Annotated in this window: 51 protein-coding genes, 6 tRNA genes and 2 pseudogenes; 45 read left to right on the top strand and 14 right to left on the bottom strand. The window is 60.5% G+C overall.

The features are described from left to right. The first annotated feature begins 26 nt into the window (after positions 1-26). A complete protein-coding gene (locus ACVHNU_RS17380) occupies positions 27-1067 on the top strand; it encodes an AI-2E family transporter (RefSeq protein ID WP_473017935.1) in 1041 nt (346 codons plus the stop codon). A gap of 632 nt (positions 1068-1699) precedes the next feature. Here the strand turns inward: ACVHNU_RS17380 and xopAW are convergent. From xopAW to ACVHNU_RS17365, 3 genes are all read right to left on the bottom strand, one after another. After that, positions 1700-2551, bottom strand: a complete 852-nt coding sequence (xopAW, locus tag ACVHNU_RS17375) for a XopAW family type III secretion system calcium-binding effector (RefSeq protein WP_473017934.1) — start codon at positions 2549-2551, stop codon at positions 1700-1702. Between the two features lie 235 nt (positions 2552-2786). Continuing rightward, positions 2787-3836, bottom strand: a complete 1050-nt coding sequence (locus ACVHNU_RS17370) for a sensor histidine kinase (RefSeq protein ID WP_003227125.1) — start codon at positions 3834-3836, stop codon at positions 2787-2789. Then, positions 3836-4585 carry a response regulator gene (locus ACVHNU_RS17365; protein ID WP_003227123.1) on the bottom strand — a complete coding sequence of 250 codons (750 nt, stop codon included), beginning with the start codon at positions 4583-4585 and terminating at the stop codon, positions 3836-3838. The genes ACVHNU_RS17370 and ACVHNU_RS17365 overlap by 1 nt, the downstream gene beginning before the upstream one ends. 294 nt (positions 4586-4879) lie before the next feature. On the opposite strand from ACVHNU_RS17365, the gene pyrF reads away from it, so the two are divergent. After that, positions 4880-5578, top strand: a complete 699-nt coding sequence (pyrF, locus tag ACVHNU_RS17360) for an orotidine-5'-phosphate decarboxylase (protein WP_262141620.1) — start codon at positions 4880-4882, stop codon at positions 5576-5578. 141 nt (positions 5579-5719) lie between these two features. Here the strand turns inward: pyrF and ACVHNU_RS17355 are convergent, their stop codons facing one another. Then, entirely contained in the window at positions 5720-6724 is a 1005-nt protein-coding gene (locus tag ACVHNU_RS17355; RefSeq protein ID WP_003227119.1) for an NADP-dependent oxidoreductase, read from the bottom strand. A 239-nt stretch (positions 6725-6963) separates the two neighbouring features. On the opposite strand from ACVHNU_RS17355, the gene ACVHNU_RS17350 reads away from it, so the two are divergent. The 4 genes and pseudogenes from ACVHNU_RS17350 to ACVHNU_RS17335 all read left to right on the top strand — a co-directional run bounded on the left by ACVHNU_RS17350 (position 6964) and on the right by ACVHNU_RS17335 (position 11347). After that, positions 6964-7725 (top strand): SDR family oxidoreductase, encoded by a 762-nt coding sequence (locus ACVHNU_RS17350; protein WP_473017932.1) that lies wholly within the window; start codon positions 6964-6966, stop codon positions 7723-7725. Between the two features lie 193 nt (positions 7726-7918). Beyond that, on the top strand, positions 7919-9271 hold the full coding sequence (locus ACVHNU_RS17345; protein WP_473017931.1) for an aminotransferase-like domain-containing protein: 1353 nt from the start codon (positions 7919-7921) through the stop codon (positions 9269-9271). Between the two features lie 108 nt (positions 9272-9379). Continuing rightward, positions 9380-10438: pseudogene (locus tag ACVHNU_RS17340) on the top strand (methyl-accepting chemotaxis protein); the annotation flags it as partial. 27 nt (positions 10439-10465) lie between these two features. Next, on the top strand, positions 10466-11347 hold the full coding sequence (locus ACVHNU_RS17335) for a methyl-accepting chemotaxis protein (RefSeq protein ID WP_400498071.1): 882 nt from the start codon (positions 10466-10468) through the stop codon (positions 11345-11347). A gap of 737 nt (positions 11348-12084) precedes the next feature. On the opposite strand, the gene ACVHNU_RS17330 is transcribed toward ACVHNU_RS17335, so the two are convergent. Further along, positions 12085-12843, bottom strand: coding sequence for a hypothetical protein (locus ACVHNU_RS17330; protein WP_262141617.1), 759 nt, complete (start codon positions 12841-12843; stop codon positions 12085-12087). Between the two features lie 384 nt (positions 12844-13227). Here ACVHNU_RS17330 and ACVHNU_RS17325 point away from each other — a divergent pair. From ACVHNU_RS17325 to ACVHNU_RS17300, 6 genes are all read left to right on the top strand, one after another. Further along, a tRNA-Glu gene (locus ACVHNU_RS17325) sits at positions 13228-13303 on the top strand. Positions 13304-13305: 2 nt separating this feature from the next. Continuing rightward, positions 13306-13381: transfer RNA gene (locus ACVHNU_RS17320), tRNA-Gly, on the top strand. Between the two features lie 104 nt (positions 13382-13485). Further along, positions 13486-13561: transfer RNA gene (locus tag ACVHNU_RS17315), tRNA-Glu, on the top strand. A gap of 3 nt (positions 13562-13564) precedes the next feature. Beyond that, positions 13565-13640 (top strand) — tRNA-Gly (locus tag ACVHNU_RS17310). A gap of 55 nt (positions 13641-13695) precedes the next feature. Further along, a tRNA-Glu gene (locus tag ACVHNU_RS17305) sits at positions 13696-13771 on the top strand. 2 nt (positions 13772-13773) lie between these two features. Then, positions 13774-13849, top strand: a tRNA-Gly gene (locus ACVHNU_RS17300). A gap of 131 nt (positions 13850-13980) precedes the next feature. On the opposite strand, the gene ACVHNU_RS17295 is transcribed toward ACVHNU_RS17300, so the two are convergent. The 4 genes from ACVHNU_RS17295 to ACVHNU_RS17280 all read right to left on the bottom strand — a co-directional run bounded on the left by ACVHNU_RS17295 (position 13981) and on the right by ACVHNU_RS17280 (position 18048). Further along, entirely contained in the window at positions 13981-15720 is a 1740-nt protein-coding gene (locus ACVHNU_RS17295; protein ID WP_473017929.1) for a dipeptidase, read from the bottom strand. Between the two features lie 200 nt (positions 15721-15920). Beyond that, positions 15921-16559, bottom strand: coding sequence for a LysE family translocator (locus tag ACVHNU_RS17290; protein ID WP_473017928.1), 639 nt, complete (start codon positions 16557-16559; stop codon positions 15921-15923). A 1-nt stretch (position 16560) separates the two neighbouring features. Then, entirely contained in the window at positions 16561-17331 is a 771-nt protein-coding gene (locus tag ACVHNU_RS17285) for a 2OG-Fe(II) oxygenase (RefSeq protein ID WP_201136864.1), read from the bottom strand. Between the two features lie 90 nt (positions 17332-17421). Beyond that, positions 17422-18048: an alanyl-tRNA editing protein gene (locus ACVHNU_RS17280; protein ID WP_473017927.1), complete on the bottom strand. Its 627-nt coding sequence runs from the start codon at positions 18046-18048 to the stop codon at positions 17422-17424. Between the two features lie 90 nt (positions 18049-18138). Here ACVHNU_RS17280 and ACVHNU_RS17275 point away from each other — a divergent pair, with 90 nt between their 5' ends. Then, entirely contained in the window at positions 18139-19137 is a 999-nt protein-coding gene (locus tag ACVHNU_RS17275) for a LysR family transcriptional regulator (RefSeq protein ID WP_045122588.1), read from the top strand. A gap of 106 nt (positions 19138-19243) precedes the next feature. On the opposite strand, the gene ACVHNU_RS17270 is transcribed toward ACVHNU_RS17275, so the two are convergent. Further along, positions 19244-19651: a PA2817 family protein gene (locus ACVHNU_RS17270; protein WP_003227100.1), complete on the bottom strand. Its 408-nt coding sequence runs from the start codon at positions 19649-19651 to the stop codon at positions 19244-19246. Between the two features lie 89 nt (positions 19652-19740). Further along, positions 19741-22188, bottom strand: coding sequence for an acyl-CoA dehydrogenase (locus tag ACVHNU_RS17265; RefSeq protein ID WP_473017925.1), 2448 nt, complete (start codon positions 22186-22188; stop codon positions 19741-19743). A gap of 248 nt (positions 22189-22436) precedes the next feature. Between ACVHNU_RS17265 and ACVHNU_RS17260 the strand changes: the two genes are divergently transcribed. From ACVHNU_RS17260 to ACVHNU_RS17245, 4 genes are all read left to right on the top strand, one after another. Further along, a complete protein-coding gene (locus tag ACVHNU_RS17260; RefSeq protein WP_045122587.1) occupies positions 22437-23096 on the top strand; it encodes a transglutaminase-like domain-containing protein in 660 nt (219 codons plus the stop codon). Between the two features lie 43 nt (positions 23097-23139). Beyond that, positions 23140-23763, top strand: coding sequence for a glutathione S-transferase family protein (locus tag ACVHNU_RS17255; protein WP_473017924.1), 624 nt, complete (start codon positions 23140-23142; stop codon positions 23761-23763). A gap of 133 nt (positions 23764-23896) precedes the next feature. Further along, a complete protein-coding gene (locus ACVHNU_RS17250; RefSeq protein ID WP_003227092.1) occupies positions 23897-24829 on the top strand; it encodes an ABC transporter ATP-binding protein in 933 nt (310 codons plus the stop codon). Continuing rightward, complete coding sequence (locus ACVHNU_RS17245; protein ID WP_003227090.1) at positions 24826-25605, top strand: ABC transporter permease; 780 nt, start codon at positions 24826-24828, stop codon at positions 25603-25605. Before ACVHNU_RS17250 ends, ACVHNU_RS17245 begins: the two co-directional genes overlap by 4 nt. Positions 25606-25745: 140 nt before the next feature. Here ACVHNU_RS17245 and ACVHNU_RS17240 read toward each other — a convergent pair whose 3' ends face one another. Continuing rightward, on the bottom strand, positions 25746-26264 hold the full coding sequence (locus tag ACVHNU_RS17240; RefSeq protein WP_003227088.1) for a DUF2062 domain-containing protein: 519 nt from the start codon (positions 26262-26264) through the stop codon (positions 25746-25748). Positions 26265-26400: 136 nt separating this feature from the next. On the opposite strand from ACVHNU_RS17240, the gene ACVHNU_RS17235 reads away from it, so the two are divergent. From ACVHNU_RS17235 to ACVHNU_RS17180, 12 genes are all read left to right on the top strand, one after another. Then, a complete protein-coding gene (locus ACVHNU_RS17235; RefSeq protein WP_473017922.1) occupies positions 26401-28614 on the top strand; it encodes a DNA internalization-related competence protein ComEC/Rec2 in 2214 nt (737 codons plus the stop codon). 111 nt (positions 28615-28725) lie between these two features. Next, on the top strand, positions 28726-29361 hold the full coding sequence (locus ACVHNU_RS17230; RefSeq protein WP_003227083.1) for a MotA/TolQ/ExbB proton channel family protein: 636 nt from the start codon (positions 28726-28728) through the stop codon (positions 29359-29361). Further along, positions 29358-29786 (top strand): ExbD/TolR family protein, encoded by a 429-nt coding sequence (locus ACVHNU_RS17225; protein WP_027612340.1) that lies wholly within the window; start codon positions 29358-29360, stop codon positions 29784-29786. Before ACVHNU_RS17230 ends, ACVHNU_RS17225 begins: the two co-directional genes overlap by 4 nt. Continuing rightward, positions 29786-30796 carry a tetraacyldisaccharide 4'-kinase gene (gene lpxK, locus ACVHNU_RS17220; RefSeq protein WP_473017921.1) on the top strand — a complete coding sequence of 337 codons (1011 nt, stop codon included), beginning with the start codon at positions 29786-29788 and terminating at the stop codon, positions 30794-30796. The genes ACVHNU_RS17225 and lpxK overlap by 1 nt, the downstream gene beginning before the upstream one ends. 21 nt (positions 30797-30817) lie before the next feature. Continuing rightward, positions 30818-31003 carry a Trm112 family protein gene (locus ACVHNU_RS17215; RefSeq protein WP_003179363.1) on the top strand — a complete coding sequence of 62 codons (186 nt, stop codon included), beginning with the start codon at positions 30818-30820 and terminating at the stop codon, positions 31001-31003. Next, the gene (kdsB, locus tag ACVHNU_RS17210; RefSeq protein WP_473017920.1) at positions 31000-31764 is read left to right on the top strand and encodes a 3-deoxy-manno-octulosonate cytidylyltransferase; all 765 of its coding nucleotides are present in this window, start codon (positions 31000-31002) and stop codon (positions 31762-31764) included. Before ACVHNU_RS17215 ends, kdsB begins: the two co-directional genes overlap by 4 nt. After that, positions 31764-32228 carry a low molecular weight protein-tyrosine-phosphatase gene (locus ACVHNU_RS17205; protein WP_003227075.1) on the top strand — a complete coding sequence of 155 codons (465 nt, stop codon included), beginning with the start codon at positions 31764-31766 and terminating at the stop codon, positions 32226-32228. Before kdsB ends, ACVHNU_RS17205 begins: the two co-directional genes overlap by 1 nt. Next, positions 32225-33244, top strand: coding sequence for a UDP-N-acetylmuramate dehydrogenase (gene murB / locus ACVHNU_RS17200; protein ID WP_400509216.1), 1020 nt, complete (start codon positions 32225-32227; stop codon positions 33242-33244). The genes ACVHNU_RS17205 and murB overlap by 4 nt, the downstream gene beginning before the upstream one ends. 395 nt (positions 33245-33639) lie before the next feature. After that, complete coding sequence (locus ACVHNU_RS17195) at positions 33640-34110, top strand: (2Fe-2S)-binding protein (RefSeq protein WP_473017918.1); 471 nt, start codon at positions 33640-33642, stop codon at positions 34108-34110. Continuing rightward, a complete protein-coding gene (locus tag ACVHNU_RS17190; protein ID WP_473017917.1) occupies positions 34107-36428 on the top strand; it encodes a xanthine dehydrogenase family protein molybdopterin-binding subunit in 2322 nt (773 codons plus the stop codon). The genes ACVHNU_RS17195 and ACVHNU_RS17190 overlap by 4 nt, the downstream gene beginning before the upstream one ends. Next, positions 36428-37408: an XdhC family protein gene (locus tag ACVHNU_RS17185; protein ID WP_103484740.1), complete on the top strand. Its 981-nt coding sequence runs from the start codon at positions 36428-36430 to the stop codon at positions 37406-37408. Before ACVHNU_RS17190 ends, ACVHNU_RS17185 begins: the two co-directional genes overlap by 1 nt. Further along, positions 37405-37995, top strand: a complete 591-nt coding sequence (locus ACVHNU_RS17180; protein WP_473017916.1) for a nucleotidyltransferase family protein — start codon at positions 37405-37407, stop codon at positions 37993-37995. The genes ACVHNU_RS17185 and ACVHNU_RS17180 overlap by 4 nt, the downstream gene beginning before the upstream one ends. 158 nt (positions 37996-38153) lie before the next feature. On the opposite strand, the gene rne is transcribed toward ACVHNU_RS17180, so the two are convergent. Continuing rightward, positions 38154-41390 (bottom strand): ribonuclease E, encoded by a 3237-nt coding sequence (gene rne / locus ACVHNU_RS17175; RefSeq protein WP_473017915.1) that lies wholly within the window; start codon positions 41388-41390, stop codon positions 38154-38156. Between the two features lie 699 nt (positions 41391-42089). Here rne and rluC point away from each other — a divergent pair. Genes rluC through sppA form a run of 3 tightly spaced genes read left to right on the top strand, consistent with a single transcriptional unit; the run spans position 42090 to position 44715 of the window. Beyond that, positions 42090-43052, top strand: a complete 963-nt coding sequence (gene rluC, locus ACVHNU_RS17170; RefSeq protein ID WP_007950779.1) for a 23S rRNA pseudouridine(955/2504/2580) synthase RluC — start codon at positions 42090-42092, stop codon at positions 43050-43052. After that, a complete protein-coding gene (locus tag ACVHNU_RS17165) occupies positions 43039-43704 on the top strand; it encodes an HAD-IA family hydrolase (protein ID WP_103520748.1) in 666 nt (221 codons plus the stop codon). Before rluC ends, ACVHNU_RS17165 begins: the two co-directional genes overlap by 14 nt. A gap of 21 nt (positions 43705-43725) precedes the next feature. Then, positions 43726-44715 carry a signal peptide peptidase SppA gene (gene sppA, locus ACVHNU_RS17160; protein ID WP_103520747.1) on the top strand — a complete coding sequence of 330 codons (990 nt, stop codon included), beginning with the start codon at positions 43726-43728 and terminating at the stop codon, positions 44713-44715. A 48-nt stretch (positions 44716-44763) separates the two neighbouring features. Here the strand turns inward: sppA and ACVHNU_RS17155 are convergent, their stop codons facing one another. Continuing rightward, positions 44764-45342 (bottom strand): Maf family protein, encoded by a 579-nt coding sequence (locus tag ACVHNU_RS17155; protein WP_103484735.1) that lies wholly within the window; start codon positions 45340-45342, stop codon positions 44764-44766. A 105-nt stretch (positions 45343-45447) separates the two neighbouring features. Here ACVHNU_RS17155 and ACVHNU_RS17150 point away from each other — a divergent pair, with 105 nt between their 5' ends. From ACVHNU_RS17150 to ACVHNU_RS17090, 13 genes and pseudogenes are all read left to right on the top strand, one after another. After that, the gene (locus ACVHNU_RS17150) at positions 45448-45975 is read left to right on the top strand and encodes a YceD family protein (protein ID WP_003227058.1); all 528 of its coding nucleotides are present in this window, start codon (positions 45448-45450) and stop codon (positions 45973-45975) included. Between the two features lie 13 nt (positions 45976-45988). Continuing rightward, a complete protein-coding gene (rpmF, locus tag ACVHNU_RS17145; RefSeq protein ID WP_003179396.1) occupies positions 45989-46171 on the top strand; it encodes a 50S ribosomal protein L32 in 183 nt (60 codons plus the stop codon). A gap of 4 nt (positions 46172-46175) precedes the next feature. Further along, positions 46176-47186, top strand: a complete 1011-nt coding sequence (gene plsX / locus ACVHNU_RS17140) for a phosphate acyltransferase PlsX (protein ID WP_080593259.1) — start codon at positions 46176-46178, stop codon at positions 47184-47186. Positions 47187-47309: 123 nt separating this feature from the next. After that, positions 47310-48248, top strand: coding sequence for an ACP S-malonyltransferase (gene fabD, locus ACVHNU_RS17135; protein WP_003227054.1), 939 nt, complete (start codon positions 47310-47312; stop codon positions 48246-48248). Positions 48249-48264: 16 nt separating this feature from the next. Beyond that, positions 48265-49005 (top strand): 3-oxoacyl-ACP reductase FabG, encoded by a 741-nt coding sequence (fabG, locus tag ACVHNU_RS17130; protein WP_473017914.1) that lies wholly within the window; start codon positions 48265-48267, stop codon positions 49003-49005. Positions 49006-49201: 196 nt separating this feature from the next. Next, positions 49202-49438 (top strand): acyl carrier protein, encoded by a 237-nt coding sequence (gene acpP / locus ACVHNU_RS17125; protein ID WP_002552692.1) that lies wholly within the window; start codon positions 49202-49204, stop codon positions 49436-49438. Positions 49439-49546: 108 nt separating this feature from the next. Next, entirely contained in the window at positions 49547-50791 is a 1245-nt protein-coding gene (fabF, locus tag ACVHNU_RS17120; RefSeq protein ID WP_003227039.1) for a beta-ketoacyl-ACP synthase II, read from the top strand. Then, entirely contained in the window at positions 50791-51606 is an 816-nt protein-coding gene (gene pabC, locus ACVHNU_RS17115) for an aminodeoxychorismate lyase (protein ID WP_338802689.1), read from the top strand. Before fabF ends, pabC begins: the two co-directional genes overlap by 1 nt. Before the next feature lie 3 nt (positions 51607-51609). Beyond that, entirely contained in the window at positions 51610-52782 is a 1173-nt protein-coding gene (gene mltG / locus ACVHNU_RS17110) for an endolytic transglycosylase MltG (RefSeq protein WP_003227036.1), read from the top strand. A gap of 19 nt (positions 52783-52801) precedes the next feature. Then, a pseudogene (tmk, locus tag ACVHNU_RS17105) lies at positions 52802-53125 on the top strand (dTMP kinase); the annotation flags it as partial. 458 nt (positions 53126-53583) lie between these two features. Beyond that, a complete protein-coding gene (locus tag ACVHNU_RS17100) occupies positions 53584-53910 on the top strand; it encodes a hypothetical protein (protein WP_473017912.1) in 327 nt (108 codons plus the stop codon). A gap of 194 nt (positions 53911-54104) precedes the next feature. After that, a complete protein-coding gene (locus tag ACVHNU_RS17095; protein ID WP_204934307.1) occupies positions 54105-54941 on the top strand; it encodes a hypothetical protein in 837 nt (278 codons plus the stop codon). A 227-nt stretch (positions 54942-55168) separates the two neighbouring features. Continuing rightward, positions 55169-55732, top strand: coding sequence for a hypothetical protein (locus tag ACVHNU_RS17090; RefSeq protein WP_473017911.1), 564 nt, complete (start codon positions 55169-55171; stop codon positions 55730-55732). Positions 55733-55819: the final 87 nt, after the last annotated feature.

The raw sequence follows: 55819 nt of genomic DNA, 5'->3' as shown, positions 1-55819 counted from the left end.
ACGAACTGAATTCTTCGAGACTTTACATGCTCAATAACGATCGGCTGTTGGTGCAAATCCTCCTGCTGGTGCTGTTCGGTGCCAGCCTGTGGGTGATGGCGCCGTTCTGGTCGGCGCTGTTCTGGGGTGCGGTGCTGGCCTTTGCCAGTTGGCCGCTGATGCGCCTGTTGACCCGTTGGCTCAATGGCCGCGAATCGATGGCCGCAGCCATTCTGACTCTGGGCTGGATGTTGCTGGTGGCGGCGCCGCTGGTGTGGCTGGGGTTCAACCTGGCCGATCACGTACGCGACGCCACGGTCTTCATCAAGGACGTGCAGGTCGACGGTCTGCCTGAGGCGCCGGTCTGGCTCGGGACTATCCCGTTGGTGGGCGAACGTCTGGTGGGCCTCTGGAACAGCATTGATGAGCAGGGCGCGGCGCTGATGGTATCGATCAAGCCGTATCTGGGGCAGGTGGGTAACTGGCTGCTGGCGCGCAGTGCACAGATCGGTGGCGGCATCCTTGAGCTGACCCTGAGCATTGTCTTCGTGTTCTTTTTCTATCGCGACGGGCCGCGATTGGCGGCGTTCGTTCACAGCCTGCTGCAGCGGCTGATCGGTGAGCGTGCCGGGTACTACATCGAGTTGGTGGCCGGTACGGTGCAGCGGGTGGTCAACGGGGTGATCGGTACGGCGGCGGCGCAGGCGATTCTGGCGTTGATCGGGTTTCTGATTGCCGGGGTTCCGGGGGCTCTGGTGCTGGGGATCGTGACCTTTCTGTTGAGTCTGATTCCGATGGGGCCACCCTTGGTGTGGATTCCGGCCACAGCCTGGCTGGCGTGGAAGGGTGAGTATGGGATGGCGGTGTTTCTCGGGATCTGGGGGACGTTCATCATCAGTGGCGTGGATAACGTGTTGAAGCCTTATCTGATCAGCCGCGGTGGGAATCTGCCGTTGGTGATTGTGTTGCTTGGGGTGTTTGGCGGGTTGATTGCTTTTGGGTTTATCGGGTTGTTTATCGGGCCTACGTTGTTGGCGGTGGCCTATAGTTTGTTGACGGATTGGAGTAAGAGTCGGGCTCGGGTTTAGGTGCCTTGGCTTTTTTGGGGTTGTGGGCATATCCGTTGGTTTGGGTGTGGCGGCTGGCGGTTTCGCCCTTACGGCGAGTCACTTTTTACAAACGCCTAAAAAGTAACCCAAAACGCTTGCCCCGACGTTCGGCCCTCGCTGTGGCTCGGGTTCCTTCGCTACGGGATTCATCCGGGGGCATCGCCTCCGGTTTGCTTCGCTGCACCTCCTCTCGATGTGTTTGGCTGCGCCAAACGGTCGCTGCGCTCCCACCCCCGGACAAACCCCTCCACTCAGCCTGCCGAAGGGGCCGGCACGGCAAGATCAAGAGCTGCAGCCGAGCTTGCGCTCATCCTGTTGAGTGGTGAAAAGCATGTGGTCGGCTTTTGCTTTTCTGTAGGAGCCAGCCTGCTGGCGATGGCGGCCTGACAGCCGACCAATCTGCAACTGAATGGCCTCAATCCCTGTGGGAGCTGGCTTGCCAGCGATGGCGGCCTTACAGCCAACCAACCTCTAACTGCCTGTACTCGATCCAATTGTAGGAGTGAGCCTGCTCGCGAAGAGGCATATCAGGCAACCAGCCTGTCACGGCCACACCCAAATGACCGCTCCCACACCGCTGCATGGAAACGATCATCCATCACGACATCATCTCAGGTCGCCACATTCAGGTATTTGCCCACCGGCGCGGCATTGTCGAGTGAGTATTGTTTGCTCAAGTTGGCAATCATCCGGTTCAGCGCTTCGCTGGTGGTCTGGGTGCTGGCGGTCTGTTCTTCGGGCGGGCGTTCCCGACCTGTCTGTAGCGCCGCTTTCAGTTCGTCGCTGCTCGCGCCACCGCTGCTGTCGCTATCCAACACCTTGAGCAGCGCGGCGCTGGTGTCGGTGCTGGTTGTCGAGGTGTTGTCGCTGGTCTGCAGGGCACTGCTCAGTTCGGTAGCGCTGATGTTGCCATCACCATCGGCATCCAGTTGGCTGAACAGTGCGTCGCTGGAGGCTTGTTGCGGGGGCGGAGGTGGTGGTGGGGTCAGGCTGGCGGTGAGTTCGTCCTGGCTGACGGTGCCGTCTTTGTTCTTGTCCAGGGCCGAGAATATTTGGTTGCTGTCGGCGCTGCTGCCTGCGCTGGTCAGGCCGGTGCTCAGTTCGTCGCTGCTGATGGCGCCGTCGCCATCGGTGTCGAGGGCGCTGATCAGGGCGTCGGCGAGGTCGGTGTTGGGGGCTTGATCCTGCGGAGGCGGCGGGGGCGCCATCGCGGTCATTTCTTCGGCGCTGAGGCTGCCGCTGTCGTCGCTGTCCAGATCGCCGAATTGCTTGCTCAGGTTGACCAGCAGGCCATCGTCGGATTTCTGCGACAGGGCACTTTTCAGTTCGTCCTGGTCCACCGCGCCGTCGCCGTTGCTGTCGAGTTTGGCGAACAGTTGCTTTTGCAGTTGCTGGCTGCGGGCGTTCTGGGTGGTGCTGCTGGTGCTGGTATAGCTCGTGTAGTTGCTGACGCTACCGATCATGGGCTCACTCCTTGGACTGTCAAACCGGTTCGCGTACCGGCTTGTGCAGACTCAAGGGGCAAGTTGTCCTGGGTATTTGGGGTTTGTACCGGTGGATATACACGATGGAGTGAACACCACTGAAACCTGTGGGAGCGGGCTTGCTCGCGAAGGCGGCCGATCATTCAACACAGAAGTCGACTGAGACACCGCTTTCGCGAGCAAGCCCGCTCCCACAGGGGGATAGGTGTGTTTCTCAGGAGCGCGGCAGGCGGATGATTGCGGTCAGGCCGCCACCCGGGGTTTCTTCCAGATTCAATTGGCCACCCAAACGCTGCGCTGCCTCGCGGGCGATGGTCATGCCCAGGCCGACGCCGCCGGAGTTGCGGTTGCGCGAGCCTTCCAGGCGATAGAACGGTTCGAACACCGCCTCGCGCTTGTCCTCGGCAATCCCCGGGCCGTGGTCGATCACGCGGATCAGCAGTTGCTCGCGTTGATCCTGCAATTCGATTCGCGCCTGCCCTGCATAGCGCAGGGCGTTGTCCATCAGGTTGTTGATGCACGAGCGCAGCGCCATCGGCTGCACCTGCAACGGTGCGCAATGGCCGCTGACGTCAACGTCGGCGCCCTGATCCTGAGCGTTTTCGCACAGCGATTCGACCAGCGCCTGCACGTCCATCAACTGCAACGCTTCGCTGGTGCGCTGTTCGTGCAGGTAGGTGAGGGTGGCGTCGAGCATGCCGATCATGTCGTTGAGGTCTTGGCGCATCTGGCCTTGCAGTTTTTCGTCGTCGATCTGTTCCAGGCGCAGCTTCAACCGCGACAGCGGCGTGCGCAGGTCGTGGGAGACGGCGCCGAGCATGCGTGCTCGCTGCTGCACCTGTTCACGAATGCGTTGTTGCATCAGGTTGAAGGTGTTCGCGGCTTGTCGGGCTTCACGCGGGCCGGACTCGTCCAGCGGCGGGCTGTCGAGGTTTTCGCTGAGGCGTTCGGCGGCGTCGCTCAGGCGCTGGATCGGCCGGCTGAGCAGTTTGGCGCCGTACCACGCGGCGATCATCAACGAGATGAACTGGAAGGTCAGCGGCACCAGCGGGCCGCCGAACCACGGACGCGGCGGGCGATGGGCGAAACGTGGATCCGGCGGTGGCCGTTGGCCGTCGACGCCCTCGGCAAACTCCGGCGGGGGCGGCGGTGGGGGTGGGCCATAGTGATGAAACCAGGCAAAGGCCAGCAGGTGCGCCAGGACGATCGCCACGAACAGCATGCCAAACAGGCGGCCGAACAGCGTGTCGAAGCGCCCTCGCATCAGCCGATGTCTCGTGCGTCGAACAGGTAACCTTCACCGCGCACGGTTTTGATCAACTGTGGGGCTTTCGGGTCGTCGCCGAGTTTTTGCCGCAGGCGCGACACCAGCAAATCGATGCTGCGGTCGAACGCTTCGATCGAACGGCCACGGGCGGCGTCCAGCAGTTGTTCGCGGCTGAGTACGCGACGCGGGCGTTCGATGAAGACCCAGAGCAGGCGGAATTCGGCGTTGGACAGCGGCACCACCAGGCCATCGTCGGCGATCAACTGGCGCAGGACGCTGTTCAGGCGCCAGTTGTCGAAGCGGATGTTGGCCCGCTGTTCGGTGCGATCGTCACGTACCCGGCGCAGGATGGTCTGAATCCGCGCCACCAGCTCCCGTGGTTCGAACGGTTTGGCCATGTAGTCATCAGCGCCCAGTTCGAGGCCGATGATGCGGTCGGTGGGTTCGCAGCGGGCGGTGAGCATCAGGATCGGGATGTCCGATTCGGCGCGCAGCCAGCGGCACAGCGACAGGCCGTCTTCGCCGGGCAACATCAGGTCGAGGACCACCACGTCGAAATGCTCGGCCTGCATCGCCTGGCGCATGGCCGCGCCGTCGGTGACGCCGCTGGCGTGGATGTTGAAGCGGGCCAGGTAGTCGATCATCAGCTCGCGAATCGGCACATCGTCGTCGACGATCAGCGCGCGGATGCTCCAGCGCTTGTCGTCTTTCTGCTCATCAATCACGGTCGTTTGGGTGTTGTGCATGGGGCTGTTCATCTGCCTGTAGGCCCGCCAACCACAAGATGGGCGCGAGGTGGTGGTTTCAGCATAGGCGTCCGGCCGTAAAGCGGGAAGTGCTGATGTAAGGACGTGTTGCGGGCGGCGAGGCTAGCGCGCACGCTTGTTGGCCGCGTGTCGGTTGTGTATCGCATTCGACACAATAACGCCGCAGGCTAAGCTGATCACGCCAGCGTCGACGATTTACCGATCATCGGGTGCCGCGCCGCCGCCGCTTCCGCTACAATGCGCGCCGATTTCGACTTGCCTGAGAGCCCACCCATGTCCGCCTGCCAGACTCCTATCATCGTCGCCCTGGATTTCCCTACCCGTGACGCCGCACTGAAGCTGGCCGACCAGTTGGACCCAAAACTGTGCCGGGTCAAAGTGGGCAAGGAACTGTTCACCAGTTGCGCCGCGGAAATCGTCGGCACCTTGCGTGACAAAGGCTTCGAGGTGTTCCTCGACCTGAAATTCCATGACATCCCCAACACCACTGCGATGGCCGTGAAAGCCGCGGCCGAGATGGGTGTGTGGATGGTCAACGTGCATTGCTCCGGTGGCCTGCGCATGATGGCGGCCTGCCGTGAAGAGCTGGACAAGCGCAGCGGCCCGCAACCGCTGCTGATCGGCGTGACCGTGCTGACCAGCATGGAACGTGAAGACCTGGCCGGCATCGGTCTGGATATCGAGCCGCAGGAGCAGGTGCTGCGTCTGGCGGCACTGGCCGAGAAGGCCGGGATGGACGGTCTGGTGTGCTCGGCGCTGGAAGCCACCGCATTGAAGTCGGCGCACCCGTCGCTGCAATTGGTGACCCCGGGGATTCGTCCGGCGGGCAGTGCGCAAGATGACCAGCGCCGTATCCTGACGCCACGTCAGGCGCTGGATGCCGGTTCCGATTATCTGGTGATCGGCCGTCCGATCAGCCAGGCGGCGGATCCGGCCAAGGCACTGGCTTCGGTTGTGGCCGAACTGGCCTGATCAAACACGCAAGATCCAACAATGTGGGAGCGGGCTTGCTCGCGAATGCGGTGGTTCAGTCGAAATTGATATCGACTGACACGGCCTCTTCGCGAGCAAGCCCGCTCCCACAATGGTTTTAGGGTGTTGTCGAGTTAAGTTTCAGACCTTCAGCACCAACTTGCCGAAATTCTCCCCGCTGAACAACTTCATCAGTGTCTCCGGAAAGGTCTGCAGACCTTCGACGATGTCTTCCTTGCTCTTGAGCTGCCCCTTGGCCATCCAGCCGGCCATTTCCTGCGCGGCGCTGGCGTACTGTGCGGCGTAGTCCATCACCACAAAGCCTTCCATACGTGCGCGGTTGACCAGCAATGACAGGTAGTTGGCCGGGCCTTTGACGGCTTCCTTGTTGTTGTACTGGCTGATGGCGCCGCAGATCACCACCCGGGCTTTCGGTGCCAGGCGGCTGAGCACTGCGTCGAGAATGTCGCCACCGACGTTATCGAAGTACACGTCCACCCCTTTCGGGCACTCGCGCTTGAGTCCGGCCAGTACGTCCTCGTGCTTGTAGTCGATGGCGCCGTCGAAGCCCAGTTCATCGATCAGGTATTTGCACTTGTCGGCACCACCGGCGATACCGACGACCCGGCAACCTTTGATCTTGGCGATCTGCCCGGCAATGCTGCCCACCGCACCCGCAGCCCCTGACAGCACCACGGTGTCGCCAGCCTTCGGTGCGCCCACGTCGAGCAGGGCGAAGTAAGCGGTCATGCCGGTCATGCCAAGGGCGGACAGATACACCGGCAGCGGCGCCAGTTTCGGATCGACCTTGTAGAAACCTCTGGGTTCGCCAAGGAAATAATCCTGCACGCCGAGGGCGCCGTTGACGTAGTCCCCGACGGCAAAGCCCGGGTTGTTCGAAGCGATGACCTGGCCTACGCCCAAGGCGCGCATGACCTCACCAATCGCCACCGGCGGGATGTAGGACTTGCCCTCGTTCATCCAGCCGCGCATGGCCGGGTCGAGGGACAGGTATTGGTTCTTCACCAGTATCTGGCCTGCGCCCGGCTCGCCGACCGGGACTTCCTGATAAGTAAACGTCTCACGGGTCGCCGCGCCCACCGGGCGTTTGGCGAGGAGGAACTGGCGATTGGTCTGGCTGGTCATGGCAGGCACTCGAACTGAATGAAGCCTTGTTGATAGACCCTCGACGCCAATGCTGCAAGGTTGGCTGATGCGGCGAATGCGCAATGATCCAGTGCAGTGATAGTCCCCCGACAGGTTTTATCACTGCGACGGATGAAGGCATAAACAGCCTTCTGATAGTGCTGACGGGGCGCGCCCCCCGGTGGCTATGCTGCGACTCTGCAAATACCTCCTGCATCTTTCCCTTCGAGGACATAACAATGAGCATGACGTTTTCCGGCCAGGTGGTCGTAGTCACCGGAGCAGCCAACGGTATTGGCCGGGCGACCGCCCAGGCATTCGCCGCCGAAGGCTTGAAATTGGTGGTGGCCGATCTGGATGCGGCAGGGGGCGAGGGGACGGTGGCGCTGATTCGTACAGCCGGTGGCGAAGCGACCTTCGTGCGCTGCAACGTTACCGTCGAAAGCGAAGTGAAGAATCTGATGGACGAGGTGATCAATACTTACGGTCGCCTGGACTACGCCTTCAACAATGCCGGGATCGAAATCGAGCAAGGCAAACTGGCCGACGGCTCGATGGACGAGTTCGACGCGATCATGGGCGTCAACGTCAAAGGTGTGTGGTTGTGCATGAAGTACCAGTTGCCGTTGTTGCTCGCTCAGGGCGGCGGGGCGATCGTCAACACCGCGTCGGTGGCGGGGCTTGGTGCGGCGCCGAAGATGAGCATTTATGCGGCGTCGAAACACGCAGTCATCGGCCTGACCAAATCGGCGGCGATCGAATATGCGAAGAAGAAAATTCGCGTCAACGCCGTATGCCCGGCAGTGATCGACACCGATATGTTCCGCCGCGCCTACGAGGCCGATCCAAAGAAAGGCGAGTTCGCCAATGCGATGCACCCGGTGGGACGCATCGGCAAAGTCGAGGAAATCGCCAGCGCCGTGCTGTATCTGTGCAGTGATGGCGCGGCGTTCACCACCGGTCATTCCCTGGCCGTGGATGGCGGCGTCACTGCTTTCTGACGTCTTGCCGCAAGTCCCAGGAAAACCCGCCTTCGTGCGGGTTTTCTCGTTGTTGCCTGTCAGTTCCGTGAAACCATTAAACAATTTGTATCAAGCGGTTAGAACGGTCGCTTTTGACGGCGTTGTCGCACAGCCTGCAGGACGTGGCTGTGATTTACTGCCGCCAGCAAAACGGACAGGAGTTTGCGTGCTCATGGAATTGAGAATTGACCGACAGGCAATGGTGCCGGTCGTACAGCAGATTGTTGATGGCATGACCGAGTGGATCTCGCGAAGTGGTGTGGCGCCGAGCACGCGGCTGCCCTCCGTCAGGCAGATTGCGCGCGCCAATCTGCTCAGTCAGTCGTGTGTGGCGGAGGCCTGCGAGCGCTTGGTGGCGCAAGGCATTCTGGCCTCGCGCCAGGGTGCCGGATTCATGGTGGCCGCGCACGGCAGCGGGTTGCTCGGAATTGACTGCGGGCCGGCAGAAAACTGTTTGAAGCTCGGCGAAGGTGGCTTGCCGCAAAGCTGGCGGGAGTCCGATGACCTGAGTTACGCGATCCGTGAGGTGGCCCGTACCGACATGGCGAGCCTGTTCAATTACAGCAGCCCGCTGGGGCTGCCGGCGCTGCGCGAGCAGATCGTCAAGCGCCTCAGGCTGATCGGCGTCCAGGCCCGGGCAGAACAGGCCCTGACGACTTCCGGTGCCAGCCATGCGCTTGATCTGCTCGTACGCACGCTATTCAAGTCCGGGGATTGCGTCGTAGTCGAAAGCCCCGGATACGCGCCGTTGTTCGAGCTGTTGCGCCTGCATGGCGTGCAATTGCTGGAAGTACGTCGCACCCCGAGCGGACCTGATCCTCAGGCACTGGAGACGCTGTTGAGGCAGTTCCGACCGGTGGCGATGTTCATCAATAGCCACCACCACAATCCCACCGGCTCCTGTCTGACACTGGGCGTGGCGCAACAGATCCTGCAGTTGTGCAACGCCCACGATGTGCGCGTGATCGAAGACGATGTCTACGCCGACCTGCACAATGGTAACGGTACACGCCTGGCGGCACTCGATGAGCGAGTGATCTATGTCGGCAGTTTTTCCAAGACGCTCAGCAGCTCGCTGCGCGTCGGGTTCGTGTACGCCGACCCCCCGCTGATTGCGCGTCTGGCGCGGGTGAAGATGATCAGCAGCATGGGCTCCTCGAGCTTCAACGAGGCGGTGCTGGCCAGTCTCCTGGCCAATGGGGCGTATCGCAAAATGGTCCAGCGTCAGCGTCAGCGCCTGAATACTGATCGGATTGCCGCATTACAGGCGTTGGAAGATGCCGACTGGGAGGTTTTCGGCAAGCCGTGCGGCGGGCTGTTCATCTGGGCCCGCGCACCGCTGAGCGATCTTGCCCGCTTGCACAGTCAGGCGCAGTGCAGTGGCGTGCGTCTGTGCGCGCCGGGGGCTTTCAGTCCGAGTGGCGAAGTCGGTGAGTGGCAGCGAATCAATGTCGCCTACGCCTGTGATCCGCGCGCCCGACAGTTTTTTCGCAGCACCCGTGTGAATCGACCTCAAGCGTTCTGAAAACGACGCGTGCGTAGCTTTTTGCCATTATTCCGACGCCAGAGACTTGTGCTGCTCCATGGCCGTTGCGAATCTTCGGCAACAGACTTTGGCAGGGGACTAAGCGCAATGATTTCCGCCGTGCAAGGACGTTTTGCCAACCTCGGTATGGCGAAGAAACTGGGTATCGGGTTCGTGCTGGTGTTGCTGTTGACTGCGCTGGTGGCTGCCATCGGTGTTTGGTCCCTGCAGACCATCAGTCATCGTTTCGATGGGCTGAAGCAGATGTCGTTACTCAACAGCGCGTTGCTTAAGGTGCGACTGCTGGAGCAGGACTATGCGCTGCACAGCAACCCGAAAACCGTCGATGCCTTGCACGAAGGTGTCGACGGTTTGCTGGCCCAGGCGGCGCAACTCAAGGCGCAATCCCCGGCCAACGTGGCGGTGATGGGCGATGTCGAGCAGGCATTGGGCGCCTATCGCAAGGCTTTCGATGAGTTCGTCTCGCTGACCCAGGCCAAGGATCTGGCGCTGGAAATGGCCAGTTGGTCGGTGTCCAGCGTGGCCAACAACCTGGATGTGCTGCAAGCCGGGCTGGCCGATGATGGCGCGTATACCTTGAAGGACACCGAAGGCAAGGACGGTGCGCAGTTCATCGAACAGGCCAGTCAGGTCAGCCAGGTGTCGCGGTTGATGCTGCAGGCGATGAACGAGGCGCGAATTCGTCTGGACCAGAGCCGCAAGGGCGATGCCGACAGTGCCGGCAAGGGCAATATCGAGCAGGCCGCTCAGGCCCAGGCTCAGGCCGAGCAGTTGAAGACCACGGTCAAGGATGAGGGCTACCTGACGGTCCTTAATGAAGTGTCCGGGCACATCGCCGGTTTCAACGACAAACTCGCCGAGTACACCGGCCTGCTGGCCCAGGAAAAAACCGTCTACGAACAGCTGCACCAGCGCGCGGCGCAGGTGATGGAGCGCGTGGATCAGGCGTATGGCGCAGAGGATGGCGCGATGCAGGCGGAACTGAAGAAGAACTCGGTGTTGATCATTGGTTCTTCGGCGCTGGCATTGCTGGTCGGACTGATTGCCGCGTGGGTCATTACCCGGTTGATCGTCGCGCCGTTGCGCAGTGTGATGCGGGTGGCACAGCAGATTGCGGCCGGGGATTTGAGTGCGAGGGTAGAGGTCACCCGTCGTGATGAAATTGGTCAACTGATGTTGGCGATGCAACAGATGGGCGCCGGGCTGAGCACGATCGTCAGCGGTTTGCAGGCGGGAATTGAACAGTTGGCCAGTTCAGCGCAATCGCTGTCCGCAGTGACCGAGCAGACCAACCTTGAGGTCAACAGCCAGAAGGAAGAAACCGAGCAGGTGGCCACGGCCATGAACCAGATGACCGCCACCGTGCATGACGTGGCACGTAACGCCGAGGAGGCGGCGCTGGCCGCGCAAACGGCGGATGGCAAGGTCGAGAGCGGGCAGCAAGTGGTGCGTCAAAGTATGGCGCGGATCGAACAACTGGCGGATTCGGCGACGTCGGCCAGTTCGAGCATCGAAAGCCTCAGTGCGCAGATCCAGAACATCGGCACGGTGCTGGATGTGATCAAGAGCGTGGCCGAGCAGACCAATCTGCTGGCCCTCAACGCCGCGATCGAGGCGGCGCGGGCCGGGGAGCAGGGCAGGGGTTTTGCGGTGGTGGCTGATGAGGTTCGTGCGTTGGCGCGGCGTACCCAGCAATCGACCGAGGAGATCGAGCGGCTGGTCAGTGCTTTGCGTTCGGCAGCGCATTCGTCGGTGCAGCAGATTCAGAGCAGTGGTGAATTGGTGAAGCTGGCGGTCAGTGATGCGCTGCAGACGGAGAGTGCGTTGGGCAGTATTGCGGCGGCGGTTTCGCTGATTCAGCAGATGAATCAGCAGATTGCGGCGGCGGCGGAGGAGCAGAGTTCGGTGGCTGAGGAGATCAATCGCAGTGTGACGAGTATTCGCGCGAGTGCGGATCAGTCTTCGATTGCGATGCGGGGGAATGCGGTTTCGAGTGTTGAGCTGGCGCGGTTGGGGGGGGAGCTCAAGGGGATGGTTGGGCATTTTCGGCTTTGACTTGGCGGCCTCCGGGCCGACCAGGTTCTTGGTTGGGGGGTGTGAATATCCGTTGCTGCGGTAACGGCTTCTTATGGTTCCGCTCTTACAGCGGCTCACTTTTCCAGACGCCGAAAAGTAAGCAAAAGGCTTGGCCCCGGCGTACGGCCCTCGCTTAGGCTCGGGTTCCTTCGTTGCGGGATTCATCCGGGGGCATCGCCTCCGGTTTGCTTCGCTGCACCTCCTCTCGATGTGTTTGGCTGCGCCAAACGTCGCTGCGCTCCCACCCCCGGATAAACCCCTCCACTCAGCCTGCCGATGGGGCCGGCACGGCAAGATCAAGAGCTGCAGCCGAGCTTGCGCTCATCCTGTGTAGGAGCTGCCGAAGGCTGCGATCTTTTGATCTTGATCTTGTGGGAGCTGGCTTGCCAGCGATGGCGGCCTGACAGCCGACCAATCTCCAACTGACTCCCCCCAATCCCACTGTGGGAGCGGGCTTGCTCGCGAAGACGGCCTGACAGCCAACCAATCTCCAACTGAACACCCTCAACCCCACTGTAGGAGCCAGCCTGCTGGCGATAGCGGCCCTACAGCCGACCAATCTCCAACTGAATAAACTCATGCCCACTTTGGGAGCGGGCTTGCTCGCTAAGGCGGCCTTACTGCCAACCAATCTCTAACTGAGTGTTCGCAATGGCAGTCAGCCCATCACCCACAAAAAAGCCACCTCTCGGTGGCTTTTCTTCAACTTTCGACAATCAGTCGTAGATCACTTTCTTTTTCCAGTCCGCATCGGCTTCGACTTCCTTGAGGCCTTCGGTCAATTGGTTCACTTCGCCTTCGACTGGAGCAATCTTGTCCATGACCTGGGCGTTGGCGCGGGCCAGCAGTTTTTCCAGGTATTGCAGTTGTTCCGAGTACATCTGCGGGTCTTGCTGTTTGCGCAGGTATTGCACGCCGCGTTCGAAGGCGAGGCGGGCCTGGCCGGGCTGGTTTTGTTGGAGGGATTGTTGGCCGAGGTTGTTGAAGAATTCGATGTGCAGCAAGACCAGGATGTGGCGGACTTCTTTGATCCAGTGTTTGGCTTCGTTTGGTGGCAGGAAGCCGTCGTGGGCGGCGCGGGTGATCTGGCCGTGCAGGGCTTCGAGCAGGAAGCGGACGTCCTTGGCTTTGGCTTCGGTCAGGATCGGTGACGGTGGGTTGTTGACCGGGATCGATTCGCCCTGGGCCACCAGTGCGCTCAGTTCGGTGATTCGTGCTTTGGTCGTGGCGCTGGTTTTTTCCAGGTTCAGCAGGCGCTGGCAGACGTTCAGTTCCAGACGGGTCAGCAACAGCTTGAGCGCCGGGGTCATGAACTGGCCGGGGAAAGTTTCGGTCAGTTCGCCGCAGCGGCGCAGGCGATCGTTGAGTTCGATCTTGGTGCGGGCCTTCTCCAGTTTGTTGTTTTCCACCACATGGTTCATGTAGCCAATGGCGATCAGAATTGCGATCCCGGCTACGACTAGCAGGGTGATCATGAGTGGTGTCACCGGTAAGACCTCTTTATAGGGTTCGCGTGCGAGTTTAGTGGCTGGGCATTTAGGCGCCTAGCGCCGCTCGACGAGTTGGATCGGCAGCTTCAATCTGTATCGGCTGCGCACTGCTTATATGAATGCTGGCGCTGGAAGTGCAGATTGCCATCACTGAGCGGTGGACTATAGCGTCTTGGCGAGTGGCGGAATATAGGCGTCAATCGTCGGGCGACGGAAAACCCCGAATGCTCCCGTAAAGCAGGTCGAAGTCATTGATTTAAATAAATTTATATTCGGGGGTTGACGACCTCTCAAACCATCCATAGAATGCGCGCCACTTGCAGCGTAAAGCACACAGCGAAACGCCGCAGGGAGTGAATGTTGTAGCGTGTCCCCTTCGTCTAGTGGCCTAGGACACCGCCCTTTCACGGCGGTAACAGGGGTTCGAGTCCCCTAGGGGACGCCAATGCGGGAATAGCTCAGTTGGTAGAGCACGACCTTGCCAAGGTCGGGGTCGCGAGTTCGAGTCTCGTTTCCCGCTCCAATTTTAAACGGCACTGCTTTCGGGCGGGGCTGAGTGAAACCAGAACCAAGTCTTCGGATGCGGATCTGGACACCGAAACACACACCATGTGTTCCGGGTAGCGTGTCCCCTTCGTCTAGTGGCCTAGGACACCGCCCTTTCACGGCGGTAACAGGGGTTCGAGTCCCCTAGGGGACGCCATTTGCGGGAATAGCTCAGTTGGTAGAGCACGACCTTGCCAAGGTCGGGGTCGCGAGTTCGAGTCTCGTTTCCCGCTCCAAATTCTAAAAGTGCCGCTCAGTGAGCGGCGTTTTTATTAGTGAAAGTTGTAGCCTGTCCCCTTCGTCTAGTGGCCTAGGACACCGCCCTTTCACGGCGGTAACAGGGGTTCGAGTCCCCTAGGGGACGCCATTGCGGGAATAGCTCAGTTGGTAGAGCACGACCTTGCCAAGGTCGGGGTCGCGAGTTCGAGTCTCGTTTCCCGCTCCAATTTCACAAAAACGCCGATCAGTGATGATCGGCGTTTTTGTTTGTGCAGTATTTGTCGCGCAACAAAAAAGGACCTTCGGGTCCTTTTTTGTTTTCACGTCAGGCCCGCTGAATCACGGGCCCGTGTCTTATCAGAGCTTCGGCAGTTGCCCGACACGCCCCATCATTTCCGTGACGATCTGCAGGTCCATCAGGAACTGGTCAACCGTCTTGAACTCGCCATCGGTATGGCCGGTGTATTTGACTTCAGGTCGGGCCAGGCCGAATTGCACGCCGTTCGGCAATTCATGCACCGACGTTGCGCCGGCAGACGTGCCGAACTCGTGCTTCATGCCCAGGTTTTCGGTGGCTACTGCCAGCAGCGCTTTCACCCATTCGCCTTCCGGATTGCGGTACATCGGTTCGGCGATCGAATAGGTGAAGTCCACGGCGACGTGAGTTTTCTTGCTCCAGGCCGTGAGTTTGTCAGCGATTTCCTTCTTCAGTACCTCCGGTGATTTACCCTTCGGCACACGCAGGTTGACCGCCAGTTTGAAGGCTTTGTCGTCCACGCCCACATAGGTCAGGGAAGTGGTCAGCGGGCCCATGAACGAATCGGAGAAACCCACGCCGAGTTTCTTGCCCAGGTAATCCAGGCCCCAATTGTTGGACGCATAGCGTGCAGCGTCGGTGATCTGGTTGTGCTTGAGCGCCACCTTGCCGTCGAGGCTGTTGATGAAGTCGAGCATCCGCGCGACCGGATTGACGCCGGACTCGGGCTCGGAGGAGTGCGCGGACACACCGGTAATCGTCAGTTTGACGTCTTTGCCGTCAACCTTGGCCGCGACTTCGAAGTTGCTGCCGTGTTTTTTCGCGTACTCGTTGCCGGCCTTTTGCAGGCTCGCCGCCAGTTGCTCAGGCTTGTCGGTGACGAGGGTCGCAACCGAAACCGATGGAATCTGGTTGGTTGCCAGGCCGCCAGTCATCGAGATGATTTCTGCGCCGCTGCCTTCAGCCTTGCGCAGCGGGAAGTTGGCCATGACCGTGCCGTAGCCTTTCTCTGCGATGACCACCGGATAGCCGCCGTCCAGCGCCATGTTGTAGTTCGGCGTCGGGTTGTGTTCGAAGTAATACGGGATCGCGTCGCCGGAGGTTTCTTCGGTGGTGTCCACCAGCAGTTTGAAGTTGCGTGCCAGCGGCAGCTTTTCTTCCTTGATCACTTTCATCGCGTACATCGCGACGACGATGCCGTTCTTGTCGTCCTCGGTGCCGCGGCCATACATGCGGTCGCCGATCAGTGTGACTTTGAACGGATCGAGTTTGGTGCCGTCTTTCAGTACCCAGTTTTCCGGGGTGACCGGCACCACGTCGGCATGCGCGTGAATGCCCACAACTTCGTCGCCGCTGCCGTCGAGGGAGATTTCATAGACGCGGTTGTCGACGTTGCGGAACTTCAGGTTGAACGATTCGGCCAGGTTCTTGATCTTTTCGGCGATCTTGATGAACTCCGGATTGTCGTGCTGGGCCACGCCCTCTTTCTGGAAGGTCGGGATTTCCACCAGTTCGCGCAGGGTTTCGAGGGCAGCTTTGCCGTACTTCACGCGGGTGTAGATGCCCAGCAGGCGATAGATCTCGTTCTGCTGTTCGGCGGTCAGGGTCTTGTTGTCGAGAAAGCCATTGATCGCCGGGGCGAGGTTGTCGGTCTTGCTCAGATCGCTCTTGGCTACGGCACCGAGAAACTGACGAAAATCGCTGACCGTCGTATCGCTGAAGGTCTTGAGGAGCGCAGCGCTTTGCTCGGGGGTGATGTTGGCCTGAGCAGGCAGGGTGAACGACGAGAGACTGGCCAGAACCAGGCTGGCAGCAGCCAGACGCTTGAGGGGAAAATGCATTGCGAGGGGCATTCCTTTGCAGGCAGTTGAGTGGGAAGTGTTTGAAAGATGAAACAAATCTTTTCCAAACTAACACCGCGAAGGTGTTGAAGGGGAGCCCCTGAAGTGGGATCCGTCGCACAGAAATGCAAAAGCGGCGCACAAACGAAAAAGGCCCGATCGGCGTTCAACCGATCGGGCCTTTGCTTTGAACGCGGCTTTTACATCGACAGCACCAGCCTGCCGGCGAACAGAATCAGGATCACGCCCATGCTGCGTTCGAACCAATGGCCCATGCGCATGAACAGTGTTCGCACCCGGCTGCTGGAAAAAAACAGCGCGACGATCACAAACCACAGCGCATTCACGAAGCACATCCACACCCCGTACAGCGCCTGGATTTCCAGCGGGGTGCTGGCGCTGATGATGGTGGTGAAGATCGCCAGGAAAAACAGCGTGGCCTTGGGGTTGGTGGCATTGGTCAGAAAACCGGTGCTGAACGCCTTGAACAGCGATTGCTCGACCAGCGGTTCATCCGCACTCTTTTCGCCCTCGAGCGCGGTCTTCGGTTTACTGCGAATCAGGCTGATGCCGAGGTAAAAGATGTACGCGCCACCGATCACCTTGGCCACCGTCAGCAACCACGGCGTGGTGTGCATCAGAGCGCCAACGCCGAGCAACGTGTAGAGAACGTGCACGGAAATGCCGGCGCCGATCCCCAGTGCGGTGCAGATCCCCACCAGTCGGCCGAAGCGTACGCTCTGGCGGATGGTGACAGCGAAGTCCGGGCCGGGAGCGACCACGGCCAGAAAGTGAATGGTGGCCAGCGCCAGAAACTCGCCCAGGTAGTTCGATAACATCTCAGCTCCAGAAGGTCAGGGGTGAAGCATTGCCGCGATAGCCGACAAAGAACGAAAGGCTCAGTCGCGGATCCGCCACGCCCGGGGTGACCGAGTGCATGCAGCGCGAATTGAACATGATGAAATCTCCCGGTTGCGGCCGCACTTCAAGGGTCGGTGGGCCGAGCAGCGCCGGGTCGATGCCGTAACTGTCACCGCGCATCTCGTCGAACTGGTCCGGGGTGATGTCGTCATCCCACATCTGCAGCGCGCCGCCTTCGGTCGGCATGTTCAGGTAGACGTTGCAGGCGAACTGCGCCTCCAGGCTGCGGGCCTGAAAGCTGTCCGGGGCGTCTTTGGCGAAAATGTCGTGATGGGCAAGAAAGCACACGCCGGGTTTGACCACCCGTGACAGGCCGACGTACATCTTGCGGCCGTAGAGGTTTTCCAGATGGGCACCGGCCGGCCATGACTCATCGAGCATGCAGCGCAGGGTGTCGACCGGCGAGGAGTAGGGCGCACAACGCTCGCGCAGTTCGGCGATGTTACTGGCGGCGCGTTCGAAGTAGTCCTCGATCAGCAACGGCTGGTTTTCCGCCTCGTAAAATGCCATGCCGATCCGGCCGATGCTCGGCGCGTTGATGTAGCCCTCGAAGCCCGGAGCCAGAATCTTGTCGCCAATCTGGATCGCCAGCGGCTCGGGCAAAAAGCCTTTGACGCGGATGGCGAGGACTTCTTCGTTGGCCAGTTTTTTTATGCACGTCTCATCGAGACGCTCGACGTCTAGCATCATTGTTTTTAGGTCCATCTATCGATAGTCAACGGAACCAGCGAATGCGGTTCCCCCGGCGTCGGACGCTGCGTGGAGCAACGCCCGAGATGCTTAATCCACGCTGTAGTGGACGGATAACGTGCCTTTCTTCTGCGAAAGGGAGGCGATCGTGACTGTGCCCAATTCCTTCAGGCTGCGTACATGGGTGCCACCGCAGCCGTAGGCCGGCAGTTCGCCAAAACCGATTTCTCGCGCGCCTTCGCGTAGCGAGGTCAGGCGCGGCAGATCGTGTTCGATCCACTGTCGGATACCGTATTGAACGGTTGGCGCGTCGACTTCCTGAGCTGCATCGCCCGGCTTGAACTGCACCCGGCCTTCGTCTGGCCAGTGGTGTGCCTTGACCGGTGTCCAGCCCATGGCCTGGACGAAATGCCCGATCAAATGCCCGGCAGAATGCATGCGGGTGTTGTAGCGGCGACGTTGTTCATCGACGTGAATACAGGTCATGCCCAGTTTCACCGGACGATCGACGTAATGCACGATCCGGTCGGGTTCCTGCACCACGCGCAGCACCTGGCTTTCGCCGATCATGCCGGTATCACAAGGCTGACCACCGCCTTGCGGGTGAAACAGGGTGGCGCGCAGCACCACGGCAAATTCGTTCTCGTGGGGCGTGCAGTCGAGGACTTCCACATTAGCCTTGAGGTCATCACTATGGAAAAAGAGGCGAAGCGTCATATTCCATGCCCTTATTAAAGTTTCTATTTTTATTATATGAATCGTGCAATAACGTGATAATCCGTTCAAACATCAAAGGACTTGTGCGCTGTGAGCATCAATCTACCGCTGCCACTGCTCGGTGAAATGGCGATTTTCGTCAAGGTCGTAGAGACCGGCAGTTTCTCCGAGGCTGCCCGCCAACTCGGTTCGTCGCCGTCCGCGATCAGTCGCAGCATTTCCCGTCTGGAAAAGGCCTTGGCCACGCGTTTGTTGCAGCGCACTACCCGCAAATTGCGCTTGAGTGACGGTGGCGAGGAAGTGTTCAAGCGCTGTCAGGAGATGGTCAGCGCCGCCAAATCGGTGATGGAGATCAGCGGGCAGTTCACCCACGAGGCGGAAGGACTGGTGCGGGTCAGTGTGCCGAAAGCGGTCGGGCGTTTCGTGATTCATCCGCACATGCCCGAGTTTCTGCGGCGTTATCCCAAGGTCGATGTCGAGTTGCTGTTGGAAGACCGGCAGGTTGATTTGATTGACGATCATGTCGATCTGGCGATTCGCATCACCGATCGACCACCGGCCGGGCTGGTCGGGCGGCAGTTGCTGACCATCGACCATTTGCTCTGCGCCACCCCGCAATACCTGGCCGAACACGGCACGCCGACCCACCCGCATGACCTGCTTGATCACAGTTGCATCTATCTGGGGGAAACCCCGAGCGATGCACGCTGGAAATTCAAGAAGGGCAGTAAAGCGGTGACCGTCGGCGTGCGTGGCCGCTATGCCGCCAACCATACCGGCGTGCGGCTCGGGGCAGTGTTGCAGCACATCGGTATCGGCAGCCTGCCGTACTTCACCGCGCGCTATGCCTTGGAGCAGAAGTTGATTGTGCAGGTGCTGCCGGAATGGACGTTCCTGGCTTCGTATCACGGTGGGCTGTGGTTGCTGCATTCGCCGACGCGTTACCTGCCGCCGAAGCTGCGGGTGTTCATCGATTATCTGGTGGAGTGCCTGGAGAAGGAGCCGACGTTGAGCAAGCCGGGGAAGGCGGGGGCGCCGAATAATCTGGCGATGGCGTATGAATTGCCGGAGAGCGAGGGGCTGCTTTAAAAGCAAAAGATCGCAGCCTGCGGCAGCTCCTACATTGAACGTGCGTACACGAGATCTGTGTAGGAGCTGCCGCAGGCTGCGATCTTTTGATCTTCAAACCATTAAATCAGTGCTTGCTGTCCTGAGCAGACATCGCCATCAGCTGTTTTTCCTGATTCCAGTCGAACGGTTCGTCGTTCTGTTCGGCTTCGTAGCGACGTTCTTCCAGTGCCTGATACAGATCGATTTCTTCATCAGACAGGTAGTGCAGGCAGTCGCCGGCGAAGAACCACAGCAGATCCCGTGGAATCAGGTGGGCAATTTGCGGATAACGGGTAATCACTTGGGTCAGGATGTCCTGGCCCAGGTACTGGCTTTCGATCGGGTCGATCGGCAGGGACGCCAGCAGTTCGTCGAAGCGCTCCAGGAACAAGGCATGGCTTTCTTCGGGAACCTGTTCGGCCTCACCTACGGCGACCAGGATACTGCGCAGATGGTCGAGCAAAACCAGATGATCGGCAACGACGTTGGACACGAGATAAGTCCTCAAGAGCAAAACGGGCGCGGGAGTATAAAGCTCTCGCGCCCGTTTTTCATAAATAAACAGCTACACGGTCGTCAGCATCAGCGGACTTTACCCTCAGCCAGCTTCAGCTCTTCCTTGTCGAAATCATCGACGTCGATCACCTTGCGCCGTGCCGCTTCGGCATCGCGCAGGGTCTGCGCTTCCGCCGCTTGCAACACCCCGGCCTCCAGCGCAGCGTCGATGGCGTGTTCGCCAGCCACCGGTTTGACCTGGCCGCTTTTCAGCGCCGTGTGCAGTTTCTTGTGCAGCGGTTGCGCGGCAATCAGCAGATCGCTGGCGTGTTGCAGAGCACCGACGGCATCGTCGGCAGACTGCGGGCGATAGCAGCCGGCGAGCAGTTCTTCGAGGGTCGGATCGCCTTTGGCGCGACCGATCACAGCTGCCACTTCGGCACCCAGTTTGTCCGAAGGGCCTTTGTGGCGACGACCGAACGGGAACACGATTACCCGCAACAGATAGCCGAACACTTTGTTCGGGAAGTTGCTCAGCAGTTCATCCAGCGCTCGTTCCGACTGACCGAGGCTTTCCTCCATGGCCCAACGGAACAACGGCTCCATATGCGCCGGCGAATCCAGGTCGTGATAACGCTTGAGCGCGGCCGAGGCCAGATACAGGTTGCTCAATACATCGCCCAGACGCGCGGACAGGCGTTCGCGACGTTTCAGTTCGCCGCCCAGCAACATCATGCTGAAGTCGGCGAGCATGGCAAATGCTGCGGCCTGACGGTTGAGTGCGCGGAAGTAGCCCTGACTGATCTTGTCCCCAGGCGCATGTTCGAGGTGGCCGAAGCCCAGGTTCAGCACCAGGGTGCTGGCCGCGTTGCCAACGGCAAAGCCGATGTGCTTGAGCAGCAGGCCATCGAACTCTTTCAGTGCCTGGTCCTTGTCCTCGCGGCCGGCGAGGGCCATTTCCTTGAGGACGAAAGGATGGCAGCGGATCGCGCCCTGACCGAAGATCATCAAGTTGCGCGAGAGGATGTTCGCGCCTTCCACGGTGATGAAGATCGGCGCGCCGTTCCAGCTACGACCGAGGTAATTTTTCGGCCCCATGATGATCGCCTTGCCGCCGTGCACATCCATGGCGTGGCTGATGCACTCGCGGCCGCGTTCGGTCAGGTGGTACTTGAGGATCGCCGACAGCACCGACGGTTTCTCCCCCAGATCCACCGCGTTGGCAGTCAGCATGCGCGCCGCGTCCATCATCCAGGCGTTGCCGCCGATGCGCGCCATCGCTTCCTGAATGCCTTCGAAGGCCGACAGCGGGACGTTGAACTGTTCACGAATCTGCGCGTACTGACCGGTCACCAGGCTGGTGAACTTGGCCGCGCCAGTGCCGACTGCAGGCAGCGAAATCGAACGCCCGACGGACAGGCAGTTCATCAGCATCATCCAGCCCTTGCCGAGCATTTCCTGGCCGCCGATGAGGAAGTCCAGCGGAATGAACACGTCTTTGCCCGAGTTCGGGCCGTTCATGAAAGCGGCACCCAGTGGCAGGTGACGACGACCGATTTGCACGCCGGCGGTATCGGTAGGGATCAGCGCCAGGCTGATACCGAGGTCTTCCTTGTCGCCCAGCAGATGCTCCGGGTCGTAGGCCTTGAAGGCCAGGCCCAGCAGGGTCGCGACCGGGCCGAGGGTGATGTAGCGTTTTTCCCAGTTCAGGCGCAGGCCGATGACTTCCTGGCCTTCCCATTCACCTTTGCAGATGATCCCGGTGTCCGGCATGGCGCCGGCATCGGAGCCGGCCAGCGGGCCGGTGAGGGCGAAGCACGGAATGTCGTCGCCACGGGCCAGCCGCGGCAGGTAGTGATTGCGTTGCTCGTCGGTGCCGTAATGCAGCAGCAGTTCGGCCGGGCCGAGGGAGTTGGGCACCATCACCGTGGAGGCGAGGTCGCCGCTGCGGGTCGCGAGTTTCATCGCCACTTGCGAGTGGGCGTAGGCGGAAAAGCCCTTGCCGCCGAACTCCTTGGGAATGATCAGGGCGAAGAAGCCGTGTTCCTTGATGTGGCTCCAGGCTTCGGGTGGCAGATCCATCGACTGGCCGATTTGCCAGTCAGTGACCATTGCGCAGAGTTCTTCGGTCGGACCGTCGATGAAGGCTTGTTCCTCTTCGCTCAGTTGCGCTTTCGGATAGGACAGCAGTTTGTCCCAGTCCGGACGTCCGCTGAACAGTTCACCGTCCCACCAGACGGTACCGGCATCGATCGCGTCGCGCTCGGTCTGCGACATCGGCGGCAGGGTTTTCTGGAACCAGTTGAACAGCGGCGCGGTGAAGTGTTTGCGGCGCAGGTCAGGCAGCAGCAAAGGCGCGGCAACCGCTGCGAGCACGACCCAGAACACCAACAGCAACCAGCCCGGAGCATGGCTGAAAATGCCCATCGCCAGCAGGTAAATGGCGACGATACCCAACGCGGGCAGGGGGGCGATGCGACGGTGGGCGAGGTACGCCACACCGACGATCAGAACCAGTATCCACAACAACAGCATATGTAATCCTCCGTGAACCAGGGCAAACCGACCCTCCAGAGCTTAGACGGCATCTGTAAAACGGGTTGGTCAGAACATGGTGATTGAACTTGTGGGAAACCCCGGATGGTTTTCGTAGGTTCGGTGGGCAACATCCGTGGGAAATCGTTCGCCGTTCCCGCGTCTTTGCGTCCATGTTTGGCCGAAACGTCGTTATCTCTGTGCTTGAGCTGTCGCTAGACTCGGGACTCACCCAGGAGAACATCGTCATGCGCGAGTATCTGAGTCCCGGCCGCTTCATCGATAGTGACCACCCGGCGGTGGTGGAGTTCGCCGAACAGCACCGGGGTGCCAGCCGCGACCCGCTCGCGCAGGCGATCAGTCTCTATTACGCCGTGCGTGAAGCGGTGCGCTACAACCCGTATACCTTCAGCCTCGACCCGCAGACCTTGTGTGGCAGTTACGCGCTGGCGGCCGGGGAAAGTTATTGCGTGCCCAAGGCCACATTGCTCGCCGGGTGTGCGCGGCATTGCGGCATTCCCGCGCGCATTGGTCTGGCCGACGTCAGGAATCACCTGTCGACCCCGCGTTTGCTGGAGCTGTTGCGCAGCGATGTGTTCGCCATGCACGGCTACACCGAGTTGTTTCTCAACGAGCGCTGGGTCAAGGCCACACCGGCTTTCAACCAGAAGCTCTGCGAATTGTTCAACGTTGCGCCGCTGGAGTTCGACGGGATCAACGACAGCGTTTTCCACCCGTATAACCGTGATGGCGCGCTGCTGATGGAATATCTGGTCGATCACGGCCAGTTCGCCGATGTGCCGGAGCGATTTTTTTTCGAACACCTGGAAAAGTGCTACCCGCATCTGTTCGGCGAACACCGGGCGACGGTGCTGGGCGATCTGCAGAGTGATTTGAGCCGTGCCTGATCCGGCGTATGCTGCTTGCCCACGCATTGGAAAAGAGGCGGTCATGCTGAAGATCTGGGGACGGAAAAACTCATCGAATGTCAGGAAACCACTGTGGGCCGCCGAGGAGTTGGGCCTGGCCTACGAGGCGATTGATGCCGGTGGCGCCTTCGGAGTGGTTGATACGCCCGAATATCGGGCGATGAACCCGAACGGTCGGGTACCGGTGATCGAGGACGACGGCTTCGTGCTGTGGGAATCCAACGCCATCGTGCGTTATCTGCTGGCCAAACATGCGCCAGACCGTGCGTGGTACTCGGCTGACCCGCAGGCCCGGGCCATCGCGGACAAGTGGATGGACTGGACCACCTCCAGTTTTGCCGGACCGTTTCGCACGGTGTTCTGGGGCGTATTGCGCACACCGGCAGACAAGCAGGACTGGCCGGCGATCAACGCGGCGATCAAGGAGTGCACAGCGCTGCTGTCCATGGCCGATCAGGCCCTCGCCCGCCAGCCGTATCTGTCCGGCAGCGACATCGGCATGGGCGATATTCCGCTGGGCAGTTTCATTTATGCCTGGTTCGAGATGCCCATCGAGCGTGCCTCGCAGCCGCATCTGGAAGCCTGGTATGCACGGTTGAAGCAGCGTCCGGCGTATCAGAAAGCGGTCATGACCGCGTTGACTTGATAATAACTATCGACACACTTGACTGTACTTGTGTGGCGGCGGCAAGCACCATTGCGTTCACGCGCCGTGGTTGTTTTGTCCGCCGCCCGGCCCAATCTTTCCTCTTCTTCCCTTCTTGGTGCGTAAATCCGATATGAGTTCCGCTCTGTCCATCCGGCAGCTAACCAAAACCTACGGCAACGGGTTCCAGGCCTTGAGTGGTATCGATCTGGACGTCGCCGAAGGTGATTTTTTCGCCTTGCTCGGCCCTAACGGCGCTGGCAAATCCACGACCATCGGCATTCTCTCGACTCTGGTCAACAAGACCAGCGGCACGGTGAATATCTTCGGTCACGACCTGGACAAGAACCCCGCCGCGCTCAAGCGCTCGATCGGCGTGGTGCCCCAGGAATTCAACTTCAATCAGTTCGAAAAGACTTTCGACATCGTCGTGACCCAGGCCGGTTACTACGGCATTCCGGCGAAAATCGCCAAGGAACGCGCCGAGCAGTACCTGACCCAGCTCGGCCTGTGGGACAAGCGCGATGTGCCCTCGCGTTCGCTGTCTGGCGGCATGAAGCGCCGACTAATGATCGCCCGCGCCCTGGTGCATGAGCCGCGCCTGCTGATCCTCGATGAGCCGACCGCTGGCGTCGACATCGAACTGCGTCGCTCGATGTGGACGTTCCTCACCGAGCTGAACCAGAAAGGCATCACCATCATCCTCACCACGCACTATCTGGAAGAGGCTGAGCAGCTGTGCCGCAACATCGGCATCATCGACCACGGCACCATTGTCGAGAACACCAGCATGAAACAGCTGCTGGGCCAGTTGCACGTCGAAACCTTCCTGCTGGATCTGAAAAACGACTTGAACGCCGCGCCGCAATTGCTCGGCTATCCCGCCCGGTTGCTCGATGGCCATACCCTGGAAGTCCAGGTCGACAAATCCATGGGTATCACCGCGCTGTTCACCCAGTTGGCGCAGCAGAACATCGAAGTGCTGAGCCTGCGTAACAAAACCAATCGCCTCGAGGAGCTGTTCGTGTCTCTGGTAGAGAAGAATCTGTCGAAGGTGGCGGTATGAGTTCCGAGTTCCGTCCCAACCTCGTCGCCCTCAATACCATCGTGTATCGGGAAGTCCGCCGCTTTACCCGGATCTGGCCGCAGACGCTGCTGCCGCCGGCGATTACCATGGTTTTGTATTTCGTGATCTTCGGTAACCTGATTGGTCGGCAGATCGGCGACATGGGTGGCTTCACCTACATGGAGTACATCGTGCCGGGGTTGATCATGATGTCGGTGATCACCAACTCCTACGGCAACGTGGTGTCGAGCTTCTTCGGCAGCAAGTTCCAGCGATCCATCGAGGAACTGATGGTCTCGCCGGTGTCGCCGCACACCATCCTGATCGGCTACACCGTTGGCGGCGTGCTGCGTGGCTTGATGGTCGGGGTCATCGTGACGATCCTGTCGCTGTTCTTCACCCATCTGCAGGTGCATCACCTCGGCGTGACCTTGCTGGTGGTGATCCTGACCGCGACGATCTTCTCGCTGCTGGGCTTCATCAACGCGGTGTTTGCGCGCAACTTCGATGACATTTCGATCATCCCGACGTTTGTGCTGACCCCGCTGACCTACCTCGGTGGCGTGTTCTACTCGATCACCTTGCTGCCGCCGTTCTGGCAGACCGTGTCGCTGGCCAACCCGGTGCTGCACATGGTCAACGCGTTCCGTTACGGCATTCTTGGCGTGTCGGATATCCGTATCGGCATCGCGATCACCTTCATGCTGGTGGCGACGGTGGTGTTGTATCTCGGTTGTGCGCGGTTGCTGGTGAGTGGGCGCGGGATGCGGACCTGATCCGAAACCGCGTCGCTGCCATCGCGAGCAGGCTCACTCCTACAGAAGGGCGCGTTCCAATGTAGGAGTGAGCCTGCTCGCGATGGGGCCTATTCAGGCGCTACAAAAAAACGGCCTCCACTGCGGAGGCCGTTTTGCATTCAGCGCATGCGGTTTTTCTTGCGCCGCGCCCATTGCCGCGCCACCCACCAGCGCCAATAGAGCATCACCGTGAAGTAGGCGAGGATGCCGAGTAGCAGTCCGCATACCACCGACCCCAGCAAAAACGGCTGCCACATGGTCGAGAGCTCTCCGCTGACCCATTCCCAGGTCAACGAATCGGGCAGGGTACGGGCAGGCACATTCATCAACCAGGCCCCGGCCTGATAAGTGCAGAAAAATACCGCCGGCATGGTGATCGGGTTGGTCAGCCACACGAGGCTGACGGCAATCGGCATATTGCCGCGCACGGTGATCGCCAGTGCGGCGGCTACCAGCATCTGCGCCGGAATCGGCAGGAACGCGGCGAACAGGCCGACGGCCATCGCCCGGGCCACCGAGTGACGATTGAGGTGCCAGAGGTTCGGGTCATGCAGCAACTTGCCGAGAAAACGTAAGGATTTGTGTTCCCTGATGCTCGTCGGGTCGGGCATGTAACGTTTGAATAAGCGCCGGGGCATAAGGCTTCTCGGTCGGTTAAGGCGGCAAGTATGTCTGGATTCTACGAAGCGCCCATTCAGACTTTGTGACAATTGTTGACGACGCTTGTGCTCCACGCCAGCTAAGCCTAGTGAGGGCACTCTCAAGGACAGGCTTATGCGCACAGGGATGATGGCGCTGGCAGCCGGTTTGCTGGTTGCAGGTTTTTTGCCGGTTTTACCGCCGGTCGGGTTGATGATGTTGTTGCCCATGGTGGGGCTGATGTTGCTGCCGTTTCGCAGCTATCCCTTGGCATTTCTGCTGTTCGGTTTCACTTGGGCTTGCGTCAGTGCGCAGTGGGCGCTGGATGAGCGATTACCGGCGCAACTTGACGGTGAAACCCGCTGGGTCGAGGGGCGGGTGGTCGGCTTGCCGCAAACCAGCGAGGGCGTGGTGCGTTTCGAGTTGGCCGATGCCCGCTCGCGCCACGACAAGCTGCCGTCGTTGATGCGTCTGGCGTGGTACGCCGGGCCAGCGGTCAAAAGTGGCGAGCGCTGGCGTCTGGCAGTGAAACTCAAGCGCCCCGGCGGTTTGCTCAATCCCGATGCCTTCGATTACGAAGCCTGGCTGCTGGCGCAACGCATCGGCGCGACAGGTACGATCAAGGATGGTCAGCGCCTTGCCGAGGCAAACTGGGCTTGGCGCGACGGCATTCGCCAGCGCTTGCTGGCAGTCGATGCACAAGGGCGGGCTGGTGCATTGGCGGCGCTGGTGCTGGGTGATGGCTCCGGGCTCAGTCGCGAGGACTGGCAGATCCTGCAGGACACCGGCACCGTGCATCTGCTGGTGATTTCCGGCCAACACATCGGGATGTTGGCGACGGTGATGTATCTGCTGGTCGCCGGGCTGGCGCGCTACGGATGTTGGCCGCTGCGCAGGCCTTGGCTGCCTTGGGCCTGCGGGCTGGCGTTTGCCGCTGCGCTCGGTTACGGCTTGCTTGCCGGGTTTGATGTGCCCGTGCAACGGGCCTGTGTGATGGTCGGGCTGGTACTGCTGTGGCGTCTGCGATTTCGCCATCTCGGCGCGTGGTGGCCGCTGTTACTGGCGTTCAATGCGGTGCTGTTGCTCGATCCGTTGGCCAGTTTGCGTCCCGGTCTATGGTTGTCGTTCGCCGCTGTGGGAATTTTGATTTTCACCTTCGGTGGCCGACTCGGTGCGTGGAAATGGTGGCAGACCTGGACGCGGGCGCAATGGCTGATCGCGCTGGGTCTGTGCCCGGTGCTGCTGGCGCTGAATCTGCCGATCAGCCTCAGCGGACCACTGGCGAATCTGCTGGCGGTGCCGTTGGTCAGCCTGTTGGTGCTGCCACCGGCGCTGCTCGGCACGCTGTTGTTGCCGGTGCCTTATGTCGGGGCAGGGTTGTTGTGGCTGGCGGGTGGCCTGATCGACTGGCTGTTTCGCGGCTTGTCGATGATTGCCGGGGCCTGGCCGGCGTGGATCTCGCCGTCGCTGCCGTGGTGGGCCTTGTTGATTGGCAGTCTCGGCGCCTTTTTGCTGCTGTTGCCGCGCGGAGTGCCATTGCGACCGCTGGGCTGGCCGTTGCTGCTGATTCTGGTGGCGCCGCCTCGCGAGCGGGTGGCCGAGGGGCTGGCCGATGTCTGGCAGCTCGATGTCGGTCAGGGCCTGGCGATCCTGATCCGTACGCGTCATCACACGTTGCTCTACGACGCCGGTCCACGCTTCGGCGATTTCGATCTGGGTGAGCGGGTGGTGCTGCCGACGCTGCACAAACTCGGGATCGAGCGCATCGATCTGATGCTGCTCAGTCATGCCGACGCCGACCATGCCGGTGGTGCGCTGGCGGTATCGCGGGGCTTGAAAGTGACTCGGGTGATCAGCGGCGATCCGCCGGGCCTGCCCGCCATACTGCGGGCCGAGGCCTGTGAAACCGGGCGGCAGTGGCAGTGGGACGGGGTCCGTTTTCAGCTGTGGCAATGGTCGGCCGCCAATGACAGCAATCAGCGCTCCTGCGTGTTGCAGATCGAGGCCAACGGCGAGCGTCTGCTGCTGACCGGCGATATCGACATCGCCGCCGAACGGGTTCTGCTCGCCAGTCCGCTGGCCGTGCCGACGCACTGGCTGCAGGCGCCGCATCATGGCAGTCGCAGTTCCTCCTCGATGGCGCTGCTTCGGGCATTGAAGCCGCATTCGGTGCTGATCTCCCGGGGGCAGGGCAATTCGTTCGGTCATCCGCACCCGCTGGTGCTCGCGCGTTATCGCCAGCAAGGGCTGCGCATCTACGACAGCGCGCAGCACGGCGCCATCCAGCTGCGCCTGGGCAGCTTTCAGGCGCCGTGGCTGATGCGTCAACAACGGCGTTTCTGGCGTTGAAACACCATTGATCGCGGGATCGCCGAATGCGGCATCAGGTCGTCGGGGCAGCGGGTCTTAATCGCCAACCGGTATGGTAAAGTGGCGCACTTTTTCGAGGGGACTGTCACTGTGTGGGAATTGGTCAAATCCGGCGGCTGGATGATGTTGCCGATCATTCTGAGTTCCATCGCGGCCATGGCGATTGTCGCCGAGCGCCTGTGGACCCTGCGCGCCAGCCGCGTCACCCCCGAGCATCTGCTGGGCCAGGTCTGGGTCTGGATCAAGGACAAGCAGCTCAATAAAGAAAAGCTCAAGGAATTGCGCGCCAATTCGCCGCTGGGTGAAATCCTCGCCGCGGGCCTGGCCAACTCCAAGCATGGTCGCGAGATCATGAAGGAATGCATCGAAGAAGCCGCCGCGCGGGTGATTCACGAGCTCGAACGCTACGTCAACGCGCTGGGCACGATTGCCGCCATGTCGCCGTTGCTGGGCCTGTTGGGCACGGTACTGGGCATGATCGACATTTTCAGCGCCTTCACCGGTTCCGGCATGACGACCAACGCCTCGGTATTGGCCGGTGGTATCTCCAAGGCACTGATCACCACGGCGGCGGGCCTGATGGTCGGTATTCCGTCGGTGTTCTTCCACCGTTTCCTGCAGCGCCGCATCGATGAGCTGGTGGTGGGCATGGAGCAGGAAGCGATCAAACTGGTCGAAGTGGTGCAGGGCGACCGTGACGTCGATCTGGCCGGGGACAAAGCGTGAAATTCCGTCGCAAACCCCGGGAAACGATCGACATCAACCTCGCGTCGCTGATCGACGTGGTGTTCATCCTGTTGCTGTTTTTCGTCGTGACCACCACCTTCACCCGCGAGACACAGTTGCGCGTCGATCTGCCAGAATCGGTCAGCGGTTCACCCGCCGAAGACCAGCAGCTCAAGCAACTGGATGTCGCGATCAGCGCCGAAGGCGTGTTCTCGGTGAACAACAAGATTCTGCCGAAAAACGACCTGGCGACGCTGATGGAAGCCATGCAGAAAGAAGCCAACGGTGACACCAACATGCCGTTGTCGATCAGTGCCGACGGCAAGACCCAACACCAATCGGTGATCACCGCCATGGACGCGGCCGGCAAGCTCGGTTTCAGCCATCTGCGCATGACCACGGTCGAGGCGGCGCCCAAATCCTGATGAGCCTGTCCGATCGTTTGCTCGCCGCGTGGTATCAGGGGCATCCGGCCCTGACGCTGCTGCGGCCGCTGGAAATGCTCTACCGCCGCGTGGTGGTCAACAAGCGTCAGCGTTTTCTCGACGGTGAAGGCCAGATCTATCAGCCACCGGTGCCGTTGATCGTGGTCGGCAACATCACGGTGGGCGGCACCGGCAAGACACCGATGATCCTGTGGCTGATCGAGCATTGCCGACGCGCCGGTCTGCGGGTTGGTGTGGTCAGCCGAGGTTATGGCGCCAAACCGCCGCAACTGCCGTGGCGGGTCACCGCCGAGCAGAGCGCCGAGATCGCGGGCGACGAGCCGCTGTTGATCGTGCAGCGCACCGGCGTACCGCTGATGATCGACCCTGATCGCAGCGCGGCGGTCAAAGCCTTGCTCGCCAGTGAACCGCTGGACCTGATCCTGTCCGATGACGGCATGCAGCACTACCGCATGGCGCGGGATCTGGAGCTGGTGCTGATCGACGCCGCCCGTGGTTTGGGCAACCAGCGCTGCCTGCCGGCCGGTCCGTTGCGCGAGCCGATCGAACGCCTGCAAAGCGTCGATGGCGTGCTGTTCAACGGTGCCACTGCGGACCGCGAAGATGGCTTCGCGTTTCGCCTGCAACCGACGGCGCTGGTCAATCTGCGCAGTGGCGAGCGCCAGCCGCTCGATCATTTTTCGCCTGGTCAAGCGGTGCACGCGGTGGCCGGGATCGGCAATCCGCAACGTTTCTTCAATACCCTCGAAGCGCTAGACTGGCGAGCAGTCCCCCATGCGTTTGCCGACCACGCCGAATACAGCGTGCAGGCCTTGAATTTCACACCGTCATTGCCGTTGGTGATGACCGAAAAGGACGCGGTGAAGTGCCGTGCCTTCGCAGCAGACGACTGGTGGTATCTGGCCGTCGATGCCGTGCCGTCACCGGCCTTCGTGGTCTGGTTCGACACCCAGTTGATGCGCCTGTTGCCCGATCGTCTTTTGCCTTAACTCTTTATCCAGGGAATGTTCATGGACACCAAATTGCTCGACATCCTCGCGTGCCCGGTCTGCAAAGGCCCGCTCAAGCTCAGCGCCGACAAGACCGAATTGATCAGCAAGGGCGCCGGCCTGGCCTATCCGATCCGCGACGGCATCCCGGTGATGCTCGAAAGCGAAGCGCGTACCCTGACCACTGACGAGCGTCTGGATAAATGACCACTGCTTTCACCGTTGTCATCCCGTCGCGTTACGCCTCGACCCGCCTGCCGGGCAAACCGCTGCTGGATATCGCCGGCAAGCCGATGATCCAGCATGTCTGGGAACAGGCGAGCAAAAGCAGCGCCAGCCGCGTGGTGGTCGCGACCGACGATGCGCGCATCGTCGAAGCCTGCAAGGTGTTCGGCGCTGAAGTGGTGCTGACCCGTGAAGATCACAATTCCGGTACCGATCGTCTGGCTGAAGTCGCCGCCAAACTGGGCCTCGAGCCTGACGCGATCGTGGTCAACGTGCAGGGTGACGAGCCGCTGATCCCGCCAAGCGTGATCGATCAGGTTGCCGCCAACCTCGCCGCCCACACCGAAGCGCGCATGGCCACCCTGGCCGAGCCGATCGAAGACGTCGAAACCCTGTTCAACCCGAACGTGGTCAAGGTCGTCAGCGACCTCAATGGTCTGGCGCTGACCTTCAGTCGCGCGACCTTGCCGTGGGCCCGCGATGCGTTCGCCAAAAATCGCGAGCAGTTGCCGGAAGGTGTGCCGTACCGTCGTCACATCGGTATTTATGCCTACCGCGCCGGGTTCCTTCAGGACTTCGTGAGCTGGGGCCCGTGCTGGCTGGAAAACACTGAATCCCTCGAACAACTGCGTGCTCTGTGGCACGGCGTGCGGATTCATGTGGCCGATGCGTTGATCGCGCCGCCGACCGGTGTCGACACCGCTGAAGATCTTGAGCGCGTTCGTCGCCTGCTGGAGGCCTGATGCGCGTTCTGTTCGTGTGCCTGGGCAACATTTGCCGCTCGCCCACCGCTGAAGGCGTGTTGCGCCACAAACTGCGCGAAGCGGGGCTGGCGGATCAGGTCGAAGTGGCCTCTGCCGGCACCGGTGACTGGCATGTCGGCAATCCGCCGGACAAGCGCAGCCAGGCTGCGGCCAAACTGCGTGGTTACGACCTGTCGGCGCAACGTGCGCAGCAGGTCAGCCGTGCCGATTTCGCCAGTTATGACCTGATTCTGGCCATGGACAACAGCAACCTGCGCAACCTCAAGGCGCTGCAACCGTCCACCGGCAAGGCCGAGCTTGACCTGTTCCTGCGCCGTTATGCCGGTGTGGTCGATGAAGTGCCGGATCCGTACTACGACGGCGATCAGGGTTTCGAGCAGGTGCTGGATCTGATCGAAGCAGCCTGTGACCAACTGTTGATCGAAGTGAAGGGCCGGTTATGAGTTTGCAGGTGCAGCCCCAGATTTCGCTGAAACCGTTCAACAGTTTTGGTGTGGACGTTCGTGCGCAGTTGTTCGCCGAGGCCCACAGCGATGCCGACGTGCGCGAAGCCTTGGCCTATGCGACTGCCCATGACGTGCCATTGCTGGTGATCGGCGGCGGCAGCAACCTGCTGCTGACGGCTGATATCCCGGCGCTGGTGCTGCGCATGGCCAGCCGTGGCATTCGGCTGATCAGCGATGACGGCAGCCGCGTGGTGATCGAGGCTGAAGCCGGCGAACCGTGGCATCCGTTCGTGCAACACACCTTGGCGCTGGGATTTTCCGGTCTGGAAAACCTCAGTCTGATTCCCGGCACCGTTGGCGCGGCGCCGATGCAGAACATCGGTGCCTACGGCGTCGAGATCAAGGATGTGTTCGCTGGGCTGACCGCGCTGGATCGCCAGACCGGCGAGCTGCGCGACTTCAGCCTGGAAGAATGCAACTTCGCCTACCGCGACAGCCTGTTCAAGCAGCAGCCGGGGCGTTGGCTGATCCTGCGGGTGCGCTTCAAACTTGATCGAGCTGCCCACCTGCATCTGGAATACGGCCCGGTGCGTCAGCGCCTGACCGAGCAGGGCATCGAGCAACCGACGCCCACCGACGTCAGCCGCGCGATCTGCAGTATCCGCAGCGAAAAATTGCCGGATCCGGCGGTGCTCGGCAATGCCGGCAGTTTCTTCAAGAATCCGCTGGTGTCGGCGGCGCTGGTCGAGCAGATCAAGGCGCAGCACCCGGATCTGGTGGCCTATGCGCAAGCGGACGGGCAAATGAAGCTGGCCGCCGGCTGGTTGATCGAGCGCGCTGGCTGGAAGGGTTTCCGTGAGGCCGATGCTGGCGTGCATAAATTGCAGGCGCTGGTGCTGGTCAACTACGGCTCCGCGACCGGCCTGCAATTGCTCGATCTGGCGCAACGCATCCAGAAAGATATTGCCGAACGTTTCAATGTCGAGCTGGAAATGGAGCCGAACCGTTATTGAAGCTACGCTTTCCAGACGCCATCCAAAGCCCTGCACTGAGCAAAAGTGCAGGGCTTTTTTGTTAACGGTGGGTTAACTTAGCCAGCTAACGATAACCGTCATTTGCTCCACCAAAGGCCCGGTGCAGACGTTCGCGTCGGCACAAGAGAGCCTGTGCCAACCACATATCAGTCAGCGATGACCCTGTGGCGAGGGAGCTTGCTCCCGCTGGGGCGCGTAGCGGCCCCGCTTTCAAGAAGGGCCTGCTCCGCAGTCCAGCGGGAGCAAGCACCCTCGCCACAGGCTCAGTGTTCGGCTTCACTGATGTGTATTGGCCCATTAGCCTGAGTCGATCTGCGTGAACCACCGCCAGTTCTGCTCGACCCCATAACCACCAAGAATATGCGGGCGTGCCCATGATTACCCTGAAACTAAATGGCCAGGATCACCTACTGGATGTCACCGAAGACATGCCGCTGCTGTGGGCAATCCGTGATGTCGCCGGTTACAACGGCACCAAATTCGGCTGCGGCATGGGCCTGTGCGGTGCCTGCACCATTCATATCGACGGCTTGCCGGCGCGCAGTTGCATCACGCCGATCGGCTCGGTGGTCGGGCAAAACGTCACCACCATCGACAATCTGCACGCCGATCCGGTCGGGCAGGTGGTGCAGCAAGCCTGGCTCGATAGCGCCGTGGCGCAGTGTGGTTTTTGTCAGGGCGGGCAGATCATGTCCGCCACCGCGTTGCTCAAAACCAATCCGAACCCGAGCGACGAGCAGATCGAAGAGGCAATGGTCGGCAACATTTGCCGGTGCGGCACTTACAACCGGATCAAGACCGCGATCCGCCAGGCCTCCACTCACTTGAAGGAGGCGAAGGCATGAGCCGCTTGCCGAATGATTTCGCCCTGAGCAATCTCAGCCGTCGCGGTTTTCTCAAAGGCGTCGGCGCCACGGGCGCATTGGTGCTGGCCGCGAGCTGGGGCTGGCAGGATGCGTTGGCTGAAGACAAACCGAAGAAGTTCGGTGCCGACGGCATGCCCAATGGCTGGATCGACGATCCCAAGGTCTACGTCAGCATTGCCGCGGATGGCACGGTCACCGTGGTCTGCAACCGCTCGGAAATGGGCCAGGGCGTGCGCACCAGTCTGAGCATGGTAGTTGCCGACGAACTGGACGCCGATTGGGCCAAAGTCAAAGTGCAACAGGCGCCGGGTGACGAAGTACGTTTCGGCAACCAGGACACTGACGGTTCACGCAGCATGCGTCACTGGTATGAGCCGATGCGTCGTTGCGGCGCGGCGGCCCGGACCATGCTCGAACAAGCCGCTGCCGCGCAGTGGCAGGTGCCGGTGGGCGAGTGCCAGGCGCAGTTGCACAAAGTCCTGCATAAACCTTCCGGTCGCGAGCTGGGTTACGGCGAACTTGCCGCTGCAGCCAGTGCGCTGGCGGTGCCGGCCCGTGACAGCCTGCGCCTCAAGCAGCCGTCGGAGTTCCGCTACATCGGCAAGGAAGGCACCAAAGCCATCGACGGCGCCGACATCGTCAACGGGCGCGCGGTGTACGGCGCCGACGTGCATTTCGACGGCATGCTCTACGCGACCATCGCGCGTCCGGCGGTGTATGGCGGCAAGGTCAAGTCACTGGATGACAGCGCGGCGCTGAAAGTCCCAGGCGTGCTAAAAGTCATGCAGATCGAAAGCCGCCCACTGCCTTCGGAATTTCAGCCGTTGGGTGGTGTGGCGGTAATTGCCAGCAATACCTGGGCAGCGATCAAGGGTCGTGAGGCGCTGAAAATCGAATGGGACGACGGCCCCAACGCCAGTTATGACTCGATCGCTTATCGCAAGGAACTGGAAGCGGCGTCGCGCAAACCCGGCAAAGTGGTGCGCAACACCGGCGATATCGACAAAGCCCTGAGCGGCGCCGCCAGCAGTCTCGAAGCGTCCTATTATCTGCCGCATCTGGCGCAGGCACCGATGGAGCCGATGGTCGCCATCGCCCGCTACGACAACGGCGTGTGTGAGGCGTGGGCGCCGAGTCAGGCGCCGCAGGTAACTCGCGAGCGCATCGCCGAGCGCCTCGGGCTGCCGTTCGACAATGTCACCTTTAATGTCACGCTGCTCGGTGGCGGTTTCGGCCGTAAATCCAAGCCGGATTTCGTCGTCGAAGCGGCGATCCTCGCCAAAGAGTTCCCCGGCAAAGCGGTGCGGGTGCAATGGACGCGCGAGGATGACATCCACAACTCGTATTTCCACACGGTGTCCGCCGAGTACCTGAAGGCCGCTGTTGGCAAGGACGGCATGCCCTCCGGCTGGCTGCATCGCACAGTGGCGCCGAGCATCACTGCGCTGTTCGCCCCGGGCATGAACCATGAAGCGGCGTTCGAACTGGGCATGGGCTTTACCAACATGGCCTACGCGATTCCCAACGTGCGTCTGGAAAACCCCGAAGCCACGGTGCACACCCGGGTCGGCTGGTATCGCTCGGTGTCGAACATTCCCCACGGCTTTGCGATCCAGAGTTTTGTCGATGAACTGGCGCACAAGGCCGGGGTTGATCCGCTGAAATACCAGATCAGGTTGCTCGGCCCGGATCGGCAGATCGACCCGCGTACCCTGAGTGAGGAGTGGAACTACGGCGAATCACCCGAGCGCTATCCGATCGACACCGGGCGCATGCGCACGGTATTGGAAACCGCCGCCAAGGCTGCCGGCTGGGGGCGCCAATTGCCCAAGGGCCGAGGCCTCGGTCTGGCGGTGCATTACAGCTTCGTCACCTATGTGGCGGCGGTGATCGAAGTCGAGGTCAAGGACGACGGCACGCTGATCGTGCACAAGGCTGACATCGCCGTCGATTGTGGGCCGCAGATCAACCCTGAACGCATCCGTTCGCAGTTCGAAGGCGCCTGTGTGATGGGCCTGGGCAACGCGGTGCTGGGTGAAATCAGCTTCAAGGACGGCAAGGTCCAGCAGGACAACTTCCATATGTACGAAGTGGCGCGCATGTCGCTGGCGCCGAAGGAAGTTGCCGTGCATCTGGTGACGCCGCCGGGCGACGTGCCGCTGGGTGGAGTCGGTGAACCCGGTGTACCACCGATTGCGCCGGCGCTGTGCAATGCGATCTTCGCCGCCACTGGTCAGCGCATCCGCAACTTGCCGGTGCGTTATCAGTTGCAGGGCTGGCACAAGGCGCACGCGTAATGGACAGCGTCGACCTCAACGTCCTGCGCAGCGTGCTCGAATGGCGCCGCGCCGGGCAGCGAGTGGTGCTGTTCAGCGTGGTGCAGACCTGGGGCACAGCGCCCCGGGCACCCGGCGCGATGCTTGCGTTGCGCGAGGACGGCGTGGTGATCGGCTCGGTGTCGGGCGGTTGTGTCGAGGATGACTTGATTGCCCGCCTGCACGACGGGCGCATCGCCAGCGATGGCCCGCCGGTACAACTGATTACCTATGGCGTCACTCGCGAGGAGGCGGCGCGTTTCGGCTTGCCCTGTGGCGGCACGCTGCGTCTGACCGAGGAGCGGGTCGGTGATCCGGCGTGGGTCGCGGAGTTGCTGGCGCGTTGTGAAAACCATGAGATTGTCGCCCGTCAGCTGAACATCGAAACCGGTGAGGTTGTGCTGTCGGCGGCGAGCAAATCCGATGTGCTCGAATTCGACGGCAAGACCCTGCGCGCCATTTATGGTCCGCGCTGGCGTCTGTTGTTGATCGGCGCCGGACAGCTGTCGCGTTACGTGGCGGACATGGCGCGGCTGCTGGATTTCGAGGTGCTGATCTGCGATCCGCGTACCGAGTTCGTCTACGGCTGGGAAGAGCACCACGGTCGCTTTGTCCCGGGCATGCCGGATGACGCGGTGTTGAGCATTCAGACGGACGAGCGCACGGCGATTGTGGCGCTGACCCACGATCCACGCCTGGACGATATGGCGCTGCTCACCGCACTCGATTCGCCGGCCTTTTATGTCGGTGCACTCGGATCGCGGGTCAACAGTCAGAAGCGCCGGGACAATCTGGCTCAGCTGGGCTTGTCACCCGAGGCGATCAACCGTTTGCACGGGCCGATCGGTTTGCACATCGGCAGCCATTCACCGGCGGAAATTGCCCTGTCGTTGTTGGCGGAGATCGTCGCGATCAAGAACGGCGTCGAGTTGAAACAGAAGAAAGTTGTGGAGGCGTCATGAGTCGATCCATCGCAGTGATTGTGCTGGCGGCGGGCGAGGGCAGTCGCTTTCGTCAGGTTGCGGGTGACGACAAGGACAAGCTGCTGGCCGATTGCACCGGGCGTGATGGTGCGGTGCGTTCGGTGATCGAGCAGGTATTGCTGAATCTGCCGGCCGGTCTCGACAAGCGGGTGCTGGTCACCACCGAAGCGCGGCCGCAGGCGATGCGCATGGCTCAGGCCTATGGCTGTGAGGTGGTCTCGATTGATTCGACCGGGATGGGTGACAGCATTGCGGCGGGCGTTGCGGCTTGTCCGGAGGCGGATGGCTGGTTGATTGTGCTGGGGGATATGCCGTTTATTTTGCCGTCGAGTATTGAGCGGGTGGTGGCGGCGATTGCCGAGGATGCGGTGAGTGTGCCGGTGCAGGAGGGCGAGTTTGGGCATCCGGTGGGGTTTGGGCGTTCTTTTGGGCCGGCGTTGCAGGCGTTGAGTGGCGATCGCGGGGCCAGACCGTTGTTCAAGCAGGGGCGGGTGGTTGAAGTGGTGGTGGATGATCCCGGGGTGTTGTGGGATATCGATGTGCCTGAGGCGTTGGTGTTCAAATAAAAGCCAGATCAAAAGATCGCAGCCTTCGGCAGCTCCTACATTTGGGATGTGATCACCTGTAGGAGCTGCCGAAGGCTGCGATCTTTTGATCTTCTAAATGGAATAAAAAAGCCCCGCCAGGTTTTCACCGAGGCGGGGCTTTTTATTGGCTTTCGGAATCAGACGAGCGGTTTAGGCTCGTGTTCTTTTTCCTGGGCCTCTTGGTGATGCTCGACCGCGTCCTGAACGGAGCGTGGTGCTTCGGCGATCACCGACTCAACCACTGCTTCTTCAGTCACGGAAGCAGCAACCTCTACGACTTCAGCAGCTGGAGCTGCAGCGGCAGCCAGTTCGGCTTCCTTCTGCAGACGCTCGGCTTCACGCTTGCGGCGACGCACTTCACGTGGGTCGTTTGGCGCACGGCCGTTTGGCGTCAGGGCGCTGACCGGAGCGGCTTCAACCACTGGAGCAGGGGCTTCAGCAACCACAGGCGCTTCGACGACCGGTGCTTCAACCACTGGCGCTGGAGCAGGTTCGGCCACTTCAACGACTGGCGCGGCGGCCTTGGTTTCTTCTGCCACCGGGGCTTCTGCTACCGGCGCTGGCGTTTCAGCGACGGCAGGCTCGGCAACCCAGTTGAAGGCGGTCTGTTCTTCGCGAACTTCACGCACGGTTTCGGTCACGGTTTCAGCGACGGTTTCAGCAACCGGCTCTGCGACCACAACTGGCGCCTCGACAACCGGAGCAGGCTCGGCAGCGACTTCAGCCTGAGGCTGAGCTTCGCGAACCGGTGCCACTTCGACTTCCGGAGCAGCAACCACTTCCACTGGGGTAGTGGCTTCAACGACCGGCGCTTCCACTGGAGCAGTTTCCAGAGTGGCGGCGGTGGCGCGTTCAGCTTGCTCGTGTGCCTGTGCTTCGGCTGGAGCGCTGATCACGCTGCTGGCAACAGCGGCGGTCACGGCCAGGCCGGCAGCCAGATCGGCAGCGCTTGGTGCTGTTTCAGCGTTTTCGCCGGACTCGGACTCTTCCGAACCTTCGATCACGTTGCCGTTGGCATCACGCTGACGCTCGCGACGGTTGCTGCGACGACGCTGACCACGGGAACGACGACGTGGACGATCGCCTTCGGCGTTGTCCTGACCGTCTTCCGACAGTTGCTCTTCGCCGGTGATGACTTCTTCTTCGGCTACCGCAGCAGCCTGTTCGGCACGCGGTTGACGCTCTTCACGCGGCGGACGCGGTGCGCGTTCTTCGCGTGGCTGACGGGCCGGACGCTCTTCTGCGACAACAGCGGCAGCGGCAGCAGCTAGGGGTGCGGCCGGAGCGGCGTCCAGTGGCTCGCGCAGTTCACGGACACGCTCTTCACGCTCGCCACGTGGCTTGCGGTCTTCACGTGGCGCACGAGGTGCACGTTCTTCACGCGGAGCGCGTGGTGCGCGTTCTTCGCGAGCGGCTGGTGCTTCGGTGCGGGTTTCACGCGGCTCACGGGCTTCACGCGGCTGACGCTCTTCACGCGGCTCGCGTGGGGCGCGCTCTTCACGCGGTGCACGTTCTTCGCGCGGCTTGCGCTCTTCATCGCGGCGACCGTTACGGTTGCGGCTCTGCTGACGACCGTTGCGACGCTCTTCGTTGCGGGCTGGACGCTCGGTGGCCGGTTTTTCAACGACGACCGGAGCGGCTGGCTCTTCTTTGGTCGCGAACAGGCTGACCAGCGATTTCACCAGGCCTTTGAACAGACTTGGCTCTGGCGCGGCAACCGGGGCAGGTGCAGCGGCGGCAGGCGCGGCGACTTCGGTCGGCACCGGAGCGTTGGCGCGGGCCGGAGCAGTCTTGACCGCGGCTTCCTGGCGAACCAGGGTGCGGGTCGCAGCGGCTGGCTGGACTTCTTCGACTTCGGCAGCGGCAGCAGCGATTTCGTAGCTGGACTGGTTGGTCGCAGCTTCCGGGCTGTCGTCACGCAGACGCTGAACTTCGAAGTGCGGGGTTTCGAGGTGATCGTTCGGCAGAATGACGATACGGGCACGGGTGCGCAGTTCGATCTTGGTGATCGAGTTGCGTTTTTCGTTGAGCAGGAACGCGGCGACCGGGATCGGCACCTGCGCGCGCACTTCGGCAGTGCGGTCTTTCAGGGCTTCTTCTTCGATCAGGCGCAGGATTGCCAGCGACAGCGATTCGACGTCACGGATGATGCCGGTGCCGTTGCAGCGCGGGCAGACGATGCCGCTGCTTTCGCCCAGCGATGGACGCAGGCGCTGACGGGACATTTCCAGCAGGCCGAAACGCGAGATGCGGCCGATCTGCACGCGAGCGCGGTCGGCTTCCAGGCATTCGCGGACTTTCTCTTCCACGGCGCGCTGGTTCTTGGCAGGGGTCATGTCGATGAAGTCGATGACGATCAGGCCGCCGATGTCGCGCAGGCGCAACTGACGGGCGATTTCTTCGGCGGCTTCAAGGTTGGTCTGCAGCGCGGTTTCTTCGATGTCGCTGCCTTTGGTGGCGCGCGCCGAGTTGATGTCGATGGACACCAGGGCTTCGGTCGGATCGATGACGATGGAGCCGCCGGAAGGCAGTTCGACGACGCGCTGGAAAGCGGTCTCGATCTGGCTTTCGATCTGGAAACGGTTGAACAGCGGCACGCTGTCTTCGTACAGCTTGATCTTGCTGGCGTACTGCGGCATCACCTGGCGGATGAAGGTCAGGGCTTCGTCCTGGGCTTCAACGCTGTCGATCAGCACTTCGCCGATGTCCTGGCGCAGGTAATCGCGGATGGCGCGGATGATCACGTTGCTTTCCTGGTAGATCAGGAACGGCGCGGAGCGATCCAGCGAGGCTTCTTTGATGGCGGTCCACAGTTGCAGCAGGTAGTCGAGGTCCCACTGCATTTCTTCGCTGCTGCGGCCCAGGCCGGCAGTGCGCACGATCAGCCCCATGTCGGCTGGAGCAACCAGACCGTTCAGCGCTTCACGCAGTTCGTTGCGCTCTTCGCCTTCGATGCGACGGGAGATACCGCCGGCACGCGGGTTGTTCGGCATCAGCACGAGGTAACGACCGGCCAGGCTGATGAAGGTGGTCAGGGCGGCGCCCTTGTTGCCACGTTCTTCTTTTTCGACCTGAACGATGACTTCCTGGCCTTCGCTCAGGACGTCCTTGATGTTGACGCGGCCTTCAGGGGCTTTCTTGAAGTATTCGCGGGAGATTTCTTTGAGGGGCAGGAAGCCGTGGCGCTCGGAGCCGAAATCGACAAAGGCAGCCTCAAGGCTTGGTTCGATGCGAGTGATACGGCCTTTGTAGATGTTGGCCTTTTTCTGCTCGCGTGCACCGGATTCGATGTCCAGGTCGTAGAGGCGTTGGCCATCTACCAGTGCAACACGCAACTCTTCGGGTTGAGTTGCGTTAATCAGCATTCTTTTCATGTAGTACCGTCGGTTTCCGGGCTGCCGGAAACGGCGTTCGGCACACACGACTTCTCACGGTCGGTGTCAGGTGCGTCGGGAGTGGTTGGCCATTCCCGTGTCCAGCGATGTCAGGCCAATTGGGCCGATATCGCGACGTACGCGTCCTGCTTGCTGTGGCTACTTAAGCACTCAGTCAGGAGGAGGAATCAACCAGCGGCTGTGGACGAGATGAAGCGTCTTGATAAAGCCTATTGCTACACAGTCCGGCGGTTGTGCATCTCCACCCTACACGTATCCCTGATAATTCGGGTGCTGCCGCGCGCAGAATCCGCAGCGGGTTGGCATTTACCGTGAGCTCCGAAAGGGGAGGTCACGCATCATGGCTAATTCAGGCGATGTTTCCGAAGCCTTCGCTCGGGGTCATCTGCAGCTGACTGCACTTTGTGAACTGGCCTCGAATATTTGCCTGTCAGGCGAGTGAAAACTCTGCTCGACGGTGTAATTCAGGCCTCATGTCACCTGCGCTTGTTACAACTGCAAACTCCACCGTTACGTAGCGAAAGCCCCGTAGGACGGCCTCGCGTCCTGGTGAATTGCGTTGGTCAGGGCCGGTTTTTGACCGTGGTTCCGCTGTCCAGGCCGCTTTTGGCGGCGTTCGCGACTATAGCAGCAATGATTAAGTGCTTCAATTCCATAAAAATTGTTATCATCCGCGACATGACAACTACTGCCCCTTCGACTCCAGGCGTTCAACTGCTTGAAGTCTCGCCGGAGTATGCCGGCCAACGAATCGACAATTTCCTCCTTGCCCGGCTCAAAGGCGTGCCCAAGACCTTGATTTACCGCATTTTGCGTAAAGGCGAAGTGCGTGTGAACAAGGGGCGGATCAAGCCCGAATACAAGCTGCAGGCCGGCGATATCGTGCGCGTGCCGCCGGTTCGCGTGCCTGAGCGCGACGAGCCGGTGCCTTTGGCCCAAGGTCTGTTGCAGCGCCTGGAAGCCTCGATTGTCTACGAAGACAAAGCCCTGATCGTGATCAACAAGCCCGCCGGCATTGCGGTTCACGGCGGCAGCGGCTTGAATTACGGTGTCATCGAAGCCTTTCGTCAGTTGCGCCCCGATGCCAAGGAGCTGGAACTGGTTCACCGTCTCGACCGTGATACCTCCGGTCTGTTGATGATCGCCAAGAAGCGCAGCATGTTGCGCCACTTGCACGCCGCCTTGCGCGGTGACGGCGTCGACAAGCGCTATATGGCACTGGTTCGCGGCAACTGGGCGACTTCGATCAAGCAAGTCCGTGCGGCGCTCGGCAAGAGCAATCTGCGCTCCGGCGAGCGCATGGTCGAGGTCGACGAGGAGGAGGGCAAGGAGTCGGTGACCGTGTTCAAGGTCCTGCGCCGCTTTGGCGACTTTGCCACCCTGATCGAAGCCAAGCCGATCACCGGCCGTACGCACCAGATCCGCGTCCACACGTTGCACGCCGGGCACTGCATTGCCGGTGACACCAAGTACGGCGATGACGGTTTCAGCAAGGAAATCCGTGATCTGGGCGGCAAGCGCCTGTTCCTGCACGCCTACATGCTGACCGTGCCGCTGCCTGATGGCGGTGAGCTCAAGTTGCAGGCACCGGTCGATGAAATGTGGGCCAAGACCGTGGAGCGATTGAGTGCGCCCATCTGACTACAAGCTGCTGATTTTCGATTGGGACGGCACCCTCGCCGATTCCATTGGTCGGATTGTCGAGGCGATGCATTCTGCATCCGGGCGTTCCGGTTTCGAGTTGCGCGATGATTTTGCCGTCAAGGGCATCATCGGTCTGGGCTTGCCCGAGGCGATCCGCACCTTGTATCCGGACATCAGCGATGCCGAGATGACCTTGTTTCGCGAGTACTACGCCGATCACTACATCGCGGCAGAAGCCGTGCCTTCGCCGCTGTTCGAGGGTGTAGTCGAGTCGATGGCGTCCTTTCGTGAGCAGGGTTTTCACCTGGCGGTCGCGACCGGCAAGAATCGTCGCGGACTGGATCGGGTGCTGAAGGCCAATGGCTGGGAAGATTTTTTCGATATCACCCGCGCCGCTGACGAGACCGCGAGCAAGCCGCATCCGTTGATGCTGGAACAGATTCTCGACCACTGCGGCGTGCATCCCGAGCAGGCGCTGATGGTCGGGGACTCGTCCTTCGATCTGCTGATGGCGCGCAATGCAGGCATGGCCTCTGTGGCGGTCAGCTACGGCGCGCAGTCAATTGACTCGCTGCAGCAGTTCGAGCCGCGCCTGTCGATCGACCATTTTAGTGAGTTGCATGCCTGGCTGGGGCAGCAGGCCAAATAAGTTTTTTCTGGGGTGGACTGGATGACCGACGAATGGAAAGCACCGGCCAAGGCAAGTGCCGACGACGGTGACGCGAAAAGCTGGAAGCTGTTGGAAAAGACCTTGCTCGCCGGTGTGCAGGAGCAGCGTCGCTCGCGGCGCTGGGGGATTTTCTTCAAACTGCTGACTTTTGTTTATCTGTTTATCGCCCTGATTGCGTTCACGCCGCTGATGGACATGGAAAAGAGCGCCACTCGCGGCCCGAACTACACCGCACTGATCGACGTTACTGGTGTGATCGCTGACAAAGAGCCGGCCAGCGCCGACAACATTGTCGGCAGTCTGCGTGCAGCCTTTGAGGACAAGAAGGTCAAGGGTGTAATCCTGCGGATCAACAGTCCTGGCGGCAGCCCGGTGCAGTCGGGTTATGTGTACGACGAAATCAAGCGTCTGCGCGGTCTGCATCCGGACATCAAGGTTTATGCGGTGATTTCCGATCTCGGGGCGTCCGGTGCCTATTACATCGCCAGTGCGGCAGATCAGATCTATGCCGACAAGGCGAGTCTGGTCGGTTCGATTGGTGTGACGGCGGCCGGTTACGGTTTCGTCGGTACCATGGACAAGCTCGGCGTTGAGCGTCGCACTTACACGTCTGGCGAGCACAAGTCGTTCCTCGACCCGTTCCAGCCGCAGAAGCCGGATGAAACGGCGTTCTGGCAGACAGTGCTGGATACCACGCACAACCAGTTCATCAATAGCGTCAAGCAGGGGCGTGGCGATCGTCTGAAGGACAAGGAGCATCCGGAATTGTTTTCCGGTCTTGTCTGGTCAGGTGAGCAGGCTCTGCCGCTGGGTTTGATCGATGGTCTGGGCAATACCAGTTCGGTGGCGCGGGATGTGATTGGCGAGAAGGAGTTGGTGGATTTCACCGTGCAGGAATCGCCGTTCGATCGCTTCTCGAAGAAGCTCGGTGCCAGCGTGGCTGAGCAGTTGGCGATGTGGATGGGTTTTCACGGGCCTTCGTTGCGCTGACAGTTCGTCTGATAAACAAACCGGCCTTGATGGCCGGTTTTTTGTGCGTCACGGAATTTGCACGCCCTCGGCCAGTAGCATGTCAATCAGGCGGATGAGTGGCAGGCCGATCAGGCTGGTGGCGTCAGGCCCTTCGGTGGACTGAAACAGGCTCACACCCAGGCCTTCGGCCTTGAAGCTGCCGGCGCAGTCGTAGGGCTGCTCGAGGCGCAGGTAGCGTTCGATGCGTGCTTCGTCGAGTTGGCGCATGTGTACGGTAAATGGCACGCAGTCGACCTGGCAGAGGCCGGTCTGGCTGTTGAGCAGGGCCAGGCCGGTGAGGAAGGTCACACTGGCGCCGCTGGCCGCCAGCAGTTGCTCGCGAGCCTTGTCGAAGGTGTGTGGCTTGCCGATGATCCGCTCGCCGAGCACGGCAACCTGGTCCGAACCGATAATCAGGTGGGCAGGGTGGCTGGCAGCCAGTGCCCGGGCTTTCTGTTCGGCGAGGCGCTTGACCAGTTCGATGGCGGATTCGCCGTTCTGGTGGCTTTCGTCGATATCTGGCGAGCTGCAGACGAACGGCAGGTGCAGGCGGGCGAGCAATTCCCGGCGATAAGTCGAGCTTGAGGCGAGTAATAAAGGCAGCATTGGCGTCTCCTGAGGCAGGTGCGAATTCTAGCGGAGGCACGCAAGTGACGGACAGGGCACAATTTCCTTTGACATGGGTGGGTGCATCCCTATAATGCTGCGCCTATGTTGAATGACCCGATTCCACCTCACGTTGACCCGCGCAAATTGGCTGACCGTGGCACCACCCTTCAAGGTGAACTGCTGCTGGCCGATTTGAAGAGACTCTGCGACCCGCTTTCCGACGATGTCGGTAAGGTGCAGGCCAAATTCGTTTTTGAACGAGATGAACGTAAATCTGTGGTGATCCACAGCTTTATCGACACCGAAGTCAAAATGGTCTGCCAGCGTTGTCTTGAGCTGGTCACCCTGCCGATCCACAGCGAATGCAGTTACGCTGTAGTGAAGGAGGGTGCGAATACCCAGTCGTTACCGAAAGGTTATGACGTGCTGGAACTGGGCGAAGATCCATTGGATCTGCAGTCACTGATCGAGGAGGAGCTTCTGCTCGCCTTGCCCATTGTGCCTGCTCATCATCCGGAAGAATGCCAGCAGCCGGCGGGAGCAGATGAACCCGAACCGAGCGAGGACGAGGTAACGCGGTCCAACCCGTTCAGTGTATTGGCGCAGTTAAAGCGTGACCCAAACGTTTAGGAGTTAATCAATTATGGCTGTTCAGCAGAACAAAAAATCCCGCTCCGCCCGTGACATGCGCCGTTCGCACGACGCTCTCGAGGCTAGCACCCTGTCTGTAGAAAAAACCACTGGTGAAGTTCACCTGCGTCACCACGTATCGCCAGAAGGCGTATACCGTGGCCGTAAAGTGATCGACAAGGGCGCTGACGAGTAATCACTTGTCCGCTCAAGTCATCGCGATTGACGCAATGGGCGGGGACTTCGGTCCCCGCAGCATTGTTCAGGCCAGCCTTGCTTGCCTTTCTGCTACGCCCTCGCTGCACCTGACCCTCGTCGGTCAATCCTCCCTTCTTGAAGAACTGATCCACGGCCAATCGGCTGCCGATCGCGCGCGCCTGACGATTGTTCCGGCGTCTGAAGTCATCACCATGGACGAAAAGCCGACTCAGGCCTTGCGTGGCAAGCCGGATTCGTCGATGCGTGTCGCCCTGGAACTGGTACGTGACGGCAAGGCTCAGGCCTGTGTCAGCGCCGGTAATACCGGTGCGTTGATGGCGCTGTCGCGTTTCGTGCTCAAGACCTTGCCGGGGATTGATCGGCCGGCGATGGTGGCGGCGATTCCGACGCAAAAGGGCTATTGCCAGTTGCTCGATCTGGGCGCCAACGTCGATTGCAGCGCCGAGCATCTGTTGCAGTTCGCGGTGATGGGCTCGGTGGCGGCGCAGACGCTGGGCATCGCCCGGCCGCGTGTCGCGTTACTGAATATCGGCACCGAAGACATCAAGGGCAATCAGCAGGTCAAGCTGGCCGCGACCTTGCTGCAGGCTGCGCGCGGCATCAACTACATCGGTTTTGTCGAGGGCGATGGTCTTTATCGCGGCGAGGCGGATGTGGTGGTCTGTGACGGGTTTGTCGGCAATATCCTGCTCAAGTCCAGCGAGGGCCTGGCGACGATGATCGCTGCGCGCATCGAGGCCTTGTTCAAGAAAAACTTCGCTTCCCGCGTGGTAGGTGCTTTGGCCCTGCCATTGATGAAGCGCTTGCAGGCGGATCTGGCGCCGGCGCGACATAACGGCGCAAGCTTTCTCGGCTTGCAGGGCATTGTAGTGAAAAGTCATGGTTCTGCCGGGGTTCAGGGGTTTCAGAGTGCGATTCAGCGTGCACTGATCGAGATTCAGGAGAATCTGCCCGAACGTCTCCATGGTCGTCTGGAGGATTTGTTGTCTTAGGCGATTTCGTCGGACAATGCTTAAATGTGACCGCCCGGTTCAAAGGGCCATCCAACTGTCAGTTTCTTGCGTCCCTCGGTGGGGCGTCATTTTCCGACGACAAGATCATTAGGGGCTTGTTACATGTCTGCTTCCCTCGCATTTGTCTTTCCAGGACAGGGTTCGCAGTCCCTCGGCATGCTGGCCGAGCTGGGCGCGGAACATCCGCTGATCCTCGAAACCTTCAAAGAAGCATCCGATGCTCTGGGCTATGACCTGTGGGCGCTGACCCAGCAGGGTCCGGAAGAGCTGCTCAATCAAACCGACAAAACCCAACCGGCCATTCTGACTGCTTCGATCGCCCTGTGGCGCCTGTGGCTGGCTCAAGGCGGTGCGCGTCCGGCATTTGTTGCCGGTCACAGCCTGGGTGAATACAGCGCGCTGGTTGCCGCCGGCAGCCTGAGCCTGGCTGACGCGGTGAAGCTCGTTGAGCGTCGCGGTCAGTTGATGCAGGAAGCCGTTCCGGCCGGGCAGGGCGGCATGGCTGCCATCCTCGGTCTGGAAGATGCCGACGTGCTGGCAGCCTGTGCCGAAGCGGCGCAAGGCGAAGTGGTCAGCGCGGTCAACTTCAACTCGCCGGGTCAGGTAGTGATTGCCGGGGCCAAGGCAGCCGTTGAGCGCGCCATCGAGGGCTGCAAGGCCCGTGGCGCCAAGCGGGCCATGCCGTTGCCGGTGAGCGTGCCTTCGCACTGCGAGCTGATGCGTCCGGCGGCCGAGCGCTTTGCCGAATCCATTGCTGCCATTGACTGGCAGGCGCCGCAGATCCCGGTGGTCCAGAACGTCAGCGCGCAAGTGCCGGCCGATCTGGAAACCCTCAAGCGTGATCTGCTCGAACAACTGTACAAACCAGTACGCTGGGTTGAATCGGTCCAGACCCTGGCTGCCAAAGGCGCCACCAGTCTGGTCGAGTGCGGCCCGGGCAAGGTGCTCGCCGGTCTGAACAAACGTTGCGCCGAAGGCGTTTCGACTTCCAACCTCAATACCCCAGACGCTTTCGCTGCCGCCCGTGCAGCGCTGGCCTGAATCAGGAGAAACTTGCATGAGTCTGCAAGGTAAAGTTGCACTGGTCACCGGTGCAAGCCGCGGTATCGGCCAGGCTATCGCACTGGAACTGGGTCGTCAGGGCGCCGTCGTCATCGGCACTGCGACTTCCGCCAAAGGCGCCGAGGCGATTGCTGCCACCCTGAAAGAACACGGCATCCAGGGCGCTGGCCTGGAACTCAACGTCACCAGCGATGAATCTGTCAGCAAGGTTCTGGCGAGCATTCAGGAGCAGTTCGGTGCGCCGGCGATTCTGGTCAATAATGCCGGCATCACCCGCGATAACCTGATGATGCGCATGAAAGACGATGAGTGGTACGACGTGATCGATACCAACCTGAACAGTCTGTATCGCTTGTCCAAGGGCGTTTTGCGCGGTATGACCAAGGCGCGCTGGGGCCGAATTATCAGTATTGGCTCGGTGGTGGGTGCCATGGGCAACGCAGGCCAAGTAAACTATGCAGCCGCCAAGGCCGGTCTGGAAGGTTTCAGCCGTGCGATGGCGCGTGAAGTCGGTTCGCGTTCGATTACGGTCAACTCGGTAACCCCAGGGTTCATCGATACCGATATGACCCGCGAACTGCCGGAAGCACAGCGTGAAGCCTTGCAGACGCAGATTCCGCTGGGTCGTCTGGGGCAAGCTCAAGAGATCGCCTCGGTGGTCGCTTTTCTTGCATCCGACGGTGCGGCATACGTCACTGGGGCTACAATCCCGGTGAACGGTGGGATGTATATGTAAGTAAGATGTGACGGATTGCTTCAAAAAAATGTCATACGAGCTGTCTAAAATCCGTTATAAAGCTGCAATCTATTTATAGGCAGAGGGCCGCAGGGTTTGAGGAGTGAAGCTTTCAGTTGAAAAGCTGAAAAGCCTTTCTATACACTTACCCACTGGCCAGCTGCCTGAATTTGTCCATTAGGAGTGAAAACAAGGTATGAGCACCATCGAAGAGCGCGTCAAGAAAATCGTTGCCGAGCAACTGGGTGTTAAATCGGAAGAAGTGGTCAACACTGCTTCCTTCGTTGAAGACCTGGGTGCCGACTCCCTTGACACCGTTGAGCTGGTGATGGCTCTGGAAGAGGAATTCGAGACCGAAATCCCTGATGAAGAAGCTGAAAAGATCACTACTGTACAAGCTGCAATCGACTACGTTACTAGCCACCAGGCGTAATAGTTTGTAATCGTTGTCTGCTGTCATGGAAAAACCGCACTGCCATCATGGCGTGCGGTTTTTTCTTTAGGCCTGATGCAAAGTCGTCATTTGAAAAAGGAGAGTGCTGTGTCGCGTAGACGCGTCGTAGTCACCGGTATGGGTATGTTGTCGCCACTGGGCACGGATGTGCCGAGCAGTTGGCAGGGCATTCTGGCTGGCCGCAGTGGCATTGGTCTGATCGAACACACCGACCTTTCTGCCTATTCCACCCGTTTTGGCGGCTCGGTAAAGGGCTTCAATGTCGAGGAATACCTGTCGGTCAAGGAAGCACGCAAGCTCGACCTGTTCATTCAGTACGGTCTGGCCGCGGGTTTTCAGGCTGTTCGCAACGCCGGTCTGGAAGTCACCGACGCCAACCGTGAGCGCATTGGCGTAGCCATGGGTTCGGGCATCGGCGGTCTGACCAACATCGAAGAAACCAGCCGTACCCTGCATGAGACGGGCCCGCGTCGAATCTCGCCATTCTTCGTGCCAGGCTCGATCATCAATATGATTTCCGGTTTTCTGTCCATCCACCTGGGTGCACAGGGGCCGAACTACGCCATTTCCACTGCCTGTACCACCGGTACGCACTGCATTGGCATGGCCGCGCGCAACATCATGTACGACGAGGCCGACGTGATGATCGCTGGCGGTGCCGAGATGGCCGCGTGCGGTCTGGGCATGGGCGGCTTCGGCGCGTCCCGTGCGCTGTCGACCCGCAACGACGAGCCGACCCGCGCCAGTCGTCCCTGGGACAAGGGCCGTGATGGCTTCGTGCTGTCTGACGGTGCCGGTGCACTGGTACTCGAAGAGCTCGAGCACGCCAAGGCTCGTGGTGCCACGATCTACGCCGAGCTGATCGGCTTCGGCACCAGCGGCGATGCGTTCCACATGACCTCGCCACCTGCGGACGGTGCCGGTGCGGCTCGCTGCATCACCAATGCCCTGCGCGATGCGAAGATCAACATCGACCAGGTGCAATACATCAACGCCCACGGCACTTCGACCCCGGCCGGCGACCTTGCCGAAGCCAACGCGATCAAGACCGTGTTCGGTGATCACGCCTACAACCTGGCGGTCAGCTCCACCAAGTCCATGACCGGTCACCTGTTGGGTGCGGCGGGCGCGGTCGAGGCGATCTTCAGCGTGCTGGCGATCAACAGCCAGGTGGCACCGCCGACCATCAACCTCGACGAGCCGGATGAAGGCTGCGATCTCGATTTCGTGCCGCACACTGCGCGCAACATGGACATCGACGTCGTACTGTCCAACTCGTTCGGGTTTGGCGGCACCAACGGCACGTTGGCGTTCCGCCGGTTCGCAGGCTGATGGACAGCTGGGTCGACGGTCAGCCGGCTGACGCTCTGTCGCTGAAAGATCGCGGCCTGGCTTACGGCGATGGTCTGTTCGAGACCATCGCTGTGCACGGCGGCCAGCCGGTATTGCTGGATCGTCACCTGACGCGTTTGGCCGAGGGTTGCTCGCGTCTGGCCATCGCGGTGGATATCGAGCTGGTTCGCACCGAGCTGCTGGCCTATGCCGTGGCGATGGGCGAGGGCGTCCTCAAGCTGATCCTCACCCGAGGTGACGGCTTGCGCGGCTATGCGCCCGATCCAGCGGCGCAGGGCCGACGCATTCTGCAAGGCAACCCGCCCGCTGCTTATCCTGCTGTGCATGGCGAGCAAGGCGTACGCCTGTTTCCCTGCGTCACGCGGTTGTCTAACCAGCCCTTGCTGGCAGGTCTCAAACATCTGAATCGTCTGGAGCAAGTGCTCGCCCGAGCCGAATGGCGCGACAGCGAACACGCCGAAGGCTTGATGCTCGATCAGGCCGGGCGCGTCATCGAAGGCGTGTACAGCAACCTGTTTCTGGTGCGCGATGGCGTACTGATCACCCCGGATCTGAAGCGCTGTGGCGTGGCCGGCGTAATGCGTGCCGAAATTTTGTTTCAGGCCGAGTCCCTGGGAATTCACACGCAAATCACCGACATCAGCCTCGAACAGCTGCAATGGGCTGATGAAGTCTTTGTCTGCAACAGTGTGTATGGCGTCTGGCCGGTACGCGCCTACGCTGCACTGAGCTGGCCGGTTGGCAAACTCACCCGTAAACTGCAAACCATTTCCCGCGCCCTACTGGATGCCTGATTCGTGAGACGTAAACTCTTGCTGCTGCTGGAAACCGGACTGGTTCTCGCAGGGCTTTTGCTGGGCGCCAGCGCCTGGAAAATTCATTCCGCGCTGGAACAGCCGCTGAACATCACGCAGGAAGAACTGCTGGATGTGCCAAAAGGCTCGACGCCGACCCGTACCTTTCTTGAACTCGAAACCGATGGCGTCATCAAGGACGCCTTCTGGTTACGCATCTATTGGCGCTTCAACCTGACCGGTACGCCGATCCATAGCGGCGAATACCGTATGCAGCCGGGCATGACCGTCAACGGTCTGATCGACTTGTGGAAGCGTGGTGAAGTGGTGCAATACAGCCTGACGCTGGTCGAGGGCTGGAACTTCCATCAGGTACGCGCCGCGCTGGCAAAAGATGAAAAGATCGAGCAGACCCTCAAGGGCTTGAGCGACAGCGAAGTGATGGAGAAAATCGGCCATCGCGGTCTGTTCCCCGAAGGTCGTTTCTTCCCGGACACCTACCGCTTCGTGCGCGGTGTCTCCGACGTCGAATTGCTGAAGAAGGCCTTTGATCGACTCGACGAGGTATTGGCCAAAGAGTGGGAAAATCGCTCGGCCGACGCTCCGTACAGCGAGCCTTACCAGGCGCTGATCATGGCCTCGCTGGTCGAGAAGGAGACCGGTGTGCCGCAGGAGCGTGGGCAGATTGCCGGCGTGTTCGTGCGCCGCATGGCGCTGGGCATGCAGTTGCAGACCGATCCGACCGTGATCTATGGTCTGGGCGACCGCTACACCGGCAAGCTGACGCGCGCGCATCTCAAAGAGCCGACGCCCTACAACACCTATGTGATTCCGGGGCTGCCGCCGACGCCGATCGCGATGGTCGGACGCGAAGCGATTCATGCTGCGCTGAACCCGGTGCAAGGCAACAGCCTGTACTTTGTCGCCCGTGGCGATGGCAGCCATGTGTTCTCCGATGACCTGGACGCGCACAACAGCGCGGTGCGTGAATTCCAGCTCAAGCGCCGCGCCGATTACCGCTCCAGCCCGGCACCGGCGGGGACACCCGCTGCCGCGCCAGCCGCCGAAGCGACTCCTGCGGCTTCGCCCGATACTGCACCGCAGGCGCTGCCGGAGGTTCCTCCTCAGGAACCCACACCGACACCGGATGCCGCCGTTCCGCAAAACGCGCAATGACTTTGATTAAGGACTGCCTGTGACTGGCTTGTTTATTACCCTGGAAGGCCCGGAAGGCGCCGGCAAGAGCACCAACCGCGAATACCTCGCCGAGCGCCTGCGCGCCGAAGGTATCGAAGTGCTGCTGACCCGCGAACCCGGCGGTACGCCACTCGCCGAGCGGATCCGCGATGTGCTGCTGGCCCCGGCCGACGAGGTCATGAACCCCGACACCGAGCTGTTGCTGGTGTTCGCCGCGCGTGCCCAGCATCTGGCCGAAGTGATCCGCCCGGCGCTGGCTCGCGGCGCGGTGGTGCTGTGCGATCGTTTCACTGCGATGTTATTTTTTGTTGGAGGAGAACGTCAACCCAAAACGGTTTGCGATCTCAACCTCCTAAAAAATACATTTCTTGCCTAGAAGCCCCGATAGTAAAGGGTTTCTGGATTCGGAAGGTTGCTGCTTGATTCCATTATAGCATTGGTTATTTCTAAAAAGTAAACCCCTAAACCTCTGATAATGCAAAAAAATCAAAGGTAAACCCAAAAGCCTCATTTCTCCCGCTTGCGACGCCTTAATCCAGCCTCATGCCTGCCTGAAACCCAGTAGATTCAAGCCTTTTAGGGTTTACGTTTCCCTTCGCCTACGCAACTCCGATCCCTGACGCACAGCCGGACTTCAGTACTTGTGGCGCCTTTTGCTCCATCGCCATACTGATCAAAAGAGCAGTTTGTTCACTAACGCCCAACGGCGAGACCCCCACCGCCGAATGTCAGATCCATTCGTCACATGTGAGCACGCTGGGGAACGAGGATAGGAAGAACATGAATAAATCAGAGCTGAAAGCCCTGAACAGCTTGTTGAAACAAGAGTGCGGCTGGCTGGTCGAGATCGGCGTTTCTCCAGCCAGTGGAGATGAATTTTTCCGTGTTTATGAAGCTCGCCCCGACACCGACACCGACACCGACACCGACACCGGTGCCGAACGCACGCAAGCAAACGCGACGAGGCTTCGTTCGGAACCGACAAGAGGCGCGTTTGTGGGGGTGATGCCCATCTGTACGACGCTTGCAGCATTAGGCAGCAGTGGGGCCCTGTGCCAGTACTACTACCAGAAGGGCCTGAACGCCCGTCACAACCCAAAGTCTTGACTCAATCCAACCCAACCCAACCCAACCCAACCCAACCCAGCACGCACAGCAGCCCTGTGGCCCCCGGACGCCCAATTAACACCATATCCATCGCTGCTTGATTTCATGTGGCCACTATATGAAACTCCAAGCAACGCGTCTGGAATAAGGGTTTGAGAGTGAAGGTAGCGAGACACCCCGTAACACGTAGGCCAGTGACCATTCCCGAATATCGACGAGAGTACGGCCCTTCTCATCGGGGCGAGGCCAAACTGGATCTGCCCGCTACTACCTGTCCGGCCTGTCATCAGCCCTTATTTATTCGAGGTGGGAGTAATCCCCAGGATCGCCAGACCTTCGCGCATTTTCCTGATACCAAAAAGAATCCGCAGCCCTTCTGTCCGATCAAGTCAGCAGGGAAGCACAAGTACTCCATCCTTTGCCCGGTTGACCATGACCCGGCTCTTGCGGAGAAGTTGAGGACTAGTTTCTTCAAAAATTGGAAGGTGCACTGGCGCCGCTTTATGCGGTACGTCGGGTATGTAGACGTGAATGATTTCATTGCTGTCTTGAAGGTTGCCGACAAGGCCAATGTGTGGGGCTATCGAGCGATGAAGGAGCACGAGGTGATCGTTGCGCTCATGCTCATCAGTGATTTCAAGCCAGTGCTGGCAACCAGGCCGGCCCCCGTTCAACCGCAGCAGGCCGCATCGACTGAGGGCGTTGCCACCCCCATCACTGACGCGCAGGCACGACCACAATCAAAAACGAAGCCATGGAGAAAGAACTGGATCAGGTTCTGGTTTGAATCGCGGGCCAGAAGCTTCGACGATTTTTGGAACCTCTCACTTGAAAACAAGGTGATCATTAGGGTCGAGTACGCTGTTCCAGAGGGCGAGACCAAGCTGGATCCGGACTATTTGGACTCTTTTAAGGTTATCGACGTGTCTCACAATTATTTGGCCCATCGCGAGGCTGGCGACGAGACGGTCGCTAGCATGGTCGAGGGTAAAATGATGCGGGCCTTCAAGAAATACATTGACGATAAATAGTCGCAGCGCCCAAAAAGCGTGCGGAGGAGAGTGACTTTTGCCGCGCCCCGGTGGGCCTGCTGTCGTGAACCAAGCCCGGCCCGGTCTTGGCCCGTCAGGTTTTCATCCTCTCGACTGCGCGCTCCACTGTCCGTCAGCCACACCTCGCTCTTTCAGTGAGTCGCCAAACAGGCAAGGGATCCAGCCCGGCCATTGGCGTCCGCTGCTCGCAAATTTAAGGCCTTTCAATGCTCCACACCGATGTACAGACCGATGATGTACAGCAAGCCCGGGACAATCGCGAGAACGAAGCGTCCCCTGAAGCCCTTCGACCGCTCAGTGCCTGGCAGCCCGGTCAACCGATCCCCAGGCCTGAGATCGTGGTGTGCGACCAGTATGAGAATTATCTGGAGACGCCGCCCGAAGGCTTGGAGCTTGAGGACGTAGAGGTGATCTGGTGGACGGTGGCCTCGAACTTCAACCGCGAGGAGCTACGGAACAAGCTTCTTCCGGTCATCGAAAAACGGCAAGACTGGGCCTGCTTCCTCTTTTCTCCAATTGCTGACCTGGATGGCAATGGTCGCTATCCATCCGACCTTATCCAGCTTCTTCGGGACATTCTGCCTAAGGGGGCGCTCCTCGCTGTTGAGCCCGCAGCAGCAGGGGAGGAGGTGTCCGAGCTTGCGGGTACCTTGGCCATCCAAAACCAGATTTGGCATGAGCTTACCTGGGCTGCTTTTCGGCTCGCTCTGAGTCAGAAGCTACCTGACTATCTTCGGGACATGTACTTTGCTGGTGACTTGGGGATCTAGCATGGCGCGCCCCTTTCCTGACTAACCGCCACGTGACGAAATATTTCTCATCCAAGTGCACTCGTAGGTGGTGGCCACTGGCCCAGC

It is taken from the genome of Pseudomonas sp. Ors-4-3C (assembly GCF_055755035.1).
Note: the sequence above shows the minus strand (reverse complement) of the source record. Positions and strands in the feature narration are given on the sequence as shown.

What these genes read in the sequence shown, in the direction of transcription:
- ACVHNU_RS17380 (WP_473017935.1), top strand. Translation starts at nt 27, where the DNA reads ATGCTCAATAACGATCGGCTGTTGGTGCAAATCCTCCTGCTGGTGCTG.
- xopAW (WP_473017934.1), bottom strand. Translation starts at nt 2,551, where the DNA reads ATGATCGGTAGCGTCAGCAACTACACGAGCTATACCAGCACCAGCAGC.
- ACVHNU_RS17370 (WP_003227125.1), bottom strand. Translation starts at nt 3,836, where the DNA reads ATGCGAGGGCGCTTCGACACGCTGTTCGGCCGCCTGTTTGGCATGCTG.
- ACVHNU_RS17365 (WP_003227123.1), bottom strand. Translation starts at nt 4,585, where the DNA reads ATGCACAACACCCAAACGACCGTGATTGATGAGCAGAAAGACGACAAG.
- pyrF (WP_262141620.1), top strand. Translation starts at nt 4,880, where the DNA reads ATGTCCGCCTGCCAGACTCCTATCATCGTCGCCCTGGATTTCCCTACC.
- ACVHNU_RS17355 (WP_003227119.1), bottom strand. Translation starts at nt 6,724, where the DNA reads ATGACCAGCCAGACCAATCGCCAGTTCCTCCTCGCCAAACGCCCGGTG.
- ACVHNU_RS17350 (WP_473017932.1), top strand. Translation starts at nt 6,964, where the DNA reads ATGAGCATGACGTTTTCCGGCCAGGTGGTCGTAGTCACCGGAGCAGCC.
- ACVHNU_RS17345 (WP_473017931.1), top strand. Translation starts at nt 7,919, where the DNA reads ATGGAATTGAGAATTGACCGACAGGCAATGGTGCCGGTCGTACAGCAG.
- ACVHNU_RS17335 (WP_400498071.1), top strand. Translation starts at nt 10,466, where the DNA reads ATGTTGGCGATGCAACAGATGGGCGCCGGGCTGAGCACGATCGTCAGC.
- ACVHNU_RS17330 (WP_262141617.1), bottom strand. Translation starts at nt 12,843, where the DNA reads ATGATCACCCTGCTAGTCGTAGCCGGGATCGCAATTCTGATCGCCATT.
- ACVHNU_RS17295 (WP_473017929.1), bottom strand. Translation starts at nt 15,720, where the DNA reads ATGCATTTTCCCCTCAAGCGTCTGGCTGCTGCCAGCCTGGTTCTGGCC.
- ACVHNU_RS17290 (WP_473017928.1), bottom strand. Translation starts at nt 16,559, where the DNA reads ATGTTATCGAACTACCTGGGCGAGTTTCTGGCGCTGGCCACCATTCAC.
- ACVHNU_RS17285 (WP_201136864.1), bottom strand. Translation starts at nt 17,331, where the DNA reads ATGATGCTAGACGTCGAGCGTCTCGATGAGACGTGCATAAAAAAACTG.
- ACVHNU_RS17280 (WP_473017927.1), bottom strand. Translation starts at nt 18,048, where the DNA reads ATGACGCTTCGCCTCTTTTTCCATAGTGATGACCTCAAGGCTAATGTG.
- ACVHNU_RS17265 (WP_473017925.1), bottom strand. Translation starts at nt 22,188, where the DNA reads ATGCTGTTGTTGTGGATACTGGTTCTGATCGTCGGTGTGGCGTACCTC.
- ACVHNU_RS17260 (WP_045122587.1), top strand. Translation starts at nt 22,437, where the DNA reads ATGCGCGAGTATCTGAGTCCCGGCCGCTTCATCGATAGTGACCACCCG.
- ACVHNU_RS17255 (WP_473017924.1), top strand. Translation starts at nt 23,140, where the DNA reads ATGCTGAAGATCTGGGGACGGAAAAACTCATCGAATGTCAGGAAACCA.
- ACVHNU_RS17250 (WP_003227092.1), top strand. Translation starts at nt 23,897, where the DNA reads ATGAGTTCCGCTCTGTCCATCCGGCAGCTAACCAAAACCTACGGCAAC.
- ACVHNU_RS17245 (WP_003227090.1), top strand. Translation starts at nt 24,826, where the DNA reads ATGAGTTCCGAGTTCCGTCCCAACCTCGTCGCCCTCAATACCATCGTG.
- ACVHNU_RS17240 (WP_003227088.1), bottom strand. Translation starts at nt 26,264, where the DNA reads ATGCCCCGGCGCTTATTCAAACGTTACATGCCCGACCCGACGAGCATC.
- ACVHNU_RS17235 (WP_473017922.1), top strand. Translation starts at nt 26,401, where the DNA reads ATGCGCACAGGGATGATGGCGCTGGCAGCCGGTTTGCTGGTTGCAGGT.
- lpxK (WP_473017921.1), top strand. Translation starts at nt 29,786, where the DNA reads ATGAGCCTGTCCGATCGTTTGCTCGCCGCGTGGTATCAGGGGCATCCG.
- ACVHNU_RS17215 (WP_003179363.1), top strand. Translation starts at nt 30,818, where the DNA reads ATGGACACCAAATTGCTCGACATCCTCGCGTGCCCGGTCTGCAAAGGC.
- kdsB (WP_473017920.1), top strand. Translation starts at nt 31,000, where the DNA reads ATGACCACTGCTTTCACCGTTGTCATCCCGTCGCGTTACGCCTCGACC.
- ACVHNU_RS17205 (WP_003227075.1), top strand. Translation starts at nt 31,764, where the DNA reads ATGCGCGTTCTGTTCGTGTGCCTGGGCAACATTTGCCGCTCGCCCACC.
- murB (WP_400509216.1), top strand. Translation starts at nt 32,225, where the DNA reads ATGAGTTTGCAGGTGCAGCCCCAGATTTCGCTGAAACCGTTCAACAGT.
- ACVHNU_RS17195 (WP_473017918.1), top strand. Translation starts at nt 33,640, where the DNA reads ATGATTACCCTGAAACTAAATGGCCAGGATCACCTACTGGATGTCACC.
- ACVHNU_RS17190 (WP_473017917.1), top strand. Translation starts at nt 34,107, where the DNA reads ATGAGCCGCTTGCCGAATGATTTCGCCCTGAGCAATCTCAGCCGTCGC.
- ACVHNU_RS17185 (WP_103484740.1), top strand. Translation starts at nt 36,428, where the DNA reads ATGGACAGCGTCGACCTCAACGTCCTGCGCAGCGTGCTCGAATGGCGC.
- ACVHNU_RS17180 (WP_473017916.1), top strand. Translation starts at nt 37,405, where the DNA reads ATGAGTCGATCCATCGCAGTGATTGTGCTGGCGGCGGGCGAGGGCAGT.
- rne (WP_473017915.1), bottom strand. Translation starts at nt 41,390, where the DNA reads ATGAAAAGAATGCTGATTAACGCAACTCAACCCGAAGAGTTGCGTGTT.
- rluC (WP_007950779.1), top strand. Translation starts at nt 42,090, where the DNA reads ATGACAACTACTGCCCCTTCGACTCCAGGCGTTCAACTGCTTGAAGTC.
- sppA (WP_103520747.1), top strand. Translation starts at nt 43,726, where the DNA reads ATGACCGACGAATGGAAAGCACCGGCCAAGGCAAGTGCCGACGACGGT.
- ACVHNU_RS17155 (WP_103484735.1), bottom strand. Translation starts at nt 45,342, where the DNA reads ATGCTGCCTTTATTACTCGCCTCAAGCTCGACTTATCGCCGGGAATTG.
- ACVHNU_RS17150 (WP_003227058.1), top strand. Translation starts at nt 45,448, where the DNA reads ATGTTGAATGACCCGATTCCACCTCACGTTGACCCGCGCAAATTGGCT.
- rpmF (WP_003179396.1), top strand. Translation starts at nt 45,989, where the DNA reads ATGGCTGTTCAGCAGAACAAAAAATCCCGCTCCGCCCGTGACATGCGC.
- fabD (WP_003227054.1), top strand. Translation starts at nt 47,310, where the DNA reads ATGTCTGCTTCCCTCGCATTTGTCTTTCCAGGACAGGGTTCGCAGTCC.
- fabG (WP_473017914.1), top strand. Translation starts at nt 48,265, where the DNA reads ATGAGTCTGCAAGGTAAAGTTGCACTGGTCACCGGTGCAAGCCGCGGT.
- acpP (WP_002552692.1), top strand. Translation starts at nt 49,202, where the DNA reads ATGAGCACCATCGAAGAGCGCGTCAAGAAAATCGTTGCCGAGCAACTG.
- pabC (WP_338802689.1), top strand. Translation starts at nt 50,791, where the DNA reads ATGGACAGCTGGGTCGACGGTCAGCCGGCTGACGCTCTGTCGCTGAAA.
- ACVHNU_RS17100 (WP_473017912.1), top strand. Translation starts at nt 53,584, where the DNA reads ATGAATAAATCAGAGCTGAAAGCCCTGAACAGCTTGTTGAAACAAGAG.
- ACVHNU_RS17090 (WP_473017911.1), top strand. Translation starts at nt 55,169, where the DNA reads ATGCTCCACACCGATGTACAGACCGATGATGTACAGCAAGCCCGGGAC.